Annotated in this window: 53 protein-coding genes and 1 pseudogene (2 of these 54 only partly in view); 26 read left to right on the top strand and 28 right to left on the bottom strand. The window is 61.2% G+C overall.

Annotated features, from left to right (window positions below; genetic code table 11):
• The 7 genes from HX899_RS16730 to HX899_RS16760 form a co-directional block, all read right to left on the bottom strand.
• Nucleotides 1-1603 carry the 5' portion of a carboxy terminal-processing peptidase gene (locus tag HX899_RS16730; RefSeq protein WP_181292869.1) on the bottom strand. 512 nt of this gene lie to the left of the window's left edge, so only the first 1603 of its 2115 coding nucleotides appear in the window; it begins with the start codon at nt 1601-1603; its stop codon lies off the left edge, out of view.
• A gap of 146 nt (nt 1604-1749) precedes the next feature.
• Nucleotides 1750-2226 (bottom strand): MEKHLA domain-containing protein, encoded by a 477-nt coding sequence (locus tag HX899_RS16735; RefSeq protein ID WP_173883654.1) that lies wholly within the window; start codon nt 2224-2226, stop codon nt 1750-1752.
• Between the two features lie 30 nt (nt 2227-2256).
• Nucleotides 2257-3447 carry a M20 aminoacylase family protein gene (locus HX899_RS16740; protein WP_181292870.1) on the bottom strand — a complete coding sequence of 397 codons (1191 nt, stop codon included), beginning with the start codon at nt 3445-3447 and terminating at the stop codon, nt 2257-2259.
• Between the two features lie 69 nt (nt 3448-3516).
• A complete protein-coding gene (locus HX899_RS16745) occupies nt 3517-4296 on the bottom strand; it encodes an amino acid ABC transporter ATP-binding protein (RefSeq protein ID WP_181292871.1) in 780 nt (259 codons plus the stop codon).
• Nucleotides 4293-5222: an amino acid ABC transporter permease gene (locus HX899_RS16750; RefSeq protein WP_180196580.1), complete on the bottom strand. Its 930-nt coding sequence runs from the start codon at nt 5220-5222 to the stop codon at nt 4293-4295. The genes HX899_RS16745 and HX899_RS16750 overlap by 4 nt, the downstream gene beginning before the upstream one ends.
• Nucleotides 5219-6109, bottom strand: a complete 891-nt coding sequence (locus tag HX899_RS16755; protein ID WP_181292872.1) for an ABC transporter substrate-binding protein — start codon at nt 6107-6109, stop codon at nt 5219-5221. The genes HX899_RS16750 and HX899_RS16755 overlap by 4 nt, the downstream gene beginning before the upstream one ends.
• Before the next feature lie 74 nt (nt 6110-6183).
• Entirely contained in the window at nt 6184-7146 is a 963-nt protein-coding gene (locus HX899_RS16760; protein WP_181292873.1) for a nitrate ABC transporter substrate-binding protein, read from the bottom strand.
• A gap of 99 nt (nt 7147-7245) precedes the next feature.
• Between HX899_RS16760 and HX899_RS16765 the strand changes: the two genes are divergently transcribed.
• Nucleotides 7246-8571, top strand: coding sequence for a PLP-dependent aminotransferase family protein (locus HX899_RS16765; protein ID WP_181292874.1), 1326 nt, complete (start codon nt 7246-7248; stop codon nt 8569-8571).
• A gap of 24 nt (nt 8572-8595) precedes the next feature.
• On the opposite strand, the gene HX899_RS16770 is transcribed toward HX899_RS16765, so the two are convergent.
• Together HX899_RS16770 and HX899_RS16775 are read right to left on the bottom strand one after the other, a co-directional pair.
• Nucleotides 8596-9318, bottom strand: a complete 723-nt coding sequence (locus HX899_RS16770; protein ID WP_138390313.1) for a response regulator transcription factor — start codon at nt 9316-9318, stop codon at nt 8596-8598.
• A 13-nt stretch (nt 9319-9331) separates the two neighbouring features.
• Nucleotides 9332-10570: a sensor histidine kinase gene (locus HX899_RS16775; RefSeq protein WP_181292875.1), complete on the bottom strand. Its 1239-nt coding sequence runs from the start codon at nt 10568-10570 to the stop codon at nt 9332-9334.
• A gap of 281 nt (nt 10571-10851) precedes the next feature.
• Here HX899_RS16775 and HX899_RS16780 point away from each other — a divergent pair, with 281 nt between their 5' ends.
• From HX899_RS16780 to HX899_RS16800, 5 genes are all read left to right on the top strand, one after another.
• Nucleotides 10852-11868, top strand: coding sequence for an ABC transporter substrate-binding protein (locus HX899_RS16780; protein ID WP_181292876.1), 1017 nt, complete (start codon nt 10852-10854; stop codon nt 11866-11868).
• 72 nt (nt 11869-11940) lie between these two features.
• Entirely contained in the window at nt 11941-13392 is a 1452-nt protein-coding gene (locus tag HX899_RS16785) for a sugar ABC transporter ATP-binding protein (RefSeq protein WP_181292877.1), read from the top strand.
• Nucleotides 13389-14336 (top strand): ABC transporter permease, encoded by a 948-nt coding sequence (locus HX899_RS16790; protein ID WP_138330712.1) that lies wholly within the window; start codon nt 13389-13391, stop codon nt 14334-14336. Before HX899_RS16785 ends, HX899_RS16790 begins: the two co-directional genes overlap by 4 nt.
• Nucleotides 14333-15283 carry an ABC transporter permease gene (locus HX899_RS16795; protein ID WP_181292878.1) on the top strand — a complete coding sequence of 317 codons (951 nt, stop codon included), beginning with the start codon at nt 14333-14335 and terminating at the stop codon, nt 15281-15283. The genes HX899_RS16790 and HX899_RS16795 overlap by 4 nt, the downstream gene beginning before the upstream one ends.
• A 14-nt stretch (nt 15284-15297) precedes the next feature.
• Nucleotides 15298-16212, top strand: a complete 915-nt coding sequence (locus HX899_RS16800; RefSeq protein WP_138330714.1) for an SMP-30/gluconolactonase/LRE family protein — start codon at nt 15298-15300, stop codon at nt 16210-16212.
• Between the two features lie 91 nt (nt 16213-16303).
• On the opposite strand, the gene HX899_RS16805 is transcribed toward HX899_RS16800, so the two are convergent.
• The gene (locus HX899_RS16805; RefSeq protein WP_138390317.1) at nt 16304-17935 is read right to left on the bottom strand and encodes a GMC family oxidoreductase; all 1632 of its coding nucleotides are present in this window, start codon (nt 17933-17935) and stop codon (nt 16304-16306) included.
• 194 nt (nt 17936-18129) lie between these two features.
• Complete coding sequence (locus HX899_RS16810) at nt 18130-18927, bottom strand: alpha/beta fold hydrolase (protein ID WP_181292879.1); 798 nt, start codon at nt 18925-18927, stop codon at nt 18130-18132.
• Nucleotides 18928-19068: 141 nt separating this feature from the next.
• Here HX899_RS16810 and HX899_RS16815 point away from each other — a divergent pair, with 141 nt between their 5' ends.
• Nucleotides 19069-19536 carry a MarR family winged helix-turn-helix transcriptional regulator gene (locus tag HX899_RS16815; RefSeq protein ID WP_011649065.1) on the top strand — a complete coding sequence of 156 codons (468 nt, stop codon included), beginning with the start codon at nt 19069-19071 and terminating at the stop codon, nt 19534-19536.
• Between the two features lie 20 nt (nt 19537-19556).
• Here HX899_RS16815 and HX899_RS16820 read toward each other — a convergent pair whose 3' ends face one another.
• Both HX899_RS16820 and HX899_RS16825 read right to left on the bottom strand, forming a co-directional pair.
• A complete protein-coding gene (locus tag HX899_RS16820; protein WP_131643476.1) occupies nt 19557-20336 on the bottom strand; it encodes an SDR family oxidoreductase in 780 nt (259 codons plus the stop codon).
• Nucleotides 20336-20656, bottom strand: a complete 321-nt coding sequence (locus tag HX899_RS16825; protein WP_011649067.1) for a nuclear transport factor 2 family protein — start codon at nt 20654-20656, stop codon at nt 20336-20338. The genes HX899_RS16820 and HX899_RS16825 overlap by 1 nt, the downstream gene beginning before the upstream one ends.
• A 96-nt stretch (nt 20657-20752) precedes the next feature.
• Between HX899_RS16825 and HX899_RS16830 the strand changes: the two genes are divergently transcribed.
• On the top strand, nt 20753-21655 hold the full coding sequence (locus tag HX899_RS16830) for a LysR family transcriptional regulator (protein ID WP_171597882.1): 903 nt from the start codon (nt 20753-20755) through the stop codon (nt 21653-21655).
• An 80-nt stretch (nt 21656-21735) separates the two neighbouring features.
• Here the strand turns inward: HX899_RS16830 and HX899_RS16835 are convergent, their stop codons facing one another.
• The gene (locus HX899_RS16835) at nt 21736-22962 is read right to left on the bottom strand and encodes an MFS transporter (protein WP_180196575.1); all 1227 of its coding nucleotides are present in this window, start codon (nt 22960-22962) and stop codon (nt 21736-21738) included.
• A gap of 118 nt (nt 22963-23080) precedes the next feature.
• On the opposite strand from HX899_RS16835, the gene HX899_RS16840 reads away from it, so the two are divergent.
• Together HX899_RS16840 and HX899_RS16845 are read left to right on the top strand one after the other, a co-directional pair.
• Complete coding sequence (locus HX899_RS16840) at nt 23081-23671, top strand: TetR/AcrR family transcriptional regulator (protein ID WP_026238463.1); 591 nt, start codon at nt 23081-23083, stop codon at nt 23669-23671.
• A gap of 193 nt (nt 23672-23864) precedes the next feature.
• The gene (locus tag HX899_RS16845) at nt 23865-25202 is read left to right on the top strand and encodes an epoxide hydrolase family protein (RefSeq protein WP_180196584.1); all 1338 of its coding nucleotides are present in this window, start codon (nt 23865-23867) and stop codon (nt 25200-25202) included.
• A 124-nt stretch (nt 25203-25326) separates the two neighbouring features.
• On the opposite strand, the gene HX899_RS16850 is transcribed toward HX899_RS16845, so the two are convergent.
• The 5 genes and pseudogenes from HX899_RS16850 to paoA all read right to left on the bottom strand — a co-directional run bounded on the left by HX899_RS16850 (nt 25327) and on the right by paoA (nt 30747).
• Nucleotides 25327-25938: an NTP transferase domain-containing protein gene (locus HX899_RS16850; protein WP_180196574.1), complete on the bottom strand. Its 612-nt coding sequence runs from the start codon at nt 25936-25938 to the stop codon at nt 25327-25329.
• Nucleotides 25931-26860, bottom strand: coding sequence for an XdhC family protein (locus tag HX899_RS16855; RefSeq protein WP_181292880.1), 930 nt, complete (start codon nt 26858-26860; stop codon nt 25931-25933). The genes HX899_RS16850 and HX899_RS16855 overlap by 8 nt, the downstream gene beginning before the upstream one ends.
• Nucleotides 26861-26915: 55 nt before the next feature.
• A pseudogene (gene paoC, locus HX899_RS16860) lies at nt 26916-29149 on the bottom strand (aldehyde oxidoreductase molybdenum-binding subunit PaoC).
• Nucleotides 29150-29152: 3 nt separating this feature from the next.
• Nucleotides 29153-30103, bottom strand: a complete 951-nt coding sequence (locus HX899_RS16865; protein WP_181292881.1) for a xanthine dehydrogenase family protein subunit M — start codon at nt 30101-30103, stop codon at nt 29153-29155.
• Nucleotides 30100-30747 (bottom strand): aldehyde dehydrogenase iron-sulfur subunit PaoA, encoded by a 648-nt coding sequence (gene paoA, locus HX899_RS16870; protein ID WP_181292882.1) that lies wholly within the window; start codon nt 30745-30747, stop codon nt 30100-30102. The genes HX899_RS16865 and paoA overlap by 4 nt, the downstream gene beginning before the upstream one ends.
• A 234-nt stretch (nt 30748-30981) precedes the next feature.
• Here paoA and HX899_RS16875 point away from each other — a divergent pair, with 234 nt between their 5' ends.
• Nucleotides 30982-31848 (top strand): creatininase family protein, encoded by an 867-nt coding sequence (locus HX899_RS16875; RefSeq protein WP_171597873.1) that lies wholly within the window; start codon nt 30982-30984, stop codon nt 31846-31848.
• Here the strand turns inward: HX899_RS16875 and HX899_RS16880 are convergent.
• Nucleotides 31811-32800, bottom strand: coding sequence for a LysR family transcriptional regulator (locus tag HX899_RS16880; protein WP_138390336.1), 990 nt, complete (start codon nt 32798-32800; stop codon nt 31811-31813). The two genes, HX899_RS16875 and HX899_RS16880, sit on opposite strands and share 38 nt — an antisense overlap.
• A 183-nt stretch (nt 32801-32983) precedes the next feature.
• Here HX899_RS16880 and HX899_RS16885 point away from each other — a divergent pair, with 183 nt between their 5' ends.
• The 6 genes from HX899_RS16885 (at nt 32984) to HX899_RS16910 (ending at nt 39048) form a co-directional block, all read left to right on the top strand.
• Complete coding sequence (locus HX899_RS16885) at nt 32984-34000, top strand: ABC transporter substrate-binding protein (RefSeq protein WP_181292883.1); 1017 nt, start codon at nt 32984-32986, stop codon at nt 33998-34000.
• 67 nt (nt 34001-34067) lie between these two features.
• Nucleotides 34068-34892, top strand: coding sequence for an ABC transporter ATP-binding protein (locus tag HX899_RS16890; protein WP_138330729.1), 825 nt, complete (start codon nt 34068-34070; stop codon nt 34890-34892).
• On the top strand, nt 34892-35746 hold the full coding sequence (locus HX899_RS16895) for an ABC transporter permease (RefSeq protein ID WP_138330730.1): 855 nt from the start codon (nt 34892-34894) through the stop codon (nt 35744-35746). The genes HX899_RS16890 and HX899_RS16895 overlap by 1 nt, the downstream gene beginning before the upstream one ends.
• Nucleotides 35746-37059: a cytosine deaminase gene (locus HX899_RS16900; RefSeq protein ID WP_138390340.1), complete on the top strand. Its 1314-nt coding sequence runs from the start codon at nt 35746-35748 to the stop codon at nt 37057-37059. Before HX899_RS16895 ends, HX899_RS16900 begins: the two co-directional genes overlap by 1 nt.
• A gap of 1 nt (nt 37060) precedes the next feature.
• A complete protein-coding gene (locus HX899_RS16905) occupies nt 37061-38470 on the top strand; it encodes an FAD-binding oxidoreductase (protein ID WP_181292884.1) in 1410 nt (469 codons plus the stop codon).
• Nucleotides 38467-39048, top strand: coding sequence for an NAD(P)H-dependent oxidoreductase (locus tag HX899_RS16910; RefSeq protein ID WP_181292885.1), 582 nt, complete (start codon nt 38467-38469; stop codon nt 39046-39048). The genes HX899_RS16905 and HX899_RS16910 overlap by 4 nt, the downstream gene beginning before the upstream one ends.
• Here HX899_RS16910 and HX899_RS16915 read toward each other — a convergent pair.
• The gene (locus tag HX899_RS16915) at nt 39045-39434 is read right to left on the bottom strand and encodes a RidA family protein (protein WP_129417380.1); all 390 of its coding nucleotides are present in this window, start codon (nt 39432-39434) and stop codon (nt 39045-39047) included. The genes HX899_RS16910 and HX899_RS16915 overlap by 4 nt on opposite strands.
• A gap of 338 nt (nt 39435-39772) precedes the next feature.
• On the opposite strand from HX899_RS16915, the gene HX899_RS16920 reads away from it, so the two are divergent.
• The 4 genes from HX899_RS16920 to HX899_RS16935 all read left to right on the top strand — a co-directional run bounded on the left by HX899_RS16920 (nt 39773) and on the right by HX899_RS16935 (nt 42696).
• A complete protein-coding gene (locus HX899_RS16920) occupies nt 39773-40660 on the top strand; it encodes an AraC family transcriptional regulator (protein ID WP_181292955.1) in 888 nt (295 codons plus the stop codon).
• A 148-nt stretch (nt 40661-40808) separates the two neighbouring features.
• Nucleotides 40809-41207, top strand: coding sequence for a heme-binding protein (locus HX899_RS16925; protein WP_138390346.1), 399 nt, complete (start codon nt 40809-40811; stop codon nt 41205-41207).
• 55 nt (nt 41208-41262) lie between these two features.
• Nucleotides 41263-42066 (top strand): SDR family oxidoreductase, encoded by an 804-nt coding sequence (locus HX899_RS16930; RefSeq protein WP_138390347.1) that lies wholly within the window; start codon nt 41263-41265, stop codon nt 42064-42066.
• 81 nt (nt 42067-42147) lie between these two features.
• Complete coding sequence (locus HX899_RS16935; protein ID WP_138390349.1) at nt 42148-42696, top strand: nuclear transport factor 2 family protein; 549 nt, start codon at nt 42148-42150, stop codon at nt 42694-42696.
• A 180-nt stretch (nt 42697-42876) separates the two neighbouring features.
• Here HX899_RS16935 and HX899_RS16940 read toward each other — a convergent pair whose 3' ends face one another.
• Together HX899_RS16940 and HX899_RS16945 are read right to left on the bottom strand one after the other, a co-directional pair.
• Nucleotides 42877-44754: a methyl-accepting chemotaxis protein gene (locus tag HX899_RS16940; protein ID WP_181292886.1), complete on the bottom strand. Its 1878-nt coding sequence runs from the start codon at nt 44752-44754 to the stop codon at nt 42877-42879.
• Between the two features lie 163 nt (nt 44755-44917).
• A complete protein-coding gene (locus HX899_RS16945; RefSeq protein ID WP_181292958.1) occupies nt 44918-45139 on the bottom strand; it encodes a hypothetical protein in 222 nt (73 codons plus the stop codon).
• Nucleotides 45140-45216: 77 nt separating this feature from the next.
• Between HX899_RS16945 and HX899_RS16950 the strand changes: the two genes are divergently transcribed.
• The gene (locus HX899_RS16950) at nt 45217-45930 is read left to right on the top strand and encodes a 4'-phosphopantetheinyl transferase superfamily protein (protein WP_181292887.1); all 714 of its coding nucleotides are present in this window, start codon (nt 45217-45219) and stop codon (nt 45928-45930) included.
• Here HX899_RS16950 and HX899_RS16955 read toward each other — a convergent pair.
• From HX899_RS16955 to HX899_RS16965, 3 genes are read right to left on the bottom strand one after another with little or no spacing between them, the layout of a single operon-like run.
• Nucleotides 45903-47255, bottom strand: a complete 1353-nt coding sequence (locus tag HX899_RS16955) for a lysine N(6)-hydroxylase/L-ornithine N(5)-oxygenase family protein (RefSeq protein WP_181292888.1) — start codon at nt 47253-47255, stop codon at nt 45903-45905. The genes HX899_RS16950 and HX899_RS16955 overlap by 28 nt on opposite strands.
• A complete protein-coding gene (locus HX899_RS16960; protein ID WP_181292889.1) occupies nt 47252-51244 on the bottom strand; it encodes a non-ribosomal peptide synthetase in 3993 nt (1330 codons plus the stop codon). The genes HX899_RS16955 and HX899_RS16960 overlap by 4 nt, the downstream gene beginning before the upstream one ends.
• 20 nt (nt 51245-51264) lie before the next feature.
• On the bottom strand, nt 51265-51483 hold the full coding sequence (locus HX899_RS16965) for an MbtH family NRPS accessory protein (protein ID WP_171597865.1): 219 nt from the start codon (nt 51481-51483) through the stop codon (nt 51265-51267).
• A 205-nt stretch (nt 51484-51688) separates the two neighbouring features.
• Here HX899_RS16965 and HX899_RS16970 point away from each other — a divergent pair, with 205 nt between their 5' ends.
• Genes HX899_RS16970 through HX899_RS16980 form a run of 3 tightly spaced genes read left to right on the top strand, consistent with a single transcriptional unit; the run spans nt 51689 to nt 55294 of the window.
• A complete protein-coding gene (locus HX899_RS16970) occupies nt 51689-52678 on the top strand; it encodes a GNAT family N-acetyltransferase (RefSeq protein WP_181292890.1) in 990 nt (329 codons plus the stop codon).
• Entirely contained in the window at nt 52675-54096 is a 1422-nt protein-coding gene (locus HX899_RS16975) for an MATE family efflux transporter (RefSeq protein WP_181292891.1), read from the top strand. Before HX899_RS16970 ends, HX899_RS16975 begins: the two co-directional genes overlap by 4 nt.
• Nucleotides 54097-54106: 10 nt before the next feature.
• Entirely contained in the window at nt 54107-55294 is a 1188-nt protein-coding gene (locus HX899_RS16980; RefSeq protein ID WP_138390366.1) for a PLP-dependent transferase, read from the top strand.
• On the opposite strand, the gene HX899_RS16985 is transcribed toward HX899_RS16980, so the two are convergent.
• A complete protein-coding gene (locus HX899_RS16985; protein ID WP_138390368.1) occupies nt 55185-55844 on the bottom strand; it encodes a sigma-70 family RNA polymerase sigma factor in 660 nt (219 codons plus the stop codon). The two genes, HX899_RS16980 and HX899_RS16985, sit on opposite strands and share 110 nt — an antisense overlap.
• A 163-nt stretch (nt 55845-56007) precedes the next feature.
• Here HX899_RS16985 and HX899_RS16990 point away from each other — a divergent pair, with 163 nt between their 5' ends.
• Entirely contained in the window at nt 56008-56499 is a 492-nt protein-coding gene (locus tag HX899_RS16990) for a GNAT family N-acetyltransferase (protein WP_171597856.1), read from the top strand.
• An 83-nt stretch (nt 56500-56582) separates the two neighbouring features.
• On the opposite strand, the gene fhuF is transcribed toward HX899_RS16990, so the two are convergent.
• Nucleotides 56583-57148 carry part of the coding region annotated (gene fhuF / locus HX899_RS16995; RefSeq protein WP_181292892.1) for a siderophore-iron reductase FhuF on the bottom strand (this coding region is incomplete at its 5' end). The annotated region continues 163 nt past the right edge of the window, so 566 of the 729 annotated nt are shown.

The following is a 57148-nucleotide window of genomic DNA, read 5'->3' on the forward strand; positions in this document are numbered from 1 at the left end:
GCGTTACGCCGTGCAGCTGTGTCGTCCCGCCGTTGACCCGGAAAAACTGGGCAATCGTCACCTTCAGCTCCCCTAACTCGGGTTTGCTGTTGCGGACGATCTGGTCAAGATCGACGACGGTCTGAACGGTGCCCTTCCCGAAACTGGGTTCGCCGACGATCACGCCTCGACCGTAATCCTGGATTGCCGCGGCAAAAATCTCAGAAGCCGACGCCGACCCGCGATTGATCAGGACACCCATCGGGCCTGCCCAGACAGGCGCTGCAAGCTCCGAGCTCCTCACGTCGACCTTGCCATCGCTGCCGCGCTGCTGAACCACCGGGCCATTGCCGATGAACAGACCGGTCAAATCAATTGCCTCGTCCAATGAACCGCCGCCATTGTTGCGCAGGTCGATGAGAACGCTGTCGACTTTTTCTTCCTTCAGTTCGTCGAGAAGCTTGGCGACATCGCGGCTTGCGCTTTTGTAATCCTGGTCTCCTTTGCGCTTGGCTTCAAAATCCTCATAGAATACCGGCAGCGTGATGATCCCGATTTTACGCGTGGCGTCGCCCACTTTTACGGACAGCACAGTCTTCCTGGCAGCCTGCTTATCGAGACTGATTTTATCGCGCACCAGGCTGATGACGCGATGCGTGCCATCAGCTCCGGCATCTGCCGGCAGGATGTCCAGCCGCACGACGGAGCCCTTTTTCCCGCGTATCATCTGCACGACTTCATCAAGGCGCGTGCCTACCACTTCTTTGATAGCCCCATCCTTGCCTTGACCAACGCCGGTAATGCGGTCTCCGACCGCGAGCTTGCCGGACAGTTGCGCCGGCCCGCCAGGCACGAGCTCACGAATCGTCGTGTAGTCGTCGCGTTCCTGCAGCACTGCACCGATACCAAACAGCGAAAGCTTCATCGAGACATTGAAGTCGGCTGAAGCGGCCGCACCGAAATAGTCCGTGTGCGGATCGATCGACGTTGAATAGGCATCCATGAACGACTGGAAAACGTCGTCGCTTTTAAACTTGTAAGCGCGTTCGAGTATGTTTTCATAACGTTTGTCGAGTGTTTCGCGAATGGCCGCGTCGTTTTTGCCGCCGAGTTTCAACCGCAACCAGTCGCTCTTGACGCGCTTGCGCCAAAGCTCATTGCTCTCGGCTTCAGACTGCGACCATGGCGCTTTATCGCGCAGCACCGAATAATTTTCCTGCGCACTGAAATCGAAGTCCTGCTTCAGCAGGCTGCGTGCATAGTTCATGCGGTCGACAACGCGCTGTTCATAGGCGTTGAAAATCGCAAACGGTATCTTCAAGTCCTTCCGTTCTATCGCATCGTCGATCTCGCTGCGATCGGACATGAACTTGTCGATGTCCGCTTGCAGGAAGAGCATGCGGTCCGGATCAAGTGACTTGATGAACTGATCCATGATCCTGGCCGACAAGGCGTCGTCGAGTGGAACGGGCTTGTAGCTATACCGCGAAAGAAATTGTGCGCTCAACTCGGCGGCTTGCGCCTGTCGCTTTAGAGGCGCCAGAGCAGGCGGTGATGCAACTTCAGCATATGCGGACTGTGCAATTGCAAGAAATGCACCAAGGAAAAAGTAGGCTATGCGCATTCAGCGTTGTCCAATTCTTAATGCCGAGTGTCGATGTGCGATCTATGTGACGCAATCATGGTTTTTTGGCAACCAAATGGCAAACGACATGGTTTGCAAAGCTGCGGACATATCCGGCGCCTAGTTGGGGTCTCCGCAGCCGGCGCTCAATCCGCCTGCACGTCTTGCCAGGAATCGAATGTCGCAGCCTGACCGCGACGGCACCCGCTGCGGTCGACAAGATCCCAAACGATGGCTTTTTCGATATAGAAACGCCGCCCTGACTTGGCGATGCGAAGTCCGCGGTAGTCGGCGATAAAGCCGTTGGCCGCCACGGCATTCAACAACCTCTCGCGTTCGGCGCGATCGGGCGCCTCCGCCGAAAGACGCGATGGCAAAGTGACGAACTCGTCCCATGAATATTCAAAGCAGGCTTGGGCAGCGCGGTTGGCGTAGATGAAGCGCGGATCGGCGTCGGTGTTGTGGGCAAGAACAACTGCCGGCGACTGGTCGTAGAGCCATTCAGCACCCTCGCCTTCCGGCGTCAGGCTGCGTCTCACGCTTCGTTCGAAACTTTCCGCCATCAATGCGTAAAATTCGAGATCGTAAGACAAGTCGAGACCGGCGTTATAGTTGGCAATCATGCGACGCGGTCAAGCTGGGCGATCGGAACTTCAGGCGTCATCCTGGAGGTAGCGTTCCGCGAGCCTTGCCCACATGGCTGCGCCAACCGTCAGGCTGGCATCGGCGAAATCATATTTTGCGCTATGCAGGATGGCGGAATTCATGCCATTGCCGAGACGCAGGAAGCTGCCCGGCTTGTGCTCGAGAAAGTGCGAGAAATCCTCGCTGCCAGGAATGAGCGGGCAGGTCGCGACCTTGTCTTCGCCGACCAGTTCCGCCGCGACGATCCGGGCAAAATCCGTCTCATCAGGCGAGTTGACGACGACAGGATTGCCGCGATCGTAGTCGATCTCGATGGAAGCATTGTGGCCTTCTGCCACCGAGCGGGCGAGCTTGGTGATGCGTTCCTGCAGGAGGTCGCGAATGCCAGGCTCGAAAGAGCGCACGCTCAATGCGAGCTTGGCATATTCCGGAATGACGTTGACTGCATCGCCGGCATGGATCGTGCCGACGGTGATGACGGCCGTCTGGGTCGGATCGAGGTTGCGCGAGATGATGGTCTGCAGCGAGACGACGAGGTTGCACGCCACGACCACGGGATCGACGGTCAGGTGCGGCCGCGAGGCATGGCCGCCTTTGCCCTTGATGGTAATCGCGACGGTGTCCGACGCCGCCATCATCGGGCCGGATCGCAGCAGGATGGTGCCTTCGGGAGCGCCGGGGTGGTTATGGAGGCCAAAGATGGCGTCGAACGGAAACCGCTCGAACAGGCCGTCGGCGATCATCGCCTGGGCGCCGCTATTCTTGCTCGCCTCTTCCGCCGGCTGGAAGATCAGCGTCACTGTGCCGTTGAAGCGGCGGGTGCGGGCGAGATATTCGGCTGTGCCGAGCAGCACGGTCGTGTGGCCGTCATGGCCGCAGGCATGCATCTTGCCGGGCGTGCCGCTGGCATAGGCAAGTCCGGTTTCCTCGACGATCGGCAGTGCATCCATGTCGGCGCGGATGGCGATGCCCTTGCTGCCCTTGCCGGCGCTGAGGCGGGCGACAACGCCATGGCCGCCGACATCGCGGGTCACGTCATAACCCCAGCCCTCCAGCTTTTCCGCAACGTAACGCGCCGTTTCCGCTTCTTCAAAGGAGAGTTCCGGATGGGCATGCAGATACTGGCGGGTCGCCTTTAGCTCCGCCTCCATGGCTTCGAAGTCGGAAAGGCGAGCATAGGCATTGTCGAGCGTGGGCATGAAAACATCCAGTCTTGATCGAAAAGGGCATTGCTCCGGCCCGAGGGTCGAAGCAGAAGCTGACACCAGTCAGAGAAAACGGGCGAGAAAAGCCTGAGTCCGGGGATGTTGCGGATTGCCGATGACATCCTCGGGCTTGCCCATTTCGACGACATTGCCGCCGTCCATGAACACCACCCGATCGGCCGCCTCACGGGCGAAACCGATCTCGTGGGTAACAACGATCATCGTCAGGCCCTGTTTGGCCAGATCGCGCATGGTGGAGAGAACTTCGCCGACCAGCTCCGGGTCAAGCGCCGAGGTGGGCTCATCGAACAGCATCAGCTTCGGTTTGATCGCAAGCGCGCGGGCGATGGCGACGCGCTGCTGCTGACCGCCGGAGAGCTGGCGGGGGTAGCTATCCGCCTTTTCCGACAGACCCACCCGCTCCAAAAGCCGCAGGGCGTTCTCGGTCGCCGCCTTGCGACTTTCTCCGTGCACGCCGATCGGAGCCTCGACGATGTTCTGCAGCACTGTCATGTGCGGATAGAGATTGAACTGCTGGAATACCATGCCGATCTTGCGCCGCTGGCTGGCGATCCGGTTGCTGGACAGCTTTTCCAGCCGGTCCTTGCGGAGACGGTAGCCGATCTGTTCGCCATCGACTTCGATGAACCCCTTGTTGATCGCTTCGAGATGGTTGATGCAGCGCAGGAAGGTCGATTTTCCTGACCCGGACGGGCCGAGCACCACGACGACTTCCCCCGGCATGACGTCGAGGTCGATCCCCTTCAGCACTTCGAGCTGGTCGAAGGACTTGTGGACGTTGCGGGCTCTGACGAGAGGTTTTGCAATTTCGGCAGCGGTCAATGGCTTGCCTCCTCGACAAGGGTCTCGGATTTGGCGGCAGCGGCATTGTTGCGCCGTTCGCTGCGGCCGTAATAGGCCTCGATATAGCTCTGGCCGAGATTGAGGATGGAAGTAATGAAGAGGTACCAGAGGACCGCGACCAGCAGCATCGGTACGATCTCGAAGGTGCGATTGTAGATCGACTGGACGGAATAGAGCAGATCGGCCATGGCGATGACGCTGACGAGTGACGTTGCCTTGATCATGCTGATCAGCTGGTTGCCCGTCGGCGGCACGATCGAGCGCATCGCCTGCGGAATGATGATCCGCCACAGCGCCCTCGCCTTGGTCATGCCGAAGGCTTCCGCCGTCTCGAACTGGCCGCGATCGACCGAGAGCAGGCCGCCGCGAATGATTTCGGCCATGTAGGCCGCTTCGTTCAAGGCAAGGCCGACGATTGCCGCCGTCATCGGCGTGATCACCGAATTGGTCTCCCAACTGGCGAGCGTCGGGCCGAACGGAATAGCGATCGAAAGCTCGGGAAAAAGGGTCGAGAGATTGTACCAGAAGATCAGTTGCACCAGGAGCGGCGTGCCGCGAAAGAACCAGATGAACAGCGACGCCAGCGAACGTGCAAGCCGGTCATTCGACAGCCGGGCGATCGCCAGTCCGAGGCCGAGAACGATGCCGATGGCCATCGCGACCACCGTCAGGCCCAAGCTGACGTAAAGGCCGTTGATAACAGTCGGATCGAAGAAATAGGCCGCGACGACAGGCCAGCCGAAATTCTCGTTATGGGCGACGATCCACAGGAAGTTGGCGGCAATCAGGAGCACGACCACCCACAGGACGAGCCGGCCCGTTTGAAAAGGCTTGTGGGCGTGGGCAACATCCCGGAAGTCCGCACCGCCCAAAGGCGGTGCGGCAGTCGTGCGGTCATTGCTCATTTCGGCAGGGCTCCACCAAGATTGAGGCCGGGCTGCTTGATCATGTTGTTCTCAAGACCCCATTTCTTCATGATGGCGGCATAGGCGCCGTTATCCATCAACGCCTTGATCGAGTCGAGCAGAACGGGGCCGAGCGGCGAGCCCTTCGGCACGACGGCGCCCTGATAGAGATCCTCAAACCCGTTTTTCTGGCCGACGCCGCTCAATTCCAGCTGGCCGTTTGCCTGAGACACGAAATAGGTCAGCGGCGCCTGCGAGGAGAAGAAGGCATCGGCGCGTTTGGAACGGACCGCCAGGATCGAGCTCGGCTGGTCGGTATAGGACTGCACTTCGGGCGCGGGCTTGCCCGCCGCCTTGCACTTTTCGACCTGGGCCTGGATTACCTTTTCGGCGGAGCCGCCGGCCATGACGGCAATGCGATTGCCGCAGGCGCTGTCGAGCGAACTGATGGCCTTCGGATTACCCTTCTGGACGGAGAAGACCACGTATTCCTGCACCCAGTCGACGAAATCATTGGCCTCTTCACGGGTTTTGAAATCACCGATCGGGCCGAAGGCGAACTGGTATCGGCCGGAATTGATGCCGGCGAGCAACGCGCTCAACCCGCTGACGGTTTCGTGCTCGATCTCGACGCCGAGCATCTGGCCGATCGCATCGGTCAGGTCAGCGCTGGCGCCGGTCAGTTTCGTACCGGTGACGATCTCATAGGGAGGAAAGGAACCGTTGTTGACGGAGATCATCTTGCCGTCCGTGCGGATCTTCTCCGGCAGGCGGGCGCGAAGAGCCTCGTTGACGGTCTGCTTTGCGACGGCCGCCTCCTGGGCGAAGACCGACGTCGTCATCATCAGGCCCAGCAGGGCGGCGGAAGCGATCAGTTTCGAATGCATGTCATTCCCCTTTTTTGGTTTTGCGAAAATGGTAATTCAACGTTGAGGCCTGTGATGAGTTTCATTGGCCTTGTTCACTGGGCCTTGGCGTGCCACGGAAACAGCTCGGCGGGCGTCAAAAGGCGCGGCATGATCTTCTGTTCGTAGAGTTCCTCGGCAAAGTCGGCGATCATTGCCTCGTTCTCGGCAAGCCCGCTGGCCCTCCAGGTCGGCGGCAGATCAGCCGCGCAGCGGCGCAGTTCGTCGATCATCCAGGGCGTGGTGTCGGCGTATTTCTCGCGCTTTTCCAGCCAGAGACGCTGGGACTCGTCGATCACCTCGCTGAGTTCATCCATGATCCAGGGATGCTCCTTGACGATATCAGCCTTGAAGCCGATCAGATGCATGCCTGGGACATAGCCAACCTCATTGAGGTAAGCGACTTCGGCGGCGCGGAAATCATCCAGCACCTGGCGGAGCGGCGATTCTTGGTCGAAGAAACCTTTCGGCATGAAAGGCGTAAACACGGCGTCGAGCCCGCCATCCAGCAAAAGATCTACCATCGGACGCTCGCCGGGAGCAGGTTCGATGCGGCCAGGCCGTCCAAAACCGTCGAGCCGGTCGACGATCGGATGGGCCTCGGTCAGGCGCCCGGCATACCACATGGCATCCTCGACGCCGACGCCTTCCCGGCGCAACGCGGCACGGGTCCAGGTATTTCCGGAATCTCGCCAGCCGGTCACGCCGATGTTCTTGCCGGCCAGATCGGAGAGCTTGCGGATCGGACTATCCTTGGCGGTGATGATGCAGCGATGGCGGAAGCCGCGCATGATGAAGTTCGGCATGCCCAGAACCCGATCATCGCCGTCATGGCGCATCTGCGAATAGCGGCTGAAGGACATTTCCGCGGCGTCATGCGCTGCGTCATCGGCGAGGCTCGAGACCAGCGTGCCCACACGATCCACTTTGATATCGAGACGGGAAGAACTGACATCACCGAGCACAAGCGGTGTCATGTAATCCCAGTCCCTAAGGGCGATGCGAAGCGTCACAGGCATGCAAAAACTCACAAAATTGCTCGACGGGTGGCAAATTAAATGTTCAAAATAGAGAGTACAAATGTTATTACGTTATTGAACATTTAAAGTGAGGGAAAAATGGGCGACGCGGTCGAAGCCTCCTGGTTTGCCGAAAAAATAGCCGACCGCAGCATCAGGGGAATCGCTCTCGAAACGAGCGCGTTGATCCGTGCCGGTGTCCTGCCCGTTGGGACACGCCTGCCGGCGATCCGCGATATCGCTTACGAATTGCATGTCAGCCCGGCGACTATCTCCGAAGCCTGGAGCGAATTGCGGCGGCAGAAGATCATCAGTGGCCGGGGGCGCAACGGCACCTGGGTCAGCGGCGACCGCTTTGTCGCCAAGCCGGAACGTCTCGCCAGCTCGGGAAATTATGCGGCAGGTGTGCTCGACCTTACCTTAGCCGGACCGGATGCAGCGCTTCTTCCCCGCCTGGCCGAAGCCATGGCCTATGGCGCGTCCGTCGATGATCTCAACAGCTATGAGCGCAGCCGGATCGTAGCTGAGTTGAAGGACGCCGTTTCAGAGCGATGGCCGTATGAGGCGGAAGCCTTTCTGGCCACCAATGGCGGTTACAACGCCGTCTATACGATATTGCATGCGCTGGTTTCCTCGGGTTCGTCGGTCGCGATCGAACATCCGACCGCGATGCGGCTGCTCGATATTCTGGAAGATCTCGGCGTCAAAATCATCCCTGTCGCCTGCGACGGCGAAGGCCCCCTGCCGGATTCGTTGCGCGAAGCATTGCGGCAACGTCCGGCCGCTTTTCTGTTCCAGCCGCGGCTGCATTCGGTGACCGGCGTTACGGTCAGTTCATCCCGCCTCGGTCAGCTAGGAGATGTGCTGGAAGACAGCGATACGCTTGTTATCGAGGATGACGGCGTCGGCGACGTGTCGGCAGCGCCTCCGCAGTCGCTGGGCGGCCGATTTGCGGAGCGGACGATCCATATCCTCTCGCTCTCGAAAAGCCTCGGCCCGGATCTCCGTCTCGCGGTTCTGTCGAGTTCCGCGCCTATCGTCGACCAGATCCAGTCTTACCGCTCCTTCAGCGCCGGCTGGACGAGCCGCATCCTGCAAGGGGCCGCCGCCTGGCTATTGCGCGATCCGGAAACCTGGCAGCTTATCGGCGAGGCGCGCGAGATCTATCAGCAGAGGCGCGATGCTCTTGCAGATGCACTTAGCGAACGGGGAATACCGATACCGCCAGGCCAGGGCCTGTGCCTCTGGGTGCCCGTCGTCTCCGAACCATTCGCGATGGTGACGCTCGCCGCACGCAATATCGCTGTCAACCCGGGCAACAAATTCTCCGTCTTGCCCAGCAATCATATTCGAGTGGCGACCAGCACGCTTAGCGATCGCTGCGAGGAAGCCGCCGATGCGATCGCTCTGGCTCATGCGCCGTGAAGGTAGGGGCCTGCACCTCGCGTACTACTTTCCCTCAAGCCATTCCTGCAGCTCTGCCTCCGCCCGCTCGAGAGCACTGTAGTTCAGGAGTTTGCGCATGAAAGCGACCGTGACGGCGCGGGCGCGCAGATTGAAGCGGCCGTCCTCGTGGTCGTCACCGGCGCTCTGGTAGACGTCGAGCTTGTCGTATAGCTGCTGCAGGCGGTTCTGCACGCTGCGCAGCGACAGGCCCCGGCGTTTGGCGATGGCCCGGTCGGTGAGGCCGAGCGCGATATCGACGAGGATCTCGTATTCGGAATCGGTGAAGCCGTTCGTCTGGCCGAGGCTCTTCTGCTGCAGGCCCCGTACCTCGCGGTCGATGACGCACTGGCTCTCGATGAAGATCGAGCGTAGCGCAAGCTTCAGCCGCTCGTCGGAGGCGGATTTCAGCACATAGCCATAGGCGGCGCCATCCGGCACGATGCGGGAGACGCCGCGCACATAGGCCTCATCCGAGTAATTCGACCAGAACAGGATGCGGGTCTCCGGCCGCTCTTTCCAGATGGTGCGCGCCGCCTCGATGCCGTTGCGGTTCGCCATCTGCAGGTCCATGACGATATGCGCCGACTTGTGGTCGCGGGCGAGCTTCTCGCCGACGGTTCCGTTCTCCGCCTCGATCACCGTGTCGCATTCCGGCAGGGCCGCGTTGACCGCCTCGTGCAGATAGGACCGGTGCAGCGGGTCGTCCTCGACGATCAGAACCTTCATGGTGCCCTTCTCCTCAATTTGGCCCGCTCGGCGGGTCGTGCGGTGCGAGCGGTAGCACGACGCGCACCACAGTTCCGCGATTGTTGTGGCCGGGCCCGGTCGTGAACCGCGCCGAAATCAGCCGCGCACGGGTCTTCATATTGTCGATACCGCCGCCGATCCGGCCCCGCGCCTTGGCGAGCCCGGTCCCGTCGTCGGAGATTTCGATTGACAACCGATCGTCATCGGCCTCGAGCCGCACCATGACGGCCAGCGGAGCGGCATGGCGCACCGCATTGTTGATCGCCTCCTGTGCGATCCGGAACAGCGCGACGCTGACGGTCGGTTCCAGTCGCTCCAGTGCGCCGTGCGTCTCGTCGACAAGGCCCCATTCGATCCCCGATCCGCTGTCGCGGGTCGATCGGTCCAGATGATGTTCGATCGCCTGGGCGAGGCCGAAGAGCTGGAGCACGGAGGGTTTTGCCTGTTCGATGATCTGCCGCAGATCCTGCATGCAATGCTGCAGGGAACGGGAGATCGGCTCCAACGTCTCGGGCGCCATCTCGCCGTTGCGCGACAGCCGGTCGATCCGGCGGGCGAGCCGCGTCAGGTCGGCGAGCGTCTGGTCGTGCAGGTCCATGCCGATGCGCTGGCGTTCCTGCTCCAGCGCTTCGGTAAGTTTCAGCGCACCTTGCCGCAAGCCCTCCTCGCGGGCGCGGGCCTCTGCCTCGACAATGGCCGAGCGTTGCGCCTGCTCGGCTGCCTGCAGCGCGAAGAAATAGGGCGTCAGCAGATCGGCAATGATGCGGGCGCGTTCGATATCCTCCATCGTATAGACGCCCGCCCTGTGCGACGAACAGGAAAGCGCTGCGATGATCGTGCCCTGCACCTTCATCGGCACATGCAAGCGGCTTCTCAGCGACTGTTCGACGATCGGCCGCTTGAATGCGCCCTCGAAGTGGAAACGCGGATCGGTCATGGCGTCGTCCGCCAGCAGAAAATCCACCTCGCCCCAGAGCAGCGAGCGGATGGGGCTGTTGACAACAGGCGCGCCGGCAAGGCCGCCCCAGGCAGTCTCGATGCCCGTCTCATAGGCCGTGTGGTAGTTGCCGCCCTCAAGCAGCACGCAGACATCGAGGTGGTCGTGCGGGATGATATGGGCGACCTCGGCCGCGACGGAACGGATAGCCGAGCGGAAGTCGAGCTGGCCCGCGAGCAGCCGGGAAATGCCGAGATAATGGTCGAACATGGCTGCGGGTACGAGATGCAGCATCGTCAGTTCCTCCCCGAGACGGCGCCGGGCTCCTCAACCCGCCGCGACTCCTTTCCAGTAAGCGCCTGCGGGAGCGCCGCCGTCTTGCGTAAACCCGCAGCTTGTTGCGCAAAACCCGCAAACGGATTGCCGCCTTGCCCCTGTACAGGCCGATCGATCTCCCGCATCCTGCCCTTACTGAGAGGAGGAAGCTCAGTGCAAGAACAATTTTCACTCGAACCCAGTTGGGCTGGCAGGAGTGAAGCGATCCGCCGACAGGCGCGATCATCAGGGAGGAAGACATGACAATCAGCAAGATGCTTCTGGCATCGGCCGCTATCGCATGCGCCGCGATGCCCGTTTCCGCCTTTGCCGACACGTCGGCCAAGAAAATCGCCCTTTCCAACAATTATGCCGGCAACTCGTGGCGCCAGGCCATGCTGACGAGCTGGGGCAAGGTGACAGGCGAAGCCGTGAAGGCCGGCACCGTTGCCGCAGCCGACCCTTTCACCACTGCCGAGAACCAGGCGACGGAACAGGCGGCGCAGATCCAGAACATGATCCTGCAGGGTTATGACGCCATCGTGCTGAACGCCGCCTCGCCGACGGCGCTGAACGGCGCGGTCAAGGAGGCCTGCGACGCCGGCATCACCGTCGTTTCCTTTGACGGCATCGTGACCGAACCCTGCGCTTGGCGCATCGCCGTGAACTTCAAGGAAATGGGCCGCAGTGAGGTCGAGTACCTGTCGAAGAAACTTCCGGACGGCGGCAACCTGCTCGAGATCCGCGGCCTTGCCGGTGTCTTCGTCGACGACGAGATCTCGGCTGGCATCCACGAGGGTGTCAAGCAGTTCCCGCAGTTCAAGGTCGTTGGCTCCGTGCACGGCGACTGGGCGCAGGACGTGGCGCAGAAGGCTGTTGCCGGCATCCTGCCGAGCCTGCCCGACATCGCCGGCGTGGTAACGCAGGGTGGTGACGGTTATGGCGCCGCACAGGCGATTGCCGCGACCGACCGGAAGATGCCGATCATTATCATGGGCAACCGCGAAGACGAACTGAAGTGGTGGAAGGAGCAGAAGGACGCGAAGGGTTACGAGACCATGTCCGTCTCCATCGCGCCCGGCGTCTCCACGCTCGCTTTCTGGGTGGCCCAGCAGATCCTCGACGGCAAGGAAGTCAAGAAGGACCTCGTCGTGCCCTTCCTGCGCATTGACCAGGACAATCTCGAAACCAACCTCGCCAATACCCAGGCCGGCGGCGTCGCCAACGTGGAATACTCGCAGGCAGACGCAATCAAGGTCATCGAGTCGGCAAAGTAAATCTCCCGGCAACTGCCGCGCGGCCGCAAATGGCCGCGCGGGATTCTTTATGAAGCGGGCATGGCGGGCAGCATGGATGACGTTTTGAAGGCGGTGATCGCCGTCGATGGCGCCAAGATGAGCTTCGGCGCGGTTAGGGCACTCGATGGCGTGACCCTCTGCGTCATGCCGGGCGAATGCGTCGGGCTTGTCGGCCACAATGGAGCCGGCAAGTCCACCATCGTCAGCGTGATCAACGGCGGTCTCACACCGCACGAAGGAGGTGTGGCGAGCGACGGCGAACGGCTGGAGCGCTATGGCATCAATGCCGCGCGTGCCCGCGGCGTGCGCTGCGTCTTCCAGGAGCTTTCGCTCTGCCCCAACCTTTCGATCGTCGAGAACACGCGCATCATGCATCGCCATCTCGGTGGCTTCGGCTGGCGGCGGCGCGCCGCAAAAATCATCGAGACGAGCCTCGACGCGGTCTTTCCCGGCCACGGCATCGACAGCAGCCGGGCCGTGGGAGATCTTTCGATCGCCGAGCGGCAGATGGTCGAGATCGCCATGGCCTTTTCCGACGCCGGCATTGCGCCGCGGCTGGTGATCCTCGACGAACCGACCTCGTCGCTCGATGCAAGCCTTGCCCGGCAGATGCTCGATCATGTCCGCCGCTTCATCGCCATGGGCGGGTCCGTCATCTTCATCTCGCATATTCTGCACGAGATCCTCGAAACCGCCGACCGCATCATCGTCATGAAGGACGGCCGCGTCGTCGCCGAGCGCCCGGCGCATGGCTTCGACCATCACGGCCTCGTCGAAGCCATGGGCACCGTTGCGAAGGAGGAGACCAAGCAGCGCTCGGCGCGCGAACAATCCACCGCTCCGCTCATTCTGTCCCATCAGGCGAAGGGCCTTTCCTTTGCGGCCCGCAAGGGCGAGATCATCGGATTGGCGGGTTTGGCGGGCCATGGGCAGACCGAACTCCTGCTCGCCCTGCATGCCGCCCAGTCCGGCAACTGGCTGCCTGAGCGCGATCCGCTCGTCACCTTCGTCGCCGGCGACCGCCGCCTCAACGGTGTCTTCGAGCTGTGGAGCATCCTGCGCAACTTCTCCATCGCCTCGCTCGGTGACCTCTCCCGGCGCGGGCTGATCCTCGCAGGGGCAGAGGAGACGAAGGGCGCCGACTGGAAGCGGCGGATCGAGATCCGCACGCCCGATATGGACAACCGCATCCTGTCGCTTTCCGGCGGCAACCAGCAGAAGGTGCTCTTTGCCCGGGCGCTTGCGACGCGCGCGCCGATCGTGCTGATGGACGACCCGATGCGCGGCGTCGACGTCGGCACCAAGCAGGAGGTCTATACGATCATTCGCGAGGAGGCGGCGCGCGGCCGCACCTTCATCTGGTACTCGACGGAGATGGACGAGGTCCGCCTTTGCGACCGCGTCTACGTCTTTCGCGAAGGCCGTATCACGACCGAACTCGTCGGTAATGCCGTCAACGAGACGAATATCATTGCCGCCTCCTTCGAAGGGGTCGCCGCATGACGTTCCGGCTGTCGTCCGACGCCATGCGTCTTGCCATTCCTGCCCTGTCGCTGACGTTGCTGCTCGCCGCCGTCTTCTGGCTGCAGCCGCGCGCCATGAGCTATGTCGGCCTCAACCTGTTGTTCAACCTGGCTGTGCCGATCGCGCTTGCGACGATCGCCCAGATGATCGTGATGGCGGTGAACGATCTCGATCTCTCGATGGGGGCCTTCGTCAGCTTCGTCGCCTGCGTCACCGCGACCTTTCTGCGTGATGCCCCGGTGACCGGCGTCCTGATCCTTGCCGGCGCGATCGCAACCTATGCGGCGCTCGGCGTCGTCATCTATCTGCGTAACCTGCCGTCCATTGTCGTGACCCTCGGCATGAGCTTCGTCTGGGGCGGCCTTGCCGTGCTGCTGCTGCCGGCACCGGGTGGGCAGGCGCCGGACTGGGTGCGCTGGCTGATGACCGTCAAGCCGCCGCTGGCGCCGATGGCGATTGTCGCCAGCATCGTCATCGCCTTGGTCGCCCATCTTCTCGTCATGCGGTCGTCGCTCGGCGTGCTGATGCGCGGCATCGGCGGTAACCAGCGCTCGGTCGAGCGTGCCGGCTGGTCGATTGTCGGCGCGCGCGCTGCCGCCTATGGTCTTGCCGGCCTCTTCGCGGTGCTCGCCGGCATTGCCCTCGTCGGCCTGACAACCTCGGCCGATGCCAATATCGCGCTACGCTACACGCTGCTGTCAATCGCCGGCGTGATCCTTGGCGGCGGCGAGTTCATCGGCGGCCGCGTCTCCCCGATCGGCGCCGTCATCGGCGCGCTGACGCTGACGCTCGCCGGTTCGTTCCTGTCCTTCCTGCGGATCTCGCCGGACTGGCAGATCGGGGCTCAGGGCGCAATCCTGATCATCGTGCTCGCACTCCGCCTGATGCTGAACCGCATGGAGAAGCGGGAGAAACGCCGATGACCCCGCTCCTTCGCCTATTCGGCAAACCCTGGATCTGGTCGTGGCTTGCCGCCTTTATCGTCTGGTTCCTGACGATCATGGTGACGCTCGGCGCCAGCACGCTTGGCCTGTCGCAGGCAGCCCTCACCTTCGCAGCCTTTTCGGTCATCGTCGGCATCGGCCAGATGTTCGTCATCACGCTCGGCCCCGGCAACATCGATCTCTCGGTTCCCGCCACCATGACGCTTGCCGGCACGGTGGCGCTGAAGCTGATGAATGTCGAAAACGGCATGATCCTGCCCGGCCTTCTCGTTGCCATCGTCATCGGCCTTGTCGTCGGCCTCGGCAATTATGCGCTCATCAAGGCGCTGCGCATTCCGCCGATCATCGCCACGCTGTCCATGAGCTTCATCGTGCAGTCCGCGGCGATCTGGACGAACCGGGGCTTGCGCATCAAGCCGCCGAGCGCGCTGGCGGAATTCACCACGTCGAACACGCTCGGCGTGCCGAATGTGGCGATCGCAGCACTCCTCGTCTCGCTCCTCGCCTGGTTCCTGCTCGAGAGGACGATCTACGGGCGCTGGATCTCGGCGATCGGCCAGAGCATGCCGGCAGCCCGCATGGCCGGCATACCGGTCGACGGCACGCGTTTCGTCACCTACCTCTTCTGCGCCGTTCTCGCATCGGTCGCAGGCTATCTGCTCGCCTGCTTCTCGGGCGGTGCGGCGCTCAACATGGGCTCGGAATATCTGCTGATGTCGATCGCCGTCGTCGTGATCGGCGGCACGGCAGTCGCCGGCGGCGATTCCAACGTGCCGGGCATCTGGGGCGCATCGCTCTTCATGTTCCTTGTCGTCTCCATGCTCAACACCTACGGGGTCGGCGCGGGCATCCGCCTGATCATGACCGGCCTCATCATCATCAGCGTCATCATGCTCGCCGGCGGTCGCCGGGCCGGCATGCGATAATTGGGAAGACCGCCATGGCCGAGGCCAGCATCTACGAAATCCATGATCCGCGCTTCCGGCAGATGATCGTAACGAGCGCCGGCCTCGACGAACTCTATTCCGGCTGCCGCTGGGCGGAGGGTCCCGTCTGGTTCAACGACGCGAACCAACTGCTCTGGAGCGACATTCCCAACCAGCGCATGCTGCGTTGGACGCCCGAGAGCGGCGTCTCCGTCTATCGGCAACCGTCCAACTTCACCAATGGCCATACGCGCGACCGGCAGGGACGGCTGATCTCCTGCGAACATGGAACGCGCAGCGTCACCCGCACCGAGGTCGACGGCTCGATCATCGTGCTCGCCGACCGTTTCGAAGGCGCCAGGCTCAATTCGCCGAACGACGTGGTGGTGAAATCAGACGGCACGATCTGGTTCACCGATCCCACCTACGGCATCATGTCGGACTACGAAGGTTTTCGCGCCGAGCCGGAGCAGCAGACCCGCAATGTCTACCGGCTCGATCCGACGACCGGCGCGCTTGCGGCCGTCGTCACGGATTTCATCCAGCCGAACGGCCTCGCCTTCTCGCCCGACGAGACAATCCTCTATGTGGCGGATTCGGCCGCAAGCCACGACGAGAGCCTGCCGCGTCACATCCGCGCTTTCGACGTGATCGACGGCATCAGGCTGGCAAACAGCCGCGTCTTCTGCCTGATCGACAACGGCATCCCGGACGGCATCCGCACCGACGTCAACGGGAACCTCTGGTCAAGTGCCGCCGACGGCGTGCATTGCTTCGACCCGACGGGCAAGCTGATCGGCAAGATCCGCGTACCGCAGACCGTCGCCAACCTCACCTTCGGCGGCCCCCAACGCAACCGGCTGTTTATTGCGGCGACGCGGTCGGTTTATTCGGTCTATGTCGCGGTGAGTGGGGCTCAGGTGCCGTGAGGTTGGTCGCCTTGAACCAATACAAACCGTTGCTACAAAATGCTCGGCGGCCCACGTATGCTGGCCGCCGAGCTCCACATAAATCTCTTCATCATATAGGCTGATTGAACCCTCCGCTCGAGTCCGTAAGACCATGCATTTCCCGGATCAGATCGGCCGCCCGCTCTCCGATGACAACACAAGGCGCCATCGTGTTGCCGGTGGTGATGCGAGGCATGATCGAGGAGTCTGCGATGCGAAGGCCAGCGATACCGTACACTTTGAGCTCGTTATCGACCACCGACATGCTGTCGCGTCCCATCTTGGCTGTGCAGGATTGATGCCAGTAGGTGACCGCCGAACGCCGGATAAAGTCGATCATCCCTGATCGGTTGCGCGCGCCCGGAGCAGTCTCGGCCGTTACCAACGGCTTGAAAGCGTGGCTATTTCCCAATCCCCGGCATAGCTCCACCGCGGCCAGGGCAGCAGCCATGTCTTCTGGTTCGCTCAACGAATTGGGTTCGATGAGGATAGGGTCACTTGCGTTGGGGCCGGAGAGCCGAAGCCAACCACGGCTTTTCGGCTGGGCGAGACCGTTAAACATCGTCCACCCATGTTGCGGCGTTTCGAGGCCCGTCTCGATCGGTGACGGCACAGCGAACTCCAACTGGCACTGAAGAATGTCCGGCTGCGCAAGACGCGAGTTGCTTTTCCAGTAGAGTTTTGCTTCGCAGCCGCTACCACCGACGGCTTCTGGTTTTCGATATGCCCAGGTGCACCCGAATGCGAGATGATCCTGATGATTGCGCCCAACGCCCGGTAAGTGTTGAACCACGGGAATGCCGTGGGCTTGCAGCTCATCTTCTGGACCTATGCCCGACTGCATCAACACTTTCGGAGTGTTGATCGCGCCTAGCGACAGTACCGTTTCGCAACGCGCAGTGAATTGACGCAACTGATCATCGACGAGAACCTCGACCCCCGTCACACGCTTGCCATCGAAGATGAGGCGCGTGACCAGTGCGTCGGTCAGCACAGTCAGGTTTGGGCGCGACATGAGCGGGCTGACATAGGATCCAAAGACAGACTCCCGCTTGCCATCCCGGATCCGCAGTTCAGCGATAGATGCGCCGCCCGGGGCCTCCATCATTTCACCATTCGGGCTATCGTAGACGGGAATACCGATAGTGGATGCCGCACTCAACAAGGCCTCTGCGATCGGTTGGGGCGCCTGCGGCTGCGCTACGTAGGCCGGTCCGCCCATGCCTCGACGCGTTGGGTCCGGAGCGCCCTGCCAATCTTCGATCCGGCGATAGTAGCCGAGGATAGACTGATAGCCCCACGCGTCATCGCCGGCTTCAGCGGCAAAGTGGTCCCAATCTCCCTTGTGCCCCCTGGCCCACACCATGACATTGATGCTCGAACCGCCGCCGAGCCCCTTGCCCATGCTGAGAGGAAGACGTCGGCCGTCCAGGCCAGGTGCCGGTTGTCCGACAAAACCCCAGTCCCGGATCGAGCCGAGATTGAGCGGCCACTGCGCAGGGTTTGTAACGGTCTCGGCCGCATCGTCACCGCCTGCCTCGAGCAGTAGGACGCTTGCATTTCCATCCTCTGCCAGTCGCGCGGCAACGACGGAGCCGCTGGACCCGGCGCCGCAGACGATGAAGTCGAAAACACCACCGACCTCGTTCTGAGGAATGGGCGGATTTTCGGGTGCATTTTGGTCATGACTATTCAGCTTCACGTGACTACCTCCGTGAATGGATTCAAAACAATAGCGAATTTGCTGGGGATCCCGGGGGCGAATGCGGGCAATGGATCCCAGTCCGAGATCGTGCGGCCTTCCATGTGCTCGCTTCGGCCCGACCTCGCTCGGTTCGACAGCCCCTGCTCGTCGTCATCGGGACAGTGCGGACTGTCCCGATGAGGCTACGTCTGTCATCGCTTCTTCGCCGAGACGGCCTTAGCGGCCTGATCAATGGTATCGGCGACCACCTTCGGCTGCGTCATGAACAGGGCGTGGCTTGCCGAAACCTTGGTGATCTTCGCCTTGATGCGCTCTGCCATGTGGATCAGCATCGCCTGATCGAATGCATTGTCTTCGGTAGCGATGACGGCCCAGCTCGGCTTAGTGCGCCATGCAGCATTTTCCAACTTCGTGCCGAACGCCGACATGTTGATCGGGACCTGCGCATCCCTCATGAATGCAACATCCGCATCACTGACGTCATGAGCAAAGCCAGCCTTGAACTTTTCCGGGCTGACATATCCAAAGCCATCTTTCGTGGTCTCAATGACGAATTCCGATGCAGGAGCAAATCCTTGGTATTGCTGTGCCGTTGTCTCGCCGGCATCGGGGGACAGAGCGGAAACATAGACGAGGCCAGCAACCTTTGCGTCGATGCCCGCTTCCGTGATGACCGTGCCGCCCCAGGAATGTCCAACGAGAATGACCGGACCATCCTGCCGTTCCAGCGCACGTTTGGTGGCGGCAACGTCGTCTTCGAGGGAGGTCAGCGGGTTCTGGACGATCGTAACGCGATAGCCGCGCTTGGTGAGATTGTCGTAAACACCCTTCCAGCCAGAACCGTCCGCAAAGGCGCCGTGGACAAGCACAACGTTTCTGACCGGCTGGTCTTGAGAGATGGTGTCCGCTGCGTTCGCCGGCAATGCGGCGGCGGACAGTGAGGCTGCAGCAGCAATTGCGGCTACGGTGGTCGTGGTCTTGCGTGTCATGGCTATCTCCTCGTTAACTGCGATAACTGTTATCGCGATATATGTAAGCTCGCAGACTTTGGGTTTCGCGTCAAGATAATTCTTATCGCGATATTTAATTTCTCTCTAGAATGGGCTATATGGAGTCTACAGGAGCTCACAATGACCGCACGCCATAACGACCCGCCCCCTCTGCACGACCAATTGTGCTACGCAATTTACACTGCTGGTATTGCCATCCAGCGTGCTTACAAGCCCCTTCTCGATGAGTTGGGCCTGACGTACCCGCAGTACCTCGTGCTCAACGTGCTGTGGGGCGAGGATGGGCAGACGGTGGGCGCCATTGCCAATGCCCTTGCCCTGGAATCCAGCACGCTGACGCCGCTTCTAAAGCGCCTTGAGGTATCCGGCCTGCTGCGTAGGACCAGAAACCTGAGCAACGAGCGCCAGGTGTTGATTGCGTTGACCGACGAAGGCAGGGCGTTACAGCACAAGGCTGGTTGTCTCAGCGACACCTTGCTTGCAGCTTCGACCCAGACGCCACAGGAATTGGGCGCTTTGAACCGCGACGTCCGCCATCTCCGCAACGCGATCTATTCCCAGATCGGCGGCTGGGACGCGCCCGCCTGATTTGCCGTGTATGTCGGCGCCTAAGCTGTTGGCACTGTCCCCCCATCGATTGTATATTCGGTACCGGTGATCGATGCAGCCCGGTCCGAGGCGAGGAAGGCAATCAGGTTTGCGACCTCTTCCGGCTTTGCCGGACGCCCCAGCGGAATGCCGCCCAGCCCGTCCATGATGATCTTTTTGCCACCCTCGAGGTCTGTTCCGGCCTGCTTCGCCAGGCGCTCTGCAAGGTGGACCGAAGCTTCCGTTTCGATCCAGCCTGGCGACACCCGAACGACACGAACACCTTTGGGCGAAACTTCCTTCGACATCGCCTTGCTGTAAGTGGAAAGCGCTGCCTTCGCCGCAGCATAGGCCGTCGTCGATTCCGGAAGCGGCAGGACTCTCTGGATGGATGTCACATGCACCACCACACCGTTTCCTTGAGCGACCATGTCCGGAACCAGTTGCCGATCCAGGCGAACGGCTGGAAAAAGGTTGAGCGACAGCTCCTTATGCCAGTCGTCTTCCGACAGTGCAGAAAATCCACCTCCGGCCGCTGAAGAGCCACCCAGCATATGGACGATGACGTCGACGCCGCCAAGGCGCCGCCGTGTGGCCTCTGCGACGATTGCACATCCCTCTTCGGTGGTCAGGTCCGCCTCGACGAACAGATCTTCCGACAGGCTGTCCGGACGGGCCCGAGCGGCTGTCAGCACCTGCGCGCCGAGCTCCCGAAACAGTCTGACGGTCGCGGCACCAGTACCTTTGGTTCCAGCCGTAATGAGGGCCCGTTTGCCTCTCAGGTTGAGAAAGTCGGCCATTATAATATCTCCAGCCTGACGATTCTGTCGTCCTTGATGGTGAAGGCGTGGGTGAGCATCACCGGGCTACCGGGAAACTGGCCGCTCACCCTCGCCCGGACGAGTGCCTTGTCGCCGTCAACCGCGGATTCCACGGGTTCGGCACGGTATTGGGTCGCCTTCTTCGCAGCCACCCACCAGTCGCGGATTGCGACGGCGCCCTGATGGCGAGCGTTCTCATCTTCGACCACGGCATCGACCGCGAGGGTCTTCACCAGCGCATCGGCATCATTGCGACTGTCGGCGTCAAAATACATGTTCACGATATGGGGCAAATCCATCCTGTTTCTCCTCATGATCTGCTCCGATAGTTAGCGCTCGACCATTGCATAGATAAGTGGGATAAACCGGAATGCGGTATTGAACGGATCGGGACAATGGAACATGCCAGCTTGAAGGAACTCGAAGCGGCCATTGCGATTGCCCGGCGCGGGACATTCCGCGCAGCAGCCATCGATCTCGGCATGTCGACCACCGCGCTCAGCCACACCATAGGCAGGCTTGAGGCCGGGCTCGGCGTGCGACTGTTCAACCGCACCACACGCAGCGTGTCGCTGACTGATGCCGGCAGGCTGTTTGTGCAGCAGGTAGGGCCTACGCTTCAGGATCTCCATGCTGCTCTGGATCTGGTGCGCTCCCACCGCGAGACTCCTTCCGGAACACTACGGATCAACGCAGCGCCGTTTGCGGCGCGCGCCATCATCTCACCGCTCGTGCTGGAGTTCCTGCGCCGCTATCCCGACATGACTGTCGATATCGTTACCGAGGGTAAAATGGTCGATATCGTCAAGGACGGGTTCGATCTGGGCGTCAGGGTTGAAGGCCTCGTTCCCAGCGACATGATTGCCGTTTCGCTCGGCCGGCCTCAGCGACACGCAGTGGTTGGGTCTCCCGAGTATTTCGAGAAACATGGTAAGCCCATGGTGCCTCCGGATCTTCTCAATCACAGGTGCATTCGTGTTCGCCTGCCAGACGGCTCCTTGTTTCGATGGCGGTTCGAAAAAGACGGCGAGCCGGTGCAGATAGACGTGCGGGGGCCAATCGCACTCGATGAGGCCAGCCTTACGCGGACTGCTGTGATCGAAAGCGCCGGCGTGGGCTACCTCTTTGAACAGGACATTCTCTCGGACATAGAGGCGGGGCGCGTTGTTCGTGTTTTAGAAGATTGGACGCTGCCGTATCCAGGGCTATGCCTATACTATCCTGGACGTCGAAATCTATCGGCTGGCGTCCGAGCATTCCTCGACTTAGCTCGTGAGTTCTCCCGAAAAGCGGCTTGACCCACTGCCTTCACCTTGAACGGTTTCGAACCGTTGGCCGGTGAACCCTCCTGCGTCGCTCCTGTCTATCGCCCGCCCTGCTATTGCGCCGGTTCCAGCATCGCGCAATCTTCCCCTCCGGTGCACTCTCCAGAGAGGGTACGCTGACCGAGCGCAATGATAAGGACGGTCGCGGCCCCGGCGGCTGCAGACACCCAGAATCCGCTCTGGGGACCGTAGCTGTCGACGACCCAGCCCGAGACGAAGGCGCCAAGCGCCATACCGATGCCGATGCCGGTCATCACCCAGGTGACGCCCTCCGTCAGCACCGATTCCGGTACACGACGCTCAATCAGTCCGAAGGCCGTTATAAAGGTCGGCGAGATCGCGATGCCGCTGACGAAGACGGCGATAGCAAGCAGGGCTACCGAGCTGCCGGCGATGAGAAGCGGCAGCGAGGTCAGTGCGAGGATCGCAACAGCGATCAGCAACTGACGATGCAGGGGGATGCGCAGATTAAGCGCGCCGAGGGTCAAACCCACTAGGAAGGAACCGAGGGCATAGACACCGATCACCAGGCTTGCCGCATTCGGCTGACCAAGCTCTTTGGTGATGGCGACAACACTCACTTCAGCGGTTGCGAAGGTCGCGCCGACGAAGATCAGCGCGAGTGTGATGATCTGCACCGGACGCTGGCGGATCGCGGAGCCAACCGAAGCTGCGCCGGCGACATGCCGCACCCTCGGCTCGGTGCCGCGCTGCACGATGAAGGCGGCCGTCCCGAGTGCCAGAAAAGCTGTGCTCACCATCATGCCGGCTTCCGGGAAAAGTGACACGGCGAGCCCGACCGACAGCGAGGCGCCGGCGATATAGACCAGTTCGTCCGCCGCACTTTCGAACGCGAAGGCCGTGTTGAGCTCGGGCCGATTGCGAAAGAGTTCCGTCCAGCGCGCCCGCATCAGCGCCGGAATGCTCGGCATGGCTGCCGCGAGGAAGGCTGAGGCGAAGAGCGTCCACACCGGCCAGTTCTGGTTGGTCGCGGTGATCAGCGCGATAAACGCCAGCACGGATACGATGGTTGTGGGAACGACGACTGCCGTTTGGCCCAGCCGGTCGACCGCGCGCGAAATCTGCGGCGAGATCACTGCATTGGTGAGCGCATAGGTCGCCGACACGGCCCCTGCCAGCCAATATTCGCCATGTGCCTGGGAGAGCATGGCAACGATGCCGATCGGCGCCATGGCGATGGGAAGGCGTGCGAAAAAGCCGGCTGCGGAGAAGCCCTTGGCCCCAGGTGCCGCGAATATCTGTTTATACGGATTTGACATGGGACGATCCTTCCAGTTATCGGAGAGAGCACTTATATACGGAGCGTATGTGTTTAGATAATGCATACGTCCCGTATGTCAATGAAAAAGATACGCGGCGTATGCCAATGGAGAAGCCATGCGCAAACCGCGCCAGGAGATGATCGCAGAGACCCGCGGCAAACTTATCGCAGCCGGCCGGCGCGCCTTTGGCACGATCGGCTACGCGGAAGCGTCGATGGACGATTTCACCGGCGAAGCGGGATTGACGCGCGGCGCCCTCTACCACCACTTCGGCGACAAGAGGGGCCTGCTCCAAGCCGTCATCATGGAAATCGACGCGGAAATGACTGAACGGCTGAACGAGGTCTCGGCCGCCGCTCCGACGCGCTGGCAGGGTTTTGTCGACGAGTGCTCCGCTTATATCGAAATGGCGCTTGAGCCCGAAATCCAGCGTATCATGTTTCGCGATGGCCCGGCTGTACTCGGCGACATCTCGCAATGGCAGAACACCCCCGGCTGTATCGCCGCCCTCTCCCGCAGCCTCGACCGTCTCAAGGCCGATGGCGAGATCATCGACATCGACACCGAAACCGCCGCTCGCCTCATCAATGGCGCCAGCAGCCATATGGCGCTTTGGATCGCCAATGCGGAGAATCCGGAGGCTGTTTCGAAGCGGGCGGTCGCGGGATTCAAGGCTATGCTGGGCAGCCTCCGCAGACAGCAATGAGGTGATTGATTTCCCGTTCAGGCGCCGTAGGCCCAGGTCGGTCCTCGACGATCGCGTTCCCGCCCCTCTGTAGCCGCCACTCCACACTCTGATACGTTTTTGGCACTTCTTGAAACATGCCAGATACGCAGACCCGTCAGAGATCACTCCGTCACGAAATGTCGCCCTGGGCGACAAGAACATGGAGTGCCACATGAAGAAGTTTGACAATATTCTCGCCTGGCGCCGGCTTGCCCGCGGAGCAATGGTGATGGCGGCTGGACCGATGTTGCTGTTCCCAGCCGGTTACCTTGTGCCAGCGAGTGCCGCCGACGTCACATCGGCCGGGCCAGCTACGTCCATCGGGGCCGACGAAACGATCCGCCCGTTCCAGATCCACGTTCCGCAGTCACAGCTTGACGATCTGCGCAAGCGCATTGCCGAAACGCGTTGGCCAGATAAGGAGACCGTGAGCGACACCTCGCAAGGCATCCAGCTTTCGCGCGTCCAGGATCTGGTCCGTTACTGGGGCACTGATTACGATTGGCGCAAAGCCGAGGCGGAGCTCAATGCCCTTCCGGAATTCATCACGACGATTGACGGGGTCGATATCCAGTTCATCCATGTGCGATCGCGTCATCCCAACGCCCTGCCGGTCATTCTGACCCATGGTTGGCCGGGTTCGACCTTCGAGTTCATCAAGGCGATCGGCCCTCTTACAGATCCGACTGCTTATGGCGGTAAAGCGGAGGACGCGTTTGACGTGGTCATCCCTTCCATCCCCGGCTACGGCTTTTCGGGTAAGCCGACGGAGCTTGGCTGGGGCCCCGACCGCGTTGCGCGAGCATGGGACGTCCTGATGAAGCGGCTCGGCTACGCGCACTATGTTTCCCAAGGCGGCGACCATGGTTCCGTTATCTCCGACGCGCTGGCGCGCCAGGCACCGAAGGGCTTGCTTGGTATCCATCTCAACATGCCGGCGACCGTTCCGGGCAATCTCACCAAGGCGATCAACAGTGGAGACCCGGCTCCCGCAGGACTGTCGGCGCCCGAGCGTGATGCCTATCAATCGTTGAGCACCTTCTTCGGCCGGAATGCCGCCTATGGGGCCGTGATGGTGACGCGTCCGCAGACGATCGGCTACTCGCTTTCCGATTCGCCGTCGGGCCTGGCTGCCTGGATCTACGAAAAATTTGCGCAGTGGAGCGACAGCGAGGGCATTCCCGAGCGTGTTTTTTCCAAGGACGAAATGCTGAATGACATCACATTGTACTGGCTGACCAACACCGGGGCATCCTCGTCGCGGTTCTATTGGGAAAACAACAACAACAACTTCAGCTCAGACGCCCAGAAGACCAAAGAGATCAAGATCCCAGTGGCAATCAGCGTATTCCCAAAGGAGATCTACCAGGCGCCGGAGAGTTGGAGCAAGGAGGCTTACCCCACGCTGCATTACTACCACCGTGTCGATATGGGCGGTCACTTCGCCGCCTGGGAACAGCCCCAGCTTTTCGCTGAGGAACTGCGAGAGGCATTCAGGTCGGTGCGTTGATGACATCGCCTGCAGAATGACGGCTTGGCAAATCCGCGGCTGAGAGTGGCGAATTCAAAGCCGCGGAGAATCCAGCTCGAACCGTTTCATCAAATCATCCTCATCTCACTGTATTTTCCTGGGGTCAGTTCAATGCGCCACCGGCCGCCAATACCTCGTCCGGCGTATCGACATCGAGCAAGGCTGCGTCGCCAACATCGACATCGAGCACGGGCAAGCCTGATGCCGTGACGATATCGCGCGCGCCGACATCGCCTCTAAGTCTGTGGATTGCCTGATTGAGAGAATGGGGCAGGATAACGGGATTGCCGGGCTTGCCGTGTGAGACGGCGCGCACGACGGCCTTGCCGTCCGCGTTGCGAAATGCGGAAATCAGGGCATCGAGATGCGTCGTGGAAATGCCGGGCATATCGGCCAGCATGACGAGAATGCCTTCGGCGCTGTCAGCGTCATTCGATGAGAAGCCTGCTATGAGTGAGCTCGCCATGCCGCTGGCGTAATCGGGATTGTCGACGAAAGTCAGAGCGAGCCCCTGGAGCGCAGCTTCAATTTCGCTTCTTCGATGGCCCGTGACGACAATAACGGAGGCTGCATCCGCACCGAGCGCGGTCAATGCCGACCGCCGCACAAGCGGCACGCCATCGAACTCGGCCAGCAGCTTGTGCTTCCCGCCGTCACCCATGCGGCTTGCCTTGCCGGCAGCGAGAATGACGATCGCGACCGATGCCTTACGCATAAGCCACCAGTCTTGCCGCGGCGATATCAGCCAGAACCGACAGGGCGAGCGAGGTTGCATCCCGCGTCGGGCCGAACATCCCGATGGGCGCCTTGATACGACCGATGTCGTGCTGCCCGAAAGCCATGGCTGTCAACCGCTCGACCCGCCAACGATGCGTCCGGGTGCTGCCGAGAGCGCCGATGTAGAACCCGGGCGAGCGAAGCGCGGTCTCGAGAATGGCGGCTTCGGCGTCGAGGTCATGATGCAGGAGCACGACGGCCGTGAAGGGGTCGATGATGTCGGCTGCGACCCTGCCCCCCTCGCCCTGTCCCTTGACGATCACGTCGTAGCCGGAAGCTTCGGCCAGTCGTGCGACGGCCTGCGCTTCGATCGTCTGCCCGGAAAGGACGACGCGGGTGCGGGGACGGTAGACCGTCAGGAAATCGCGCTCGAGCCAGCACGCCCGGGGCGGTGGGTCTACCGGTTCGAGCGTCTGCCGCTCTGGCAAATATGCAAGGCCGGCTGCCTGCCTGCGTTCGAGACGCTCCAGAACATGCCGCAAAGCTCCGGCATCTTTCAGGACGTGGATTGCGACGGAGATTCCGCCGCCGCAGGGAAGGACGATGTCGAAGAAGGGCGAGCCGTCGCCGAACCTGACCGTGCGGTCGCGCCCTTGCGCCATTGCAAGAAGCGCTTCGGAAGCGACCGCGGCTTCGACACATCCGCCAGAGACATAGCCGCAGAACCGCCCGTCTGCGGCAACCACCATATGAGCGCCGAGCGCACGCGCCGCTCCGCCTCGGATGTCGACGAGGGTCGCAAGTGCCGCCGCGCCGACATCATGGGCGTCTATCGCGAAGCGAAGCAGTTCCGCAGGATCGTCGGTGGACGAGGCCCTGACGGGAATTGGCGCCGTGATGGGCGCAAGTGTCTGATCCATCGGAAATCCTACAGGAAGTGACGGCGGTCCGCTTTCGAGACCGCCGCCGAAATAATCACGCCACGTCCGGCAAGCCGCCGATGAGCTTGTCAAGCGTCAGCGGATAGTGCCGAACCCTGACGCCGGTCGCGTTGTAGACGGCGTTGGCGATTGCTGCCGCGACGCCGCAAAGGCCAAGCTCGCCGACGCCCTTGGCCTTCATCGGCGAGGACATCGGATCGGTCTCGTCCATGAAGATTACCTCCTGGTGCGGAATGTCGGCATGCACCGCTACTTCGTAGCTGGCGAGATCGTGGTTGACGAAGAAGCCGCGTAGCTGGCGAGATCGTGGTTGACGAAGAAGCCGCGGCGGGTGTCGACCGCCAATTCCTCGGACAGCGCGCCGCCGGCCCCCATCGTCATCGCGCCGATGACCTGGCTGCGGGCGGTGATCGGATTAAGGATTCTTCCCGCCGCACAGACCGCGAGCATCCTGCGGATGCGGCTTTCTCCTGTGGCTATGTCGACGCCAACCTCCACAAAGTGCGCTCCGAATGTCGATTGCTGATGTGTTTCGGTAAGCTCGCCCCATTTGATCGTGTCCTCGCCGACAAGACCATCCGGACCGGCGGCCTCGGCAAGAGGCACCGAACGATTGCCCGAGCGAGCCTCGCCATTCTCGAAGACGATATCTTCGGAGTTGAAGCCGAGCTTCTTGGCGATGGCCTCACGCAGCTTGACACAGGCTGCGTAGACGCCGGACGTGGAAGAGTTCGCACCGAACTGTCCGCCGGAACCCGCAGAAACCGGAAAACGCGAGTCGCCGAGTTGGACGGCGACTTTGTCGATCGTGACCCCCATCATCTCGGCGGCGGTCTGGGCGATGATCGTGTAGCTGCCGGTCCCGATGTCGGTCATGTCGGTTTCCACAGTCACGACGCCTTCCCGGTCGAGCTTTACCCGAGCTCCGGAGGGAAGGACGAGGTTGTTGCGGAAGGCGGCGGCAACGCCCATGCCGACCAGCCAGTTGCCGTCACGCCTGGAACCGGGTTTCCCCCGGTTACTCCAGCCAAACCGCTCCGCACCGAGCGTGAGGCAGCCGATGAGATTGCGCTGGGAAAAAGGCCGCTGCGGCTTTTCCGGATCGACCTGCGTGTCGTTGACGATCCGAAACTGCACAGGATCGATCCCAACTTTTTCGGCAATCTCGTCGATGGCGATTTCGAGCGCCATCAGTCCGGGGGCTTCGCCCGGAGCGCGCATGGCATTGCCCTCCGGGAGGTTGAGCGTCGCCAGCCGCATCGCGGTCATCCGGTTCGCACCCGCATAGAGAAGCCGCGTCTGGTTGACGGCGGTCTCCAGTCCGCCGCCCGGAAGATCGCCGGACCAGCTTTCGTGCGCAATGGCGGTTATCTTGCCGTCACGCTCGGTTCCAATGCGAATCCGCTGGATCGTCGCCGGCCGGTGGGTGGTGTTGTTTATCAGGAGGGGGCGGGGCAAGGCGACCTTGACGGGCCGCTTTACTGCACGCGCGCCGACAACGGCCAGCACGGCATCCGCCCGCAGGAACAGCTTGCCGCCGAAGCCGCCGCCGATGAAGGGCGACATGAGGTGGATCTTCTCCTTGTCGATATCGAGTGTCGTCGCAAGGTCGGAGCGCCACCAGTCGATCATCTGGCTGGAGGTCCAGACGGTCACCTCGTCGCCGTTCCAGGCTGCGATCGATGCGTGCGGCTCCATCATCGCATGCGACTGGTCGGGCGTCGTATAAGACGCGTCAACAGTGACGGGAGCTGACCTGAAGGCAGCCTCGAAGTCGCCGACCGCAGTGTCGGGCTGTTGCGATTCATCCGGCTTGACGGCCGAATCCTTTGCCTGGCCGAGGTCGAACACACCCTTTTCTTCGGCATAGTCGACCTTGACCAGGGAGGCTGCGGCGCGTGCCTGCTCGAAGGTCTCGGCGACGACGACCGCGATTGCCTGGTGATAGTGCTGAATCTCGTCGCCGCCAAAAAGCTTGGCGGTGTTGAACTTGCCCTTCTTCCGCTCGCCGATGTCGAGCGTCGTCACCACGGCAAGCACACCGGGAGCCCTCTTGGCTGCGGAGACGTCCATGGACGTGATGCGGCCCTTAGCGATGGCCGCGCCGACCGGATAACCATAGGCGTAGCGCATGTTCGGATCGTGCCACTCATAGGCGTACATCGCCCGGCCGGTCGTCTTGAGCTGGCCGTCGATGCGGTGGATCGGCTGACCGACGACTTTCAGATTGTCGATCGGGTTGGTTGTCGCTGGCGTATCGAACTGCATGGCTCAACCCCTTGCTTCGGCAATGACCGCGCCGAGCGTGCGCTCGACCAGATCGACCTTGAAACGGTTCTGTTCGGTAGGATGGGCGCCGGCAAGAAGGACGCCCGCCGCCGCCTGCGCGCCTTTCGGCAACTCGGCTTCGGCTGCCTCGATGCGCCATGGCTTATGGGCGATGCCGCCGACGGCGACGCGTCCTGTCCCATCCGGCTGGATCACGGCTCCGACCGAGACGAGCGCGAAGGCATAGGAGGCGCGGTCGCGGACTTTGCGATAGATGTGCTTGCCGCCGATCGGGGGCGGCAGCAGGACCGCCGTGATGAACTCGCCGCGCTCGAGAACAGTCTCGATATCAGGCGTGTCGCCGGGCAACCGATGAAAGTCGGCGATCGCAATCGCGCGACGACTGCCGTCGGCCTTGACCGTTTCCACAACTGCATCGAGCGCCCGCATGGCGATGGCCATGTCACTCGGATGCGTGGCGATACACGCTTCGCTTGTGCCGACCACTGCATGCTGGCGGCTGAAGCCGCCGATGGCGGAACAGCCACTGCCCGGCTGCCGCTTGTTGCACGGCTGGTTCGGGTCGTAGAAATAAGGACAGCGCGTGCGCTGCAGGAGGTTGCCGGCCGTCGTCGCCTTGTTGCGCAGTTGCCCGGAGGCGCCCGCGACAAGCGCCCTGGAAAGCAGGCCGTAGTCGCGGCGAACAGTTTCGTGAGCTGCAAGATCGGTGTTGCGGACCAAGGCGCCGATGCGCAGCCCACCCTCCGGCGTGGGCTCGATCTTGTCGAGGCCGAGACCGTTGACGTCGATCAGATGCGTTGGCGTTTCGATCTCGAGCTTCATCAGGTCGAGGAGATTGGTGCCGCCGGCGATGAACTTGGTTTCAGGATTTAAGGCGGCCGCCTTGGCCGCGGCCTCGACGGATGAGGCGCGTTCGTAGGTGAAGGCTCTCATGCTTTTATCCCCGCGACTTCCGAAATGGCATCGATAATGTTGGAATAGGCGCCGCACCGACAGATGTTACCGCTCATGCGTTCGCGGATCTCGGCCGCAGTGACGGCCGCCTCTGCCGTAAGATCGCCAGTGACGTGGCTCGGTATGTTCGCCTTGATCTCTTCGAGCACCGCCACGGAGGAACAGATCTGTCCCGGCGTGCAGTAGCCGCACTGGAAGCCGTCATGCTTGACGAAGGCCGCCTGCATCGGATGAAGGTTTCCAGGCTGGCCGAGGCCCTCGATCGTGGTGATTTGATCGCCTTCGTGCATGACCGCCAGTGTCAGGCAGGAGTTGATGCGGTGGCCGTCGACTATGACGGTGCATGCGCCGCATTGGCCGTGGTCGCATCCCTTCTTCGTACCTGTGAGATGCAGGTGCTCGCGCAGTGCGTCGAGCAGCGACGTTCTATTGTCGACCTCGAGATCGCGGTTCTCGCCGTTAACCGCGAAAGAAACTTTCGATGTATAGGCCATGTCATTTCCTGGGGACTGTGCCGCCGCGGGCGCCACGGCTCCGGTGACCGCAATCGTTGCGGCCGACGAGATAAGTAGATCTCGGCGGGAAAGTTCCAGTTGTATCCGGCTTGGCATGAACTGTTCCACTTTGCTCGTTGGACATAGGCGCGCGTCAACGCCGTCTGCTGAGGTAGTGCAACTCCGCCTTCTGATTAGGCCCTTTCCGTTGCATACGGTTATCGATCTGGCTCATGAATTCCCCGAGCCGCGGTCATAAGATGCCGCGAACCACATCTTCAATGAAGTTGGCTTGGATGCGGAAGCGCCGGCGGAGTAACACCCGCCGATGCGCGCGAAAAAAAGCAGCGCCATGCGCAAAAAATGATGCTTTTCCGGCTTATCTTTATTCCCTACTCCCTATCGAAGCAGGTGACGAAAAGGGATGACCGCATGCCCACGCCGTTTTACTGGAACGAGCTCAATACATATGATTTTGCCGACCTCTCTCCCGAGACCACGATTGCCGTTCTGCCCATCGCCTCGACGGAACAGCACGGCCCGCATCTGCCGATCGCAACGGATGTCGCCATCGCGACCGGCATGCTGGCGGAGCTGAAGAGGCAGCGGCCGGAGGATCTGGACATCCTGGTCCTTCCGACACAGGAGATCGGCAAGGCCAACGAACACATCCACGGCCCCGGCACGCTGTCGCTCAGTGCAGAGCTGCTCATCCCCGTCTGGACGGCGATTGGTGCCAAGGTTGCCGAAGCCGGGCTGCGGAAGATGGTGATCGTCAATTCCCACGGCGGCAATGTCGACATCATGAGCATCGTCGCGCGCGAACTGCGCGTGCGCCATCAAATGGCGGTGGTCTCCACGCAATGGGGCCGTTTCGGTCATCCGGAAGGCATGGTCAGCGATCATGAGAGCAGATACGGCATCCACGGCGGCGATGTCGAGACGTCGTTGATGCTGCATTTCCGCCCCGAGCTGGTGCGCATGGACAAGGCGCAGAACTTTGCCTCGAAGGCCGAAGGGATGCGGCAGCAATCCAAATATCTTCAGCCTCTACCACCGCATTCGCTGGCCTGGATCGCGCATGACCTCAATCCCCTCGGCGTGGTCGGCGATGCCTCGATCGCCACGGCCGAAAAGGGCGAGGCGATCTGCAGCCATCAGGTCAAGGGGTTTGTCGAGCTGCTCCGGGATCTCAAGGCCTATCCGCTTTCGAATCTCTATGTGAAATAGGCTCAGCGGCCGGTTTCACATCCGGTGGGATATGACCCTTGGCCTGCAATTCCTGCACCAGGCCGAGCAGTTCGGCGAGAAGATATTCGACGAAAAGGCTGGTCGCTGCGTCGAGGGGCGCGCGGGCACGGGCAAACAGCTTCATCTGCTGATAACGCGTATGCGGCTCGGCGATCGGGCGGAAAACGAGTTCACCGCGCCGGCATTCGGTGATGACATCGAGCGGATTGAGCAGCGTCAGCCCCGTGCCGCATTTGACCAGCTGCTTCAGCATCTCCGATGCATTGGTTTCCAGCACCGGCTCGACCGAGATTGGCAGGCGCGCAAAAGCAAGGTTGATCACCTCGCGCAGGCTGGTGCCCGGCTGCGCCAGAACCAGTTTTTCCTGGGTGACATCGGCCAGGTTGATTGGCCCGGGGCCGATCAGGTGATGCCCTGGCGGCAGCACGACACCGATCGGGATATCGAAATTTCCGAGCGTGCGGATGCCAGGCGTGGCGGGGATGTTGAACCCGAGACCGATATCCACCTCGCCTGATACAACGGGGCTGGCCGTCGTGCCGCCGGTGTCGTTGCGCAGTTGGACGAAGACGCGCGGATGCTCTGAAAGAAAGCGCGCGATGATTTCGGGCAGCGGCCCGGCGGCAAGCCCAACGGTCGTCACCATGCGCACCTTGCCTGCCTGCTGCATCTTGAGGCTGCGGATGCGCCCTTCCAGGCGCTCGTAATTCTTCAGCACGTCCCGGATATGCTCGATGCAGAGTTCGCCGGCAGCCGTCAGCCGCAGGCCACGCGGGAGCCGTTCGAAAAGCGGCGCTCCGATCTCCTCCTCCAGCGCCAAAATCTGCCTGTTGACTGCCGACGACGCCACATTGAGGCGCGCGGCCGCCTTGCGGATCGAACCGCAACGAGCAATCTCGTTGATGTAGAGAAGGCGTCTGGAGTGCAGCATGGTCTCTCCGATGCATAAATTTTGCGCAGGGCGCACAAATTATCTTCAGCTTTCCGACAGATGCCGAAAAGGCATCAATGCGCACGAATTTTGATGCTTTTCAAAGCGCATGGCAATGGCTCAAATTCCCTCAAAAGGAGGCCGAGCAAGGTCTCCCTCGGTCAAAAAGGGGAACTGCCGACCATGTTGAAAGCACAGACGAAGACGCAATTCCTGAGCTGCCTCGGCCTCGCCTCGATGCTTGCCGCCGCCTCGCCGGCGCTTGCCCTCGACAAGGTGAGCTACGGGACGAACTGGCTTGCCCAAGCGGAACATGGCGGCTTCTACCAAGCCGTCGCCGACGGCACCTATGCAAAATACGGCCTCGACGTCACCATCGTCCAAGGCGGCCCGAATGCTGCAAACAGCGCGCTGCTGATCTCCGGCAAGCTCGATTTCTACATGGGTGGTCCGCAGGGAGAGATATCCGCTGTCGAGCAGGGCATTCCGCTGGTCGATGTCGCCGCGATCTTCCAAAAGGATCCGCAAGTACTGATCGCCCATCCGGATAACGGCGTCGACAAGTTCGAGGACCTCGCCAAGCTGAAAACGCTGTTCCTCAGCAAGGATGGCTACCTCACCTATTTCGAATGGATGAAAGCCAACTTCAAAGGCTTCAAGGACGAGCAGTACAAGCCCTATAACTTCAGTCCCGCCCCCTTCCTCGCAGACAAGGAGTCTGCCCAGCAGGGATACCTGACCTCCGAACCCTACGAGATCCAGAAGCAGGCAGGCTTCGAGCCAAAGGTCTTCCTGCTCGCCGACAACGGCTACTCACCCTATTCGACGATGATCACGACAACGCAGGCGATGATCGATGGCAAGCCCGATGTCGTGCAGCGCTTTGTCGATGCCTCGATCGAGGGCTGGTACAATTACATCTACGGCGACAACACCAAGGCGAACGCGCTGATCAAGAAGGACAATCCTGAAATAACGGACGGCCAGATCGCCTATTCGATCACCAAGATGAAGGAATACGGCATCATCGAATCCGGTGACAGCCTCGACAAGGGCATCGGCTGCATCACCGACGCCCATTACAAGAAGTTCTTCGACGAGATGACTGCCATCAAGGTCTTCAAGACCGACACCGACTATACCAAGGCCTTCACCACGAAGTTCGTCTGCAAGGGCGCCGGAATGGCGCTGAAGAAATAAGCCTCCCAGGCCAGGTCCGCCGCTCGTCTGGCGGCGGACCGCACTCCTTCGATAAATGAGCGAGAAAATGTCCCTAGCCGAAACCAAGGCGGCGCCTTCCAAGGAGGCGAGAAAGCGGCCACTGGTCGTCATGCAGTCGGTGTCGAAGGTCTTTTCCAGCGGCACGACAGCGCTTTCGGGCATGTCGCTGACGGTCGAAAGCGGCGAATTCATCAGCCTGCTTGGCCCCTCCGGCTGCGGCAAGTCCACGGCGCTGCGCATCATCGCAGGCCTTGGCGACATCACCGCGGGCAAGATCGACTGGCCAAGTTCACGCATCAATTCGAAGGGCCTGCCTGAAGGCGATATCGGCTTCGTCTTCCAGGAGCCGACGCTGATGCCGTGGAAGACCGTTTTCGGCAACGTCTACCTGCCGCTGAAACTGCGCGGGATCTCCAAGGCGGAAGCCCGCGACCGGATCACCGAAGCGCTGGCGACCGTCAATCTTCAGGATTTCGCCGATGCCTATCCGCGCGAACTCTCCGGGGGCATGAAGATGCGCGTGTCGATCGCCCGCGCGCTGGTGACAAAGCCGAAGCTGCTGCTGATGGACGAGCCTTTCGCCGCGCTCGACGAGATCACCCGCCAGAAGCTCAACGACGACGTACTGCGGCTGTGGAAGACGACCGGGATTACGGTGATCTTCGTGACGCATTCGGTGTTCGAATCCGCTTATCTCTCGAACCGGATCGTGGTGATGAAGGCGAGACCCGGCCGCGTGCATGCCGATTTTCCGCTGACCACCAGCCTCGAGCGGGATTCGCATTATCGAACCTCGGAACAATATCGGCAGGCCTGCGAAAAGGCGTCCCGTTCGCTGATCGAGGCGATGGGCGGATCGGAGGAGCACTGATGAGCGTCGAAAGCATCGAAGCCGCCGAAGCCGTATCCCCGCCCGCCTCCCAACCGGCGAACGCCCGGCGGCGTGAGCTGGCGCTGCGCATCGCCGTGCCTTTCCTGGTCATCACCGTGCTCATCATCGCTTGGGAGCTTTACGTGGTGCTCTCGGGCGTTCCGCCATACATTCTGCCCGGTCCCGGCGCGGTGGCCGCTGCCTTCGTCAATGATTGGGGCACGCTTGCGCCGGCCCTCTGGGTCACGACCAAGATCACCTTCATCTCGCTGATGCTGGCGCTGATTGGCGGCGTGGGGTTTGCAATCTTCCTGGTGCAATCGCGCTGGATCGAGATCGCCTTCTATCCGCTCGCCGTTATCCTGCAGGTGACGCCGATCGTGGCGATCTCGCCGCTGATCCTGATCTACGCTCCCTCCACGCAGGTCGCGCTGCTCATCTGCGCCTTCCTCGTCGCATTCTTCCCGATCCTTTCGAACATGGTGCAGGGCCTGAAGAGCGTCGACCATAACCTCATCAACCTCTTCGAGCTCTATGGTGCCTCGCGCTGGCAGACGCTGCTCTTTCTCAAACTGCCTGCCGCCCAACCCTATTTCATGACCGGCCTCAGGATCGGCGGTGGCCTTGCGCTGATCGCCGCCGTCGTCGCTGAATTTGCCGCGGGCTCCGCCGGTGCCGGCTCCGGCCTCGCCTTCCGCCTGCTGGAAGCGCAGTACCGGATGAACATCCCGCGGCTCTTCGCGGCGCTGTTGATGCTCTCCATGCTTGGCGTAGCGATCTTCGGCCTCACCACCCTCATTGCCTGGCTGAGCCTTCACCGCTGGCATGAAAGCAGCATCAAACGGGAAAACTGATGACCTATTCCTTCATATCCCCGCCAAATGCGGCCCGCTTCGTGCTGAGCAATGCGACAGTGCCCGCCATCACCGTCGAACATGTCGGCGTGCCGGTCACGGAAGGACTGGCCACGGTCGATATCGTCATCAGCGACGGCATGATTGCCGCCATCCGGCCGGCCGGCGCCGCACCCGCCGATTATGCCAGGATCGATCTCAAGGACGGCATGGTCTGGCCGTGTTTTGCCGATATCCATACCCATCTCGACAAAGGCCATATCTGGCCGCGCCAGGCCAATCCCGACGGCAGCTTCATGGGCGCGCTCGATGCCGTCAGGGCCGACCGTGAAGCCAACTGGTCGGCAGCAGACGTCAAGCGGCGGATGGAATTCTCGCTCCGCTCCGCCTATGCCCATGGCACCAGCCTGATCCGCACGCACCTGGATTCGCTTGCGCCGCAGCATCGCATCTCCTTCGAGGTCTTTGCCGAAATCCGGGATGCCTGGAAAGACAGGATCGCACTGCAGGCGGTCGCCCTCTTCCCGCTGGATGCCATGGCAGACAGCGCCTTCTTTACCGATCTCGTCACAACAATCCGGCAGAGCGGCGGCCTGCTTGGCGGCGTCACACGGATGGGGCCGGAGCTTGTCTGGCAGCTCGACACGCTCTTCAGGACTGCCGCGGAGCATGGCCTAAATATCGATCTGCATGTCGACGAGACGGATGACCGCGGCGCCGAGACGCTGAAGGCAATTGCCGAGGCCGTGCTGCGCAACGGGTTCGGGGGCAAGGTGACCGCCGGCCATTGCTGCTCGCTCGCCCGCCAGGACGAAGACACCGCCGCGCGCACCGTCGAATTGGTCGCCAAGGCAGGGATCGCGGTCATCGCGCTGCCGATGTGCAACATGTATCTGCAGGACCGCCATCCCGACCGCACCCCGCGCTGGCGCGGCGTCACCCTGTTCAAGGAATTGGCCGCCGCCGGCGTCGCGACTGCGGTCGCATCCGACAATACTCGTGACCCCTTCTATGCTTATGGTGATCTCGATCCGGTCGAGGTCTTCCGTGAGGCCGTCCGGATCCTGCATCTCGACCATCCGCTCGATACCGCCGCCCGTGTCGTCACCACCTCGCCCGCCGCCATCGTCGGACGGCCGGACAAGGGCCGCATCGCCGCCGGCGATCCGGCCGATCTCGTGCTCTTCAGCGCGCGGCGCTGGAGTGAATTCCTGTCCCGTCCGCAGTCTGACCGCGTCGTGCTTCGCCGCGGCAAGGTGATCGACCGCAGCCTGCCGGATTACCGTGAACTCGATAACGTCGTTGGAGCCTGACATGGCCGATTATCAGAAGATCAAAAAAGAACTCGAGGGCATCGCTGTTGAGGACAATCCAGCGCTGGTGCGCCAGAAGAGCCGGGATTTCTATTGGTACTCGCCGATCCTGAAGGCGCAGCTCGACAATGTTTCCGCCGATCTCGTTGTCACGCCGAAGACCGAGGACGAGGTCATCCGGACGCTGAAGGTCGCGTATGCGCATGGCGTGCCGGTCACGCCGCGCGGCGCCGGCACCGGCAATTACGGCCAGGCCATGCCGCTTTCCGGCGGCATCGTGCTGAACCTTGCGGCGATGGACAAGATCAAGGAGATCCATCCCGGCCGTGTCGTCTGCGAACCGGGCATCGTACTTGCCCAACTCGACAAGCAGACCAAGGCCCATTCCGGCCAGGAGCTGCGCTTCCACCCCTCCACCGCGCAGACGGCGACGGTCGGCGGCTTCATCGCCGGCGGTTCCGGCGGCGTCGGCTCGATCACCTGGGGCGGCTTGCGCGACCTCGGAAATATCCTGCGCCTGCGCGTCGTCACCATGGAAGCCGAACCGCGCGTGCTCGATCTCACCGGCTGGGATCTCCAGAAGGTGAGCCACGCCTACGGCACGAACGGCATCATCACCGAGATCGAGATGCCGCTTGCACCCGCCTATGACTGGGTCGATGTGCTCGTCGGCTATGACGATTTCATGGAGGCGGTGCGCTTCTCCGACGCGCTGGCGAAATGCAATGGCATTCTCGTCAAGGAGATCGCGCCGATCGCAGCTCCCATCCCTTACGACTATTTCACCCGCCACAAGCCCTATATCCGTCAGGGCCAGTCGATCGTCGTACTGATGATCGCGCCACATTCCATGGATGCCTTTCTGGCTTTCACGGCGGCGCAGAAGGGCGAGATCATGTTCCGCTCCGACAAGGTGGAAAGCATGCGCGGCATCCCGCATGCCTATGAGCTCGCCTGGAACCACACGACATTGCGTGCCCTGAAGGTCGATCCGAGCTTCACCTATCTGCAGGTTCAATATCCGGGACCCGATCATGTCGCCAAGGTCCGGAAGATGATGGAGATCTTCGGTGACGAAGTGCCGGGTCATCTCGAATTCATCAAATTCGACGGCCAGATCCAGTGCTCCGGCCTGCCGCTGGTGCGTTATACCACCGAGGAGCGGCTGGAGGAGATCATCAAGATCCACCAGGACAATGGATGCCCGATCTTCAACCCGCACCGCTATACGCTCGAAGAAGGCGGCATGAAGCGCACCGACGCGGTGCAGCTCGCCTTCAAGCAGGAAACCGATCCGAAGGGCCTGCTCAATCCCGGCAAGATGATTGCGTGGGAAAATCCCGATTTCGATTTCAATGCCGGCAAGAACTATCTCTTCCCCGGCCTGGCAGCCGTCATGGAGGCGTCATGAGGGTTCTTGTCCTCCACTCTCACCCGGTCGAGGAAAGTTACGGCAAGGCGCTTTACCGGCAGACCGTCGAGAGCCTTGAGAAGGCCGGGCATATTGTGGACGCCTGCGACCTCTATGAAGAGCAGTTCGATCCGGTGCTCTCGCGCTACGACCGGCTCGTCTATCACGACTATCCGGAAAACCTGAAGCTGGTGGGATCGCACGTCGAACGGCTCAAGGCGGCCGAGGGGCTGGTGATCTGCACCCCGATCTGGAACTTCGGCTTTCCGGCAATCCTGAAAGGCTATTTCGACCGTGTATGGCTGCCGGGCGTGTCCTTCGAGCTGGTCAACGGCAAGGTGGAATCGCGGCTGCGCCACATCCACAAGCTCGCCGCCGTCCTGACCTATGGCGCAACGCCCTTCCGCGCCTTCGCCGCCGGCAACCCGCCGAAGAAGATCGTCAAGAGGGTGTTGAGGGCGCAGATCAATCCGGTGAGGCCGGTAACTTTCCTCGCCCATTACGACATGAACAATTGCACGCCGGAGACGCGGGCAAAATTCCTCGCCCGTGTCGGAGGCGCGATGGAGCGCTTTTAGAAGATTTTCGCGGCCGTAACCTCGACTTCGACCAGGAACTCGGGGCGCGTAAAGCCGCCGATGACGAGCAAGGTGGAAACCGGCTTCGGATCGAGCGTATAGCGATCTCGCACGGCCATATAGGCCGGGAAATCCTCACGGCGGGTGACGAAGCCCGAAATGCGGATGACGTCGGCAAAACTCATTTCCGCCTCTTCGAGGATCGCCTTGATCGCCTCGAAGCAGAGTTCAGCCTGAGCACTGATATCGCTCGGAACAGTATTGTCGAGACCGATACCAAGCTGACCCGACGTGACCAGAAGCGATGCGCCGGGCGGCACCAGCAGGCCGTGATTGTAATTTCCAAAAGGCCGGCGCACCGAGGCCGGATTGAAGGTCTTCTTCATCGATCTCTCTGAAATATTCCCATAGGTCCGCAGATCCCGCGACCCTACAGGATGCGGCGGGATATGAGAATATCGCCGTCTTCCACGATGTCTTGCGACAAAAGAGGCAGGAAGGCCGTGGCAGCATCACTTCGGGCTATTGGACTTGCGCTCGCCTGAATTTCAGCCAAAATCCTGATGGTAATACGCGGGCCCCTGACAGCAGGGCGGCGTGCCTGAAAAATATTCCTTTAATAAATCAAAGATGATCGCAGATTGATGGCAGCGTGGCGGCGGAAATCGGCCAGCCGAGACTGAACAATTCGAGTTTAGATCTAGCTTCACGGCGCGGATGCGACATGACTTTCGTAGAATCGCAAGGGGACAGAAAGTATCGGACCAGCGAGAGAGTGGGCGGGCTCGTTGAGTGCTCGTCGCTGCAGGTGGAGCTCCGGCGTTTCGATCCGGGCTGGCAGGTCGACCTTACACTCGAATGCACGGAAATAGCCGTTCTGCTGTCGGGTCAGTCGAAGATCAGGTGGACTGGTGACGGTCACAGGAAGGAGGCTATCGCTCGGCCCGGTGTCGCTTGGATATGTCCGGCTGGTGTCCATGAGAGCGATGTAGAAATCATCGGCACCATGCCCGAGTCCCTGCACATCTTCCTGCCGCCGTCGCTCGTCGGTGAGAGCGCTCTTTCGAACTTTGACATCGACCCGGCCAGGGTGCAGCTCGCCTATGCCGGCGGCGTCCCCGATCCCATGGTGCTGCAGATCGGCCAGCTCTTTCGCGGTTTGTTGAATCGAAGTTTAGAAGCGACCGATCGACTCTTCCTCGACGGGATTCAGATGGCGCTGGTGGCGCACCTGCTCGGCACCTATTCATCTGGCCGGTGGCGACCTGCCGCGCGGGCGCCGGCCATCGATCCAAAAAGGCTGCAACGCGTCTTCGATTTCATCGAAGCCCGCATCGCCGCACAGATCTCGCTGAATGACCTTGCTGCCGAGGCCTGCCTTAGCCCCTTTCATTTTGCCCGTATGTTTCGCAAAGCCACCGGCCTGACCCCGCATCGCTACGTCACCGAGCGACGGATCGAGGCGGCCAAGGAAAAGCTGCGGCTTGCTCGATCCTCGCTCGTGGAGATCGCGCTCGATACCGGCTTCGGCTCGCAAGCGAATTTTACCCGCGTCTTTCGCAAGATGACTGGCTTGACGCCCGGCCAGTACCGCACGCTCATCACCGATTAATGGTAACCGCCTGCCGGAGCGCACACCGGAGCGCAAGATTTGCGCATAGCGCAGCAAGAGCTGAAAATACTGCAAAACCCTTTTCGGCCTACACCTGTCTCATCGAACGGGGAGCACTCATCCCCAAACGAAAAGAGGAGGCAGGCAGATGATTACCACCGACCAAGCTCGCAGGATCATCGCCGCAGGCGAGTCGCGGGCTCAAGAAATCGGCGTGCCGGTCAATATCACGGTCCTGGACGCCGGAGCCCATCTCAAGGCGTTCAGCCGAATGGACGGCGCAGTGCTCGGTTCGATCGACCTTGCTATGGGCAAAGCCCGGACGGCCGTATTGTTTCAAACCACAAGCGAGGCCGTCTGGGAATATTGCAAGCCCGGCGCTCCCGCCCATGCCCTCGAATTATCCAACGGCGGCTTGGCTCCCTTTCCCGGTGGCATCTCGCTTTTTGCCCGCGACGGCACAGTGATCGGCGCCGTTGGCGTTTCCGGCGGAGCGGTGCCGCAGGATCTCGAAATCGCGCAGGCAGCGGCTGCAGCCGTCGTGTGATGCTTGTGCCGATCCTTGATTTTGACCAACCCCAAAGTATCGAAAGGAATATCGCATGACCAAGACCATTTTGATCACTGGTGCAGGCTCTGGCTTCGGCAAGGCTGCCGCCATCGGCATGGCTAAGAACGGCCACAGCATCATCGCGACCACGCAGGTTTCGTCACAGGTCACGCCGCTGCGTGAGGAAATCGCCGCCCTCGGACTCAAGGACTTCCGCGTCGAGCGTCTCGATCTCACCGATCCCTACGACATCAAGCAGGCGCAGGGCTGGGACTTTGACGTCCTCTGGAACAATGCCGGCATGGGCGAAGCCGGCCCGGTCTGGGAAATCCCGATCGAGCTCGTCCGCAAGAACTACGAAGTCAACGTCTTCCTGCCGCTGGTGCTGACCCAGGGCGTCGTCCAGAAATGGGTGCGCGAACGCAAGAGGGGCAAGGTGGTCTTCACGTCCTCGATGGGCGGCCTCTTCACTCCGGCCAACTGGGGCACCTACGTCTCCACCAAGCACGCTTTGGAAGCGATCGCCGAAGCGCTGCAGCAGGAACTCGCCCCTTATGGCATCAAGATCCAGACGATCAATCCGGGCGCCTACTACACCGGCTACAACGAGACGATGGCCGACAATCCGTTCCGCTGGCTGGACGACAGCAAGAACTTCACCAAGCGCGCAGATCTGCGCAAGGGCTTCGACGATTTCTTCGCCACCCCCGAAGGTAAGATGGACCCGAAGGAAATGATCGACCGTATGATCGACGTCGTCCCGGCCGACACCGGCAGGTTCCGCAACGTGGTTCCGAAGGTAGTCGAGGACATGCTGAAGGAGCATCAGCTGAGAGCCTGGGAAAACCAGATCTGATCAGCGTTTTTGGCGGCGAGCGCTGCAAGCGGCACCCGGCCAGCGGATGTCGCGCCACCAACCCGATCCTTGGAGGAACCCATGTCCACCACCGCAACCGCAACAGTCCGCAGCCAGGAATCCTTTGTCCACCGCATCTTCAACGCTGCCCTCGGCATCGCCGCCACCATTCTGGCTATGGGTGGGCTGGAGGCTCGCGCCGCACCGCAGACGCTGACTGAAACCGAACGCCGCAACAAGACGACCGTCGAGGCTGGCTTTGAAGCGTGGGCGGCCGGCACAGGCAGCCCTTATGACCTCCTCGCCGACGACGCCCGCTGGACGATCGAGGGCTATTCGCTGGCGTCGAAGACCTATCCTAGTCGCGAGGCGTTTTTACGCGAAGTGATCCGCCCGTTTAATGCCCGCATGAAGGCGCCGCTGAAGCCCGCGATCCGCAACGTCTATGCCGACGGCGACACTGTGATCGTCTTTTTCGACGCCCGCGGCATCGCCCGCGACGGGGAGCCCTACGCCAACACCTATGCCTGGTTTCTCGACATGCGCGACGGCCGTATCGTCCGCGCCTCGGCCTTCTTCGATTCGGTCGTGTTCAACGCGTTCTGGACCCGCGTGACGCCGGCCGAATAGCCGGAACGGCCACATACTGGATCCATGCAGCAATCAGAAACCAACCTGCCGGCAGTAAAATCGCTCTCTGGCCAGTGCTCCGGGAACGAACGCGACTGGAACCGCTGGATGCATATGCTCGGCAATCATCAGGACGGCATTCAAGTTATCTCGTGTATTCGATCTGGAGTCGGTTGTGCTTCATCTTTGCGTCACGCGCCGCGAAGCGACCAAGTGGATTGGCCTGTTGCCTTCAAAGACCCGTCCGCTGCGCTGCCCGTCCGCCGCGCTTTTGTCGCCGTCCAATTGAAACTGGTTGACTAGATCCCGCAGGCGGCCTGCCTCGGAGGACAATGAGGCAACGGCAGCCGTCGATTGCTCGACCATTGCCGCATTTTGCTGGGTCGCCTGGTCCATTTGATTGACGGCCGTATTGATCTCGGCAAGTCCAGTCGACTGCTCGCGCGCCGATGTGGCAATCGCATCCATGAGTTGGTTGATCTGGACGACGTGCTCACCGATCGACTTCAGCGAGGTTCCGGTTTCGAGAACCAGTTTCACGCCATTTTCCACGTCAGTTGACGACTTCTGAATAAAGCCTTTGATTTCCTTGGCGGCTTGAGCTGCCCGCTGGGCAAGCTCGCGGACCTCCTGGGCGACCACGGCAAAACCTTTGCCCGCCTCTCCCGCACGGGCGGCTTCAACGCCGGCGTTCAGCGCCAAGAGGTTCGTCTGGAAGGCGATTTCATCGATTGCACCGATGATGTTCGAAATCTGCTGTGAGCTGTCTTCGATGCGTCGCATGGCCTGTTCCGCCTCAGAGACGACCGTTGCCGACCGCTGGGCACTGATATCGGCTTCTTTGGCCACATTGCGCGCCTCGTCGGTGCGTTTGGTCGACATCGTCACATTCGAGGTGATCTCGTCCAAGGCTGCAGCCGTCTCCTCGAGAGAGGCGGCTTGTTGTTCGGTGCGTTTGGAAAGATCCTGCGCGGCAGATGCAATTTCACCGGTTCCGTTGTCGATGCTGTGTACCGTCTCGAGCACGGCGCCGATGGTCGCACCCAATTGCCGGAGCGAAGCGTTGAAGTCTTCGCGCAAGGCTTCGTATTCGGCCGCAAATTGCTCCGAAAGCTGGAAGGAAATGTCGCCTGATGCAAGCCGCCGGAGACCTTCGCCCAATGTCGTGGTCGCGAAGCGCAACTGTTCCGCCTCGCGTTCGGCGCGCTGCTGGGCTGCGGCGCGCGCTGCCTCGCTCTCGCTGCGGGATTCGGCGGCTTCCTTCTCCAGCCTGACGACGTTGAGGGCATTCTGACGGAAGATTTCAACCGCGCCGGCCATCTCGCCGACTTCGTCGGCGCGACCGGCATAGGGAATATCGCTGTCAAGATCGCCATCCGACAAGCGCCTCATGGCGGAGGCGATGCTTCGGATTGGGTTGGCGATGCCCGATATCGCAAACAAGATGCCGGCTAAGGCAAGAAGCACGGCCAGCGCTGCGATCGCGGCCGTCAGCATGAAAGCGGATTGTGCGGAAGCACCGCTCGCGGCCACAAAGCCTTCGGCCTGGCTGAGAATAAAAGCAGCCAGATCTGCCACCGCCTTGTTCACCAGCTCGGCTTGTGGCTCCATATTTTCCTTGAAGAAGCGGATTGCTTCAGGCGTCTTTCCGTCATTTTCAAACGCAATCATCTGCTCTGCCAGCGCGCGATATTTGGCGAGTTCCGGCTTGATCTGATTGATCAGTTCGCGCCCCCGCTCGGTGCGGACGCCTTTTTCGTATTCGGCGACAACTTTCTCGAGCGTGGCAACGGCGGCATCGATTCGTTGCTGCCCGACATTCCGCTCCTCCGCTGTATCCTCCAGGAGGTAATGGGCATGGACCAATTTCAGGTCGAGGAAGTCATCCTTGATCTCGCGAGCCGTCACAAGCCGCTGCATCCAGAAGGTCCCGATCTGCTCAGTATTGGCACGAAGTGTCGAAATCGTGCTCAGCGAGATATAGGACAGGCCAACCATGAACAGACTGATGATCGACAGCTTTAAGATCAGGGCTTGCTTGATGCTCGGGCGCTTCATGCGGGTCTCCTCGAAGGTATCTGGAACGACCGGCATGCCGGCTGATGCAAGATCTCGCGCTAGATTCAATAATTTAGTATTAACTAAACAATGATCTCGCTCTATTTTCCTGAGATCTTCTGATCAGATCCATACTTCCGCGATCAATTAAACGCCCTGCGACTTAAAGTTCCTGGAAATCCAAGGAAATAGCAGCCATGGCGAGCGAAAATGGCAGCGCCATCAGGTCTCGATACCAAGAAATGAATCGGTCGACATTGACCCGGTTTTGGACATCGAGCCCTGATGAGAGGGAGTAGATCGGCACGATCTGGTCATCTTCGCCATGGAGAACGAGCGTTGTAACGCCAATCGCCTTCAGGACGGGAAATGCCGATCCGCTCACGCAGCTGTCCTGCCGTCTGTGACGTCGGCAAGCACCTGCATGCTTGCCAATAGGTCCACGGGACAGATACTGGACCCATGCACCAATTAGAAAAGCAATTTGCCGGCATTGAAATCGTTCTCTGGCAGTATTCCGAGAACGAAGGCGATCGGAACCGCAGGATGCAGTCGCTTTCACCGGATGAGCTGGAGCGCGCCGCGACCTACCGCTTCGAACGGGATCGGGCCTCGTTCGTTGCCGGCCGGTATCTTTTGCGGCAACTGTTGAGCGTGCAAACCGGGATGTCGCCGAGCAAGGTCCCATTGGCTCCGGACAGGCACGGCAAGCTGAGGCTCGAGGGTCGTGATGGGCCGCAATTTAGCCTCGCCAATGCTTACGGGCTTGTCACCGTCGCTGTCGCTTCAGGATGTGATCAACTGGGAATCGACTGTGAACGCGTCGACACCGAGATCGAAGCGGCGGCGGTGGATAGTTATTGCAGTGCAGATGAACGGCGCTGGCTCATGGAACTGCCTGCGCGCGGCCGCGCGCGCGCGGCCATTGTACTTTGGACGCTCAAGGAGAGCCATTTGAAGGCACTCGGCGTCGGGCTGCGCGAGGATCCCCGCAACGTCGCCTTTTCCTGGAAGGACGGCATTCCAGTCATGGTCGATGATCGCGATCGGCGCTGGCATCATCGTCTGGTCGACAGCGGCAGCCAGCACGTCGTCGCGCTGGCTGCTCGCTCTCAATTCGGGCTCCCCGGCATTTCGACGCGCCTGTTTCAGGACGACAGCATGCCGTCCGAATAGCCGGCTCGGAGCTGATGAGGCATTGCGGAAGCGGTCTCCGTCGCCCAGGCGAGTTGCCCATTGTCGGGTTCCGCATCGAAGTGCTGCCGGCCGAGAAGCGCATTGACGATGGTTGCGCTGCGCCAGGCCATGAGGCTGAGCTGAGAGTCGGCGATACCGTGCGAGTATCGCCCTGCATTCTGCGCAAACAGCCGGTTGGCCCTCGGACCCGTCCACTGCATCGTGTAGTCGTCATTGAGAAGCGGATAGCCGTTTCTGTCGAGCGTTATCCTGTCGCCCAGCGAGCCGAGAGCATCGGGCAATCGGAACCGGTAGCCGGTTGCCAGAACCACCGCATCCGCATGCAGCACCTCGATCCCACCGTCGAATTGGTTCCTGACGATGAGCCGATAGGCATTGCCGTTCCGCTCCATCTGGATCACATCACGATTTGGGGCCAGAGATGCGTTGAGCGTGCTCGGCTCGAGATAGCGCAACGCATAGAGGCGTCGATAGATCGCGTGAATCGTCGAAATCGACAAGCCGTCGCTGGTCAGGATCGAGTTCTTCAAAGCGGCCTGCTTCTGCTCGCCGCCGAGCTTCAGATAGGCCTGCACGTATTCCGGTGAGAAGACCTGGTTCGAAAACGGCGTGTCGTTGATCGGCTCGAAATTGTGACGCCGGCTGATCCATGTCAGCTCCGTCATGGAATCGGGATCGGCAAGCAGGGCTTCGACGACCTCGCCGCCGCTTTGACCGCCGCCGACCACGACGATGCGGGCAGCGCCGAGATCGCTGAGACGCGATTTGGCCTCGCTGTTGTGAAAGCAATCAGCACCCAGAAACGGTTTTGCCCAGTCGGGCACGAAGGGCGAAGATCCCGTGCCGATCACCAGGTTTCGCGCTTCTTCCTGCCCGTTGTCGAACCGCAGGAAGAAGCGGTCGTCGCGGTGCTCGACGTCGCGGATCTCCGTGCCAAAGCGCAACCCGTCCAGGCCGTTGGCGACCCAGGCGAGATAACGTGCAAACTCCTGCCGGGGAACGGCCTCATAATTGGCGTTCAGGAAAGCGTAGAGCCTTTTATGGGCAACCAGATAGGAGACGAATGACCAGCGGCTGGTCGGCAGGACCGGGGTGACGAGGTCTTTCAGAAAGGACGATTGCAGTTCGACGCCGGGCATCATCATGCCCGGATGCCAGTCGAACGCTTCTCGCCGCTCGAAGAAACGGCTTCTGATCTCAGGTGCCGACTCGAACAGGCAGGCGAGGCTCAGATTGGAGGGGCCGATGCCGATGCCGGCAATATCCAGCGGCTCGGCATCCCTGCGGGCAAAAGCGACGGTCATGCGATATCCTTCTCTGTTTCCTTGAGACGCAGGGCAAGCCTTGAGTGGAAGGCGGGAGACCCGATCATGTGCAGATGGTTGGTGCCGGTGATGATTTCGGCCGCACGCGCCCGCGGCGACAGGCGGCGCCAGTCGATCAGATTGAGGCCGCGGTTGAGGCTGTCGTCGGCAGCCCAGGGATAGATCGGCACATCGTGGGGAACCAGCCGGTGCTTGCGGAAGATCAGGGCATTGTCGATCAGCACCCAAAACGTATGCTCGCGACTGCTGATATCGGGCCCGTCGTTTGGAAGCGGGTCCTTTTCGTCGCCGACAAAGCGCAGGAACTGATCGTAAGTATCCGCGTCCATCGTCGACAACAGCCGGTCCCATTCGGGGCGCATCGCCGTTTTTCCAAGCCATGCCTCTACGTCTCGATGAAGCTCATCGCGCTCGCCCGGCCGGAACCTCGGCTTTGCTCCGATCGCGAATTCCGATCCGAGATCGCAGACGTCGACCATTGCCATCATCCTGACGTCGACCTCATCACCGAGGGCGCGGGCGGCCTCGTAGGCCAGAAGCCCGCCCCACGACCAGCCGAGGAAATAGCAGGGCGCTCCCTGGCTATGCATCCTGATGTAATCGACATAGCTCTCGATGATCTCTTCGACCGGAGCGCCGACTGCCTTTTTCTCGGAAAGCGAGTGGCAAATGAAGCCAGTCGCCGGCTGATCGGCTCCGAGATAATCGACGAGCTTGACATATTCACGGGTGCTGACGAGAAGCCCCGGAAAGCAATAGAGCCGCGGCTTGGCGCCGGAAGCACGCAACACGATCACTTCCGAGATATCCCGCTCGTCGCCCTGCTCCACGACGCCGGCAAAGGAGCGTATGGTCGGGTTGTTGAAGATATCGGCGACGGTGAGCGGGGTTTTCGGCCGGCGCTGCCGCAGCTGCGAAAGGATGCGGATCGCGCCCAGCGAATTGCCGCCGATCGCGAAGAAATTGTCCTCGACGCTGATCGCTTCCAGCTTGAGAACCTGCCGCCAGACATCCAGCACCTCTTCTTCAAGCGCGGTCGTCGGCTCGACGATGGCACGCTTGACCGGCTGCGGCGCCGGCAGCGCGAAGCGATCGAGCTTGCTGTTCGGATTGGTCGGCATTTTTTCCAGTTCGACCACGGCAGCCGGCACCATATAGGACGGCAGGCTACGTTCGAGACCGGCGCGGATCGTCTCGACGTTCAACGTCTCGTCCTTCTTCGGAACGACGTAGGCAACGAGCGCCTTTTCACCGCCGGCATCGTCATCGCGCAGGACGACCAGAGCTTCGCCGACGCCGGGTTGCTGAAGCAGAGCCGCTTCGATCTCACCAAGCTCGATCCGGTAGCCGCGAAGCTTCACCTGATGGTCGACACGACCGACGAATTCGACGGTTCCGTCACCACGCCAACGCGTCAGGTCGCCGGAGCGATAAAGCCTGCCGCCCTCCGTGAAGAACGGATCGGGGATGAAGCGGTCCGCTGTCGTGTCCGGCTTGCCGAGATAGCCGCGTGCGATACCCTCGCCGCCGATATAGAGCTCGCCGGTGACGCCGATCGGGCAAGGATTGAGATCGGGGTCGAGCACATAGACCCGCCTTAATCCGACAGCACGACCGAGCGGAGCATAGACCCCCTGAAATTTCGTGCCGGCCCTCACCTTCCAGACCATTGGCGTCATGATGGTTTCGGTCGGCCCGTAGCCGTTGATCAGCCATTCCGATTTCAGCGCCCGCGACAGTAGATCGAAGGTCGGTTGCGCCAGCCCCTCGCCGCCGAAGGAGTAAAGCCGCATCGGCGGTGCGCCGTCGGTTATATCGGCCCATTCCGCCAGTTGCTGCAGATAGGTGGTCGGAATGCTGGCATTGTTGGCGCCGTGCTTGCGCATGGCCGTCAATGTCTCTTCCGGCGTCCACAGCGGCTGATCGGGAAGAATGATGCTGCCGCCCTCCATCAGCGGGTTCATCCATCGCTCGTGCCCGCCATCCGAACTGAAAGGCAGGAACGGCAGCTCGCGGGAGGCCGAACTCATGCCGTAGACACGCGAGGTGTTCTGCAGATGGTGCGTCAGCGGACCGTGCTCGACGGCGACACCCTTCGGCAATCCCGTCGATCCTGACGTGTACATGACATAGGCGAGCTGATCCTTGTGAGTGGGAATATCAAGGGGCGTATCCGGCTCGCCGTCGAGGTCGATCTTGTCGAGTTCGAGGATAATCGTGTCGAGCTCTTCCGGCAGCCGATGGCGAAGCCAGCTATGGGTCAGAACGATCTTGACGCCGCCATCGCGCAGAATGTGATGGTTGCGCACCGGCGGATGGTCGGGCTCGACCGGGATATAGGCGCCGCCCGCCTTCAGCGTCGCGAGGATCCCGACGATTGCCTCCGGCGAGCGCTTGATGAAGATGGCGACCGTCACCTCGGCGCGAACACCCAGCTGCCGCAACCGATGTGCGAGGCGGTTGGTGCCCGCCTCCAGCCAGCCATGGCTCCACTCCTCGTCGCCGTAGACGATCGCCGTCTTCTCCGGCGTCTGGCGCGAATGGGCCGATATCAGCTCGTGGACCGGTCTGTCATCGTTGACGACGTCGTCTTCATAGGGCGCCGACAACTGGTCGAGTTCGTCACTGCCGACGAGTTCGATGTCCTTGATCCGCACATTCGGCCGCGCAACGATCTGCTCGAGCACAAGGGTGAAATGCCGGGAGACACGCGCGATCAGGGCGCTGTCATAGAGATCCTGTGCATAATCGATCAGCCCGGATGCGGCCCCATCCAGACCCGCCTCGATCACCAGGGAAAGCTCGCTGTCAGCGCGCGCACCCGGCGGCTCCAGATTTGTTGCGTGCCTGGAGACCGGATGCGGCTCGCGGAATTCGAACAGGGCCTTGACCACGGCTTCCTGGGCCGCCGCTTCGTCGACGACCAGTTCCTGGGTGATGCGCTCCAGCGGAACGAGCCGGGCAAAGCCCTCCTCCGTTGCCGATGAGATCGCTGTGATGACATCGTCGAGAGAGCTTTTTGATGCCAGCGACAGAATGAGGGGAAGGACCTGTTCGGCTCGGCCGCGGTTCGCAAGGTGTTCCTTCTGCGGCCGCGCGATGAGGAGCCCGGTCAGCAAGGCGTAATTGCCGCTGTAGCGTGCCAGCAGCGCGCAAAAGGCGGCGTGAAGCACGCGCTCGACCTGATATCCCGTATGCTGGGCATGCCGACCGAGCTTTTCCCAGAGATCCGGCTCGATCGAAAATCGATGCTGAGCGCGCGCGACACCTGCCAGCCCGCCGCTGTTGAAGCGGGTGGGAAAGGTCGAGGCCGCGTAGTCGAGACCGATCGTGTTCCGCCAATAGGAGAGGGATTCCTGCGCCTGCTCGGTCTGCAGCCATTCAGCCTCCCGCGTTCCGGCCAAGATCTCAGTCAGCTGCGTGTCGCCGGAGGGTGCGCCGTCGAGAATTCGCGTCAGGGAGCCGGCGAGAATAGACTTCTCGCGATCGTCCGAGATCACAGGATGAAGCACGATCGTCAGAAGCGACTGCCCATCGGCAAGCAAGATAATCTGAACACGCGTCGGTGGACCAGCAAGGAGATCGAAGCGCCCGTCGCGGAAGGCTTTCTGGGCGGCCAACGCATCCGGCTCTGCAAGAGCAGCGCTTTCGCCGACAATCTCGATCGGTACCGCGCTCAATGCGCCGCAGTATTGCTCGACGCGACCGCCTGCCAGCCGGCGGAACCGGGTGGCAAGCGACGGATGTTGCGCCACGAGCGTTCGGCAGGCGCCGACAATCGTCTTGACGTCGACCGCCGGGCGCAATCGCAGCGAAATGACCTGGTCGGGAAACACTGTGTCATTGCCGATCTGCTCCAGCGACCAGATACGCTTCTGCGCGATCGTCAGCGGGAAGCTCTCGAAGACCGCGTCCGTTGCGACATCGGTCGGATAGGCATCTGCGAAGTTTGTGATCTGTTTGTTCATCCGTGCCATCCAGCCCGTTTTCAGAGACGCGCATCGCCGGCGATTGCCGAGCGCAAAGAGAGGGGGCGCGGATCCGCCCAGACTGCAGCGATATGCGCCAGGCATTGCTGGCGCGAACCGGCAAAGCCCGCCGGCTCCCAGCCCAGGGGAATCCGCTTGTCTTGCGGCCAGACCGAGTAGCGACGCTCGGTGTCGATGACGGCGATCCAGAGATCGTCGTGAGGTTCAAGATTATCCATTCGCAGCTCCTGCGGTGATGATGGTCATGCGCAAGTGACGGATCCGACAGGCTGCAGTTTAGAAAATTGATGAGAAATTTTTTCTTCGCTTACCCCTAAACCCAGCGGGAGATGGATCGTCATTCTACTAAATCGGCGCAGGAGCACGCTTCATGCTCGCAGCACCAAAAGCCCGACCGGTCCTCGACCGGCCAAGGAGAACATCATGGATTTCGACGCCGTCAAACAAAGGCGCGCTCTGCAGTCACGCAGCTACGTCAGCCTTGCCCCCAATCTCATCCACCTCAAGACCGCTTACGGCCACCACGAAGCCGCATTCGAGGTCGAGGCCGGCATCGCGTCGGTGACCTTCTACCATGGCGATCCGGTGCAATCGGCAGAGCTTCTGATGGCGGCTGCCGAAGCCGTGACGGCAGAAGATCGCTCGATCACCTCAGTCGTCTTCGAAGGGCATCAGACAAGCCTTCCCAGACACATTGCGGATGCAGGCGGAAGGCTCGATTCGGCGATCCTGTGGCAGTGGCCCTCGCTCTGGCTGCCGCAGCTGTCCTATCCGCTGCCGCCCGTGCAGGAGATGACCGCGGGCCGGTATCATCCGCGTCGACCCGCAAAGCCGAAGGGCACGATCTACAGGCGTTTCATCCCCTGGCTGGAACGGGAAATCACCTTCACGGTGGCCGATCCGGAGACCGATCTTGCAGCATTTCATCGCTGGATGAACGATGAGCAGGTCAACACGATCTGGGAGGATGCGGGTTCGATCGACAAGCACCGGGAGATCCTGGAAGAAAGGATCGCAGATCCGCATGTCCTGCCGCTGATCGGCAGTTTCGCAGACATTCCCTTCGGCTATTTCGAAGTCTATTGGGCGAAAGAGAACCGGCTCGGTCCCTTCTACGACGCCGACGACTATGATCGAGGATGGCACGTCGCGATCGGCGAGTCCGGCTATCGTGGCAAGAAATGGATCAGCGCATGGCTTCCCTCGCTGATGCATTTCATCTTCCTCGACGATCCGCGCACGAAGCGCATCGTCGGCGAGCCCCGCGCCAGTCACGAACAGCAGATCCGCAACCTCGACCGTTCGGGTTTTGCCAAGGTCAAGCATTTCGATTTTCCGCATAAGCGGGCACTCCTGGTGATGCTCGGCCGCGAGCGTTTCTTCGGCGATCGTCTGTGGGTGCCGGCATCATGAACGATATGAGCGACGTCAGCGGCAGCTTCCGGAAACGGCAGCGTCTCGCACCGGAAGACCTTGCCAGTCCTGAGCTTTTCAGGCTGCTGCTTCGGCTTGGCCTGCCGGCCATGTTCGGCCTGTCGATCAACGCCGCCCATCACACGATCAACATGATCTTCGTCGGGATGATCGGTGAAGACCAGATCGCGGCGATCATGATCGTCCTGCCGATCCTGATGCTCATCGCCGCCTTCGGCGAGGGGATCGGCGTCGGTGTCGCAACGGAGGTCGGGCGCACGCTCGGAGCCGGCAACCGATCCCGGGCCGGCGCCATTGCCTCGATCAGTCTTGCTGCCGGCGTCGTTTTCGGCGCGGCAAGTGCCATCGCAATCGTCGTATTTCCAGATTTGCTGCTGTTCGGCGCCACCCCTGCCCTTCAGCCGCTCGCGCAACATTATCTGATGATCATTGCGGTCTCGGTGCCGCTGACGATGGCGCAGATCATTCTCGATTTCCTGGCGATCGCAGAGGGCAATGCCCGCTTCAGCATGTGGACGCTGGTCGCCTGCTTTGCGCTGAACATGATCCTCGATCCGATCATGATCTTCGGCTTCGGCTTCGGCCTGCAGGGCGTTGCAATCGCAACCATCCTGTCGCAGCTCGTCGCGCTTTGCATCTATGCTGCCTACCACGCCAGGCGACTTGGGACGGTCCGGCTGACGTTTGGCTGGCGGTGGCGAGATATCGGTTATCTCAGGCCTGTCCTTGCTGTGGGCGCGCCGACGACGCTGACCAGTCTCGCAACCGCTGGCGCGATTGCGGCAATGGTGTCGCTTGCCGGCACCTATCACGGAGAAGCCGGCATCGCCGGCGTCGGGATTGCCTTGCGGCTGCTGGCGGTCGGAACCCTCCCCGTCATCGGCATTTCACTCGGGGCCCAGTCGATCCTGAGCTTTGCCTGGGGCCGAGGCGATACGGCCCGAGTGCTGTCGACAGTCCGCATCCTGACAGTGGTCACAAGTGCGGTGAGCGGCGCATACGGGTTGGGGGCGCTCGTTTTCTCCGAGGAGCTTGCCTCGTTCTTCACCGACGATGCGGTGGTGATCGGGATCGCAGGGCAGGCGATCATCGCGACCCATCTTCCCCTTCTGTTTTTCGGCCTGCGGCAAACGGTGTTGATCCTCTTCCAGGCTCAGGGCAGACCGAAAGCGGCGGTTGCCATCGGCCTGGCGCAGAATGGCTATCTTCTCTTTCCGCTGCTTGCTCTTCTGCCGCCGTTCTTCGGCTTTTCAGGCTTGCTGGCGGCAATATTCCTGGCCTCTGCCCTGACCGGCCTGCTGTCGGCCGTCTGCCTGGCGAGGACGCTCAGCGCGCTCCGGCAGCGCTCTGCCGATCATCTGACCTCCATCCGTCCATATCCCAGCTTTTGTCCATGAGAGGATGACCATGAACCAGTCGATCAACCCGCACGACCTTGGCGCCCATGCGGTCGCTGACGATCTCTTTACGCCTGTCGATCCGGCGGCATTCAACGCCGTGTCTCCGCCGATCTTCCAAACGTCGCTCTTCACCTACGACAGTTACGAGGCGATGGAGGATGTCTTTGCCGGACGCACGCGTAACTACATCTATTCGCGCGGCGACAATCCGACGGTTCGCGAATTCGAACTGCTGGTCGCCCGCCTCGAGGGCGCAGAGGATGGACGGGCTTTCTCCAGCGGAACGGCCGCCATTACATCGACAATTCTCAGCCTTGTTGAGGCAGGCGACCGGGTCGTTGCGGTGCGCCATCTCTATAACGATGTCTACCGCCTTCTGGTGAAGCTGCTTGCCAGGCTCGGTGTCGCGGTGGATTTCGTCGATCCCGCCGACCACGACGAGGTCCGCAAGGCGCTGTCGGGTGCCAAGCTGCTCTACCTTGAAAACCCCACATCCTTTGTCTTCGAGCTTCAAGACATTGCGGCGCTGTCGGCCATGGCAAAGGAGGCCGGCGTCACCACCATCATCGACAATTCCTGGGCAACGCCGCTCTTTCAGAAACCGATCCAGCATGGCGTCGATATCGTCATTCACGCCGCCTCGAAATATCTCGGCGGTCACAGCGATACGGTCGCCGGCGTCGTCGTCGGCTCGAAAGAGGCCATCGCCAGGATCAATTCAACGTCTTACCCCTATGTCGGTGCCAAACTGTCACCGTTCGAGGCCTGGCTGCTGCTGCGCGGCATGCGCACGCTGCGTGTCCGTCTCAAGGAGCATGAGCGCAGCGGGCTTTTGCTGGCCGGGCGGCTGAAGGAGCATTCTGCGATCGGACGCGTTCGTCACCCGGCATTCCAGGAACATCCCGGAAGGGCGACGCTGACGGGTTATGCCGGGCTGTTTGCCTTCGACCTCAATCCCGATATCGATGTCGCACGTTTTGTGAATAGCCTTCGCGACATCCGCCTCGGTGTCAGCTGGGGGGGACCAGAAACGCTGGTGGTCCCCGCCAAGGTCGCGTTGCAGATCCCCGACCGGATGACTTCCTTCATCCGGTTCGGCGTGAGCGAGCAGACGGTTCGTTTCGCCGTTGGCCTGGAAGAGCCGGAACTGCTGTGGAGCGATTTGCAGCAGGCGCTGCACGCAGCGAAACGGTAGGCTCCTGCCGGTGCGCATGATCGGGGCGGGAAGCAGGTTCGGCGATCGCCAGATGGCAATGTTCCTCTGCCGCCTTGATCATGAAGTTGACGAGGGTCCTTGAGACGCCGAGTTCGGCTGCAATATCCTTCTGCGGCACGCCGTTGAGGCGATGGCGAATGAAGGCATCGTTGGTTCGCTTCGGCAGCGCCTCGAGCGAGGCAAGCACATTGCGCAGGGTCTCGGCAGCGACGAGCTGGTCGAGCACGGTGGGGATGGGAGCCGTAATCTCCTGAATCTGGTCTATCGACCTATGGTTGTTCATCTTCTGGCGTCGCCGGCGGCTCTCATCGAGTGCCAGATTGTAGACCATCCGGAAGGCGTAGCCGATCGGGCAACGAATGTCGTCGGTCTTGACACCATAGGCTTTAATGACTCCATCTTGAAAGATATCCTCGGAATATGACTTTGATTTGACAACGCTTTCAATCGTTTTAAGGAGCTTATCCTTGTTTTCGATCATGGCATTGACCACGGCATTTCCGTTCACATCACGATGCAATGTGTGCATTGTCCTGTACCCTTTTTACAAATGGAAAATCAGGCTCTGTCGTTGCTGGCTGGTTCGGTCTTAGCCTTCCTTTTTTGGAGGAAAGTACACGATTTGATTGCAGTGTCTATTTTAAGGTGATAACAGGAGTCAAGTTTAAATCGACCGATCGGAGGCGAGAAAAATGGGAAAAACAATTGAGATCCTGACCGGCAAGGCAGAGCTCTGCCGATCGATCATGGGGGCTTTGCCCGACTGGTTTTCAGAACCCGAGGTTATCGAAGCGAGTGCCCAGGCGATCGAAGACCTGCCGGTGTTCGGTTATGTCGAAGCGGATGTCGTGACCGCGTTGATGGCTTTGAAGCCGCACCCGCCCGGCGCCGTCGAGATCGCGCTGATCGCGACACGACCCGAACATCACGGTCGCGGCGCCGGACGCCATCTCATCGATGCGGCCGAGCGTTTCGGCCATGAATCGGGTGCGCGGCTGCTGACGGTCAAGACGCTCGCCCCGCGCGGCCTCGACGAACCGCAGTTCGAGGCGACGCGGCGCTTCTATGACCGGAACGGCTTTGTGCGGGCGGAGGTCTTTGCAAAGCTCTGGCACGAGGACCATCCATGCCTGTTCATGGTCAAGCCACTCGCCGGCGTCCAGGCAGGTGAGACTGCGCTTTGAGACGACGGGACTTTCTGCTTGGCGCGCATTGGCAATAACTGGCGCGCAGGGCACCCGTCTCTACGCGCGGTGGACGATAGGAGCTAATGGCGCCCGTCCGGCAACGGACAGGCCTCACCGCAGCCAGCCACGCCCGGCAGATTATAGCGCAGGCAGCAGACTTTCCGGCGAGCGAACTCGAGGCCGCATTGCTGTCGTGCAATGCGGATCATGCCGAACATCGGATTCCGCCTGCCGCATGGCCATTGAGCTTCTTCCAGCAGCGCCAGGCCGCCTTCGACGAGGTGGGGCTCGTGATGATGGGCGATCTCCTTGAGAATCCAGGAGAGATATGCCGCGACATTGTTCCAGAGAAGCTTCGGAGCGACGCCGGCATTGGCGGCGATCGCCGCGATCACCGGTTCGGCGTGGCGGCGCATCAGCCGGTGAAGCTCGCAGGCGGGATCGGTGGTAACGTCTGGTCTTTCGGACATCACGAATGCTTCGGGCTCGCCCGTATGTTCATTGCAGACGAGCGAAAGCCGATCGATCTCCAGCGGCAGCCCGATCCGGTGCACGAACATGTGGACGCTGGGGGCAATCGTCAGCATGCTGAAATAGTAGAGCGTCCACATGGAGACGATCGCGCGACGGTCGCTGCCTGGAAACT

The sequence above is a fragment of the Rhizobium sp. WYCCWR 11146 genome (assembly GCF_013591995.1).
In the GTDB taxonomy this organism is placed as follows: domain Bacteria; phylum Pseudomonadota; class Alphaproteobacteria; order Rhizobiales; family Rhizobiaceae; genus Rhizobium; species Rhizobium indicum.

Bases quoted from the DNA above. Each gene is read 5' to 3' on its own strand.
- HX899_RS16735 (WP_173883654.1), bottom strand. From the start codon at position 2,226: ATGATTGCCAACTATAACGCCGGTCTCGACTTGTCTTACGATCTCGAA.
- HX899_RS16740 (WP_181292870.1), bottom strand. From the start codon at position 3,447: ATGCCCACGCTCGACAATGCCTATGCTCGCCTTTCCGACTTCGAAGCC.
- HX899_RS16750 (WP_180196580.1), bottom strand. From the start codon at position 5,222: ATGAGCAATGACCGCACGACTGCCGCACCGCCTTTGGGCGGTGCGGAC.
- HX899_RS16755 (WP_181292872.1), bottom strand. From the start codon at position 6,109: ATGCATTCGAAACTGATCGCTTCCGCCGCCCTGCTGGGCCTGATGATG.
- HX899_RS16760 (WP_181292873.1), bottom strand. From the start codon at position 7,146: ATGCCTGTGACGCTTCGCATCGCCCTTAGGGACTGGGATTACATGACA.
- HX899_RS16765 (WP_181292874.1), top strand. From the start codon at position 7,246: ATGGGCGACGCGGTCGAAGCCTCCTGGTTTGCCGAAAAAATAGCCGAC.
- HX899_RS16770 (WP_138390313.1), bottom strand. From the start codon at position 9,318: ATGAAGGTTCTGATCGTCGAGGACGACCCGCTGCACCGGTCCTATCTG.
- HX899_RS16775 (WP_181292875.1), bottom strand. From the start codon at position 10,570: ATGCTGCATCTCGTACCCGCAGCCATGTTCGACCATTATCTCGGCATT.
- HX899_RS16780 (WP_181292876.1), top strand. From the start codon at position 10,852: ATGACAATCAGCAAGATGCTTCTGGCATCGGCCGCTATCGCATGCGCC.
- HX899_RS16785 (WP_181292877.1), top strand. From the start codon at position 11,941: ATGGATGACGTTTTGAAGGCGGTGATCGCCGTCGATGGCGCCAAGATG.
- HX899_RS16790 (WP_138330712.1), top strand. From the start codon at position 13,389: ATGACGTTCCGGCTGTCGTCCGACGCCATGCGTCTTGCCATTCCTGCC.
- HX899_RS16795 (WP_181292878.1), top strand. From the start codon at position 14,333: ATGACCCCGCTCCTTCGCCTATTCGGCAAACCCTGGATCTGGTCGTGG.
- HX899_RS16800 (WP_138330714.1), top strand. From the start codon at position 15,298: ATGGCCGAGGCCAGCATCTACGAAATCCATGATCCGCGCTTCCGGCAG.
- HX899_RS16810 (WP_181292879.1), bottom strand. From the start codon at position 18,927: ATGACACGCAAGACCACGACCACCGTAGCCGCAATTGCTGCTGCAGCC.
- HX899_RS16815 (WP_011649065.1), top strand. From the start codon at position 19,069: ATGACCGCACGCCATAACGACCCGCCCCCTCTGCACGACCAATTGTGC.
- HX899_RS16820 (WP_131643476.1), bottom strand. From the start codon at position 20,336: ATGGCCGACTTTCTCAACCTGAGAGGCAAACGGGCCCTCATTACGGCT.
- HX899_RS16825 (WP_011649067.1), bottom strand. From the start codon at position 20,656: ATGGATTTGCCCCATATCGTGAACATGTATTTTGACGCCGACAGTCGC.
- HX899_RS16830 (WP_171597882.1), top strand. From the start codon at position 20,753: ATGGAACATGCCAGCTTGAAGGAACTCGAAGCGGCCATTGCGATTGCC.
- HX899_RS16835 (WP_180196575.1), bottom strand. From the start codon at position 22,962: ATGTCAAATCCGTATAAACAGATATTCGCGGCACCTGGGGCCAAGGGC.
- HX899_RS16840 (WP_026238463.1), top strand. From the start codon at position 23,081: ATGCGCAAACCGCGCCAGGAGATGATCGCAGAGACCCGCGGCAAACTT.
- HX899_RS16845 (WP_180196584.1), top strand. From the start codon at position 23,865: ATGAAGAAGTTTGACAATATTCTCGCCTGGCGCCGGCTTGCCCGCGGA.
- HX899_RS16850 (WP_180196574.1), bottom strand. From the start codon at position 25,938: ATGCGTAAGGCATCGGTCGCGATCGTCATTCTCGCTGCCGGCAAGGCA.
- HX899_RS16855 (WP_181292880.1), bottom strand. From the start codon at position 26,860: ATGGATCAGACACTTGCGCCCATCACGGCGCCAATTCCCGTCAGGGCC.
- HX899_RS16865 (WP_181292881.1), bottom strand. From the start codon at position 30,103: ATGAGAGCCTTCACCTACGAACGCGCCTCATCCGTCGAGGCCGCGGCC.
- HX899_RS16875 (WP_171597873.1), top strand. From the start codon at position 30,982: ATGATGCTTTTCCGGCTTATCTTTATTCCCTACTCCCTATCGAAGCAG.
- HX899_RS16880 (WP_138390336.1), bottom strand. From the start codon at position 32,800: ATGCTGCACTCCAGACGCCTTCTCTACATCAACGAGATTGCTCGTTGC.
- HX899_RS16885 (WP_181292883.1), top strand. From the start codon at position 32,984: ATGTTGAAAGCACAGACGAAGACGCAATTCCTGAGCTGCCTCGGCCTC.
- HX899_RS16890 (WP_138330729.1), top strand. From the start codon at position 34,068: ATGTCCCTAGCCGAAACCAAGGCGGCGCCTTCCAAGGAGGCGAGAAAG.
- HX899_RS16895 (WP_138330730.1), top strand. From the start codon at position 34,892: ATGAGCGTCGAAAGCATCGAAGCCGCCGAAGCCGTATCCCCGCCCGCC.
- HX899_RS16900 (WP_138390340.1), top strand. From the start codon at position 35,746: ATGACCTATTCCTTCATATCCCCGCCAAATGCGGCCCGCTTCGTGCTG.
- HX899_RS16905 (WP_181292884.1), top strand. From the start codon at position 37,061: ATGGCCGATTATCAGAAGATCAAAAAAGAACTCGAGGGCATCGCTGTT.
- HX899_RS16910 (WP_181292885.1), top strand. From the start codon at position 38,467: ATGAGGGTTCTTGTCCTCCACTCTCACCCGGTCGAGGAAAGTTACGGC.
- HX899_RS16915 (WP_129417380.1), bottom strand. From the start codon at position 39,434: ATGAAGAAGACCTTCAATCCGGCCTCGGTGCGCCGGCCTTTTGGAAAT.
- HX899_RS16920 (WP_181292955.1), top strand. From the start codon at position 39,773: ATGACTTTCGTAGAATCGCAAGGGGACAGAAAGTATCGGACCAGCGAG.
- HX899_RS16925 (WP_138390346.1), top strand. From the start codon at position 40,809: ATGATTACCACCGACCAAGCTCGCAGGATCATCGCCGCAGGCGAGTCG.
- HX899_RS16930 (WP_138390347.1), top strand. From the start codon at position 41,263: ATGACCAAGACCATTTTGATCACTGGTGCAGGCTCTGGCTTCGGCAAG.
- HX899_RS16935 (WP_138390349.1), top strand. From the start codon at position 42,148: ATGTCCACCACCGCAACCGCAACAGTCCGCAGCCAGGAATCCTTTGTC.
- HX899_RS16940 (WP_181292886.1), bottom strand. From the start codon at position 44,754: ATGAAGCGCCCGAGCATCAAGCAAGCCCTGATCTTAAAGCTGTCGATC.
- HX899_RS16950 (WP_181292887.1), top strand. From the start codon at position 45,217: ATGCACCAATTAGAAAAGCAATTTGCCGGCATTGAAATCGTTCTCTGG.
- HX899_RS16955 (WP_181292888.1), bottom strand. From the start codon at position 47,255: ATGACCGTCGCTTTTGCCCGCAGGGATGCCGAGCCGCTGGATATTGCC.
- HX899_RS16960 (WP_181292889.1), bottom strand. From the start codon at position 51,244: ATGAACAAACAGATCACAAACTTCGCAGATGCCTATCCGACCGATGTC.
- HX899_RS16965 (WP_171597865.1), bottom strand. From the start codon at position 51,483: ATGGATAATCTTGAACCTCACGACGATCTCTGGATCGCCGTCATCGAC.
- HX899_RS16970 (WP_181292890.1), top strand. From the start codon at position 51,689: ATGGATTTCGACGCCGTCAAACAAAGGCGCGCTCTGCAGTCACGCAGC.
- HX899_RS16975 (WP_181292891.1), top strand. From the start codon at position 52,675: ATGAACGATATGAGCGACGTCAGCGGCAGCTTCCGGAAACGGCAGCGT.
- HX899_RS16980 (WP_138390366.1), top strand. From the start codon at position 54,107: ATGAACCAGTCGATCAACCCGCACGACCTTGGCGCCCATGCGGTCGCT.
- HX899_RS16985 (WP_138390368.1), bottom strand. From the start codon at position 55,844: ATGCACACATTGCATCGTGATGTGAACGGAAATGCCGTGGTCAATGCC.
- HX899_RS16990 (WP_171597856.1), top strand. From the start codon at position 56,008: ATGGGAAAAACAATTGAGATCCTGACCGGCAAGGCAGAGCTCTGCCGA.